Below are 57,671 nucleotides of genomic sequence, written 5' to 3'. Positions count from 1 at the left end.
GCCCCTCCCCGTCATAGGGGGAGGGGCTGTTGCCGTGTAGCGTCTGACAGGACGACTCCAGGGGGAGTGGTGGGGAGAGGCGGGGGAAGAGGACGGATCATGTCGCGAGTGCCAGGGTGGCTCGGCCGGCTCGGCGCCGGACTGACCGAAATGGGTGAGCGGTTGGACGAGCGCCGTGCCGAGGTGGAGAAGGAGCACGCCGAGCCCGAACCGGCGCCGCCCGCGGACGCCGTGCCCCTTCCCGACCATGTGACCGTCGTCCCGGCCCGGCCCGATCCGGCGCAGGCCGTGCCGTGGGGCGTCCGGGTGGCCGCGGAGGCGGGCTGGCGGGTACTGGTGCTCGCCGGCACGGTCTGGGTGCTGATGCGCGTCATCAGCGCGGTGCAACTGGTGGTGCTGGCGTTCGTCGCCGCGCTGCTCATCACGGCGCTGCTGCAGCCGACCGTGGCGCGGCTGCGGCGCTATGGACTGCCCCGTGGGCCGGCCACCGCGCTCACCGCGATCCTGGGCTTCGTCATCATGGGCCTGATCGGGTGGTTCGTCACCTGGCAGGTCATGGAGAACATCGACACGCTGTCCAACCAGATCCAGGACGGCATCGACGAGCTGCGCAAGTGGCTGCTGCACAGCCCCTTCCACGTCACCGACAAGCAGATCAACCAGATCGCCAAGAACCTGCGGGAGGCGATCGGCGCCAACACCGACCAGATAACGTCGGCCGGCCTGGAGGGCGTCACGGTCGTGGTCGAGGCGCTGACCGGCATCCTGCTGACCATCTTCTCGACGCTGTTCCTGCTCTACGACGGGCGGCGGATCTGGGAGTGGACGCTGAAGCTGGTGCCGGCGGCGGCCCGGCCGGGCGTCGCGGGTGCCGGGCCGCGCGCATGGCGCACTTTGACGGCGTACGTCCGGGGCACCGTGATAGTGGCGCTGATCGACGCGATCTTCATCGGTCTCGGCATCTACTTCCTGAATGTGCCGATGGCCGTGCCGCTGGCGGTGTTCATCTTCCTGTTCGCCTTCATCCCGCTGGTGGGCGCGGTGGTGTCCGGTGCGCTCGCGGTAGTGGTGGCGCTGGTCACCCACGGCGTCTTCACCGCGGTGATGGTGCTGGTGGTGGTGCTCGCGGTGCAGCAGATCGAGGGGCATGTGCTGCAGCCGTTCATCCTGGGCCGCGCGGTGCGCGTCCATCCCCTGGCGGTCGTGCTGTCGGTCTCGGCGGGCGGAATGATCGCGGGCATCGGCGGAGCGGTCGTCGCCGTACCGCTGGTGGCGGTGACGAACACGGTGGTGGGTTATCTGCGCGCCTACTCCCAGGAGCAGACGCGCCGCCTGGCCGTGCCGGCCTCGGCCGGCTCACCTGCCGAAGTCCCGGCCGTGTCGGCCGAGCGGGAGTCCGGCTGATCCCCGCCGGGTGCCGGGCGAGCGCCGGCGGGAAGCGGAAGGGCCCCGCCCACCGGTGAGGTGAACGGGGCCCGGAAAGTCGCGACCGGAGTCACTCGGCGAGGGCCGCCTCCGCGTCCAGCGTCGTCGCGACCGCCTGGATCACCGCGGCGATCTTGAAGGCCTCCTGGACGACCTCACGGTCCAGACCCGCCTTGCGCAGGACCTGTTCGTGGGAGTCGAGGCACATGCCGCAGCCGTTGATGGCGGACACGGCGAAGGACCACAGCTCGAAGTCGACCTTGTCGACACCGGGGTTGCCGATGACGTTCATCCGCAGTCCGGCGCGCAGGCTGCCGTACTCGTGGTCCGACAGCAGGTGCCGGGTGCGGTAGAACACGTTGTTCATCGCCATGATCGCCGCGGCGGACTTGGCCGCCGTGTACGCCTCCGGCGTGAGGTTCGCCTTCGCCTCCGGCTCCAGCTCACGCAGGACGATCGGCGAGCGCGCGGCGATCGCCGTCGCCAGGACCGTGCCCCACAGCTGCTGCGCGGGCAGGTCGGAGTTGCCGATGACCGAGCCCAGGTTGAGCTTCAGGTCCTTGGCGTAGTCCGGGACGGCGGCCTTGAGGGAGTCGAGCGACATACTCACTCACCGGCCAGCAGCTTGACCGGGTCGAGCGTCTCGTCGCCCTTGCTCCAGTTGCACGGGCACAGCTCGTCGGTCTGCAGGGCGTCCAGGACCCGCAGGACCTCCTTCGGGTTACGGCCGACGGAGCCGGCGGTCACCATCGTGAACTGGATCTCGTGGTTGGGGTCCACGACGAAGACGGCGCGCTGCGCGAAGCCGTCCTCGCCCTCGATGCCGAGGTCCCGCATCAGCTCGTGCTTGGAGTCGGCCATCATCGGGAACGGCAGGTCGGTCAGGTCCGGGTGGTCCTTGCGCCAGGCGTGGTGGACGAACTCGGAGTCGCCGGAGAAGCCGAGGATCTGCGCGTCGCGATCGGCGAACTCGTCGTTCAGCTTGCCGAACGCGGCGATCTCGGTGGGGCAGACGAAGGTGAAGTCCTTGGGCCATGCAAAGACCACCAGCCACTTGCCCTCGTAGGACTTGTGGTGGATCTGCTCGAACTCCTTGCCCTTCTCCAGCGAGACGCAGGCGGTCAGTTCGAACTCGGGGAACTTGTCACCGACAGTGAGCACACGCTCTCCTTGCAGCGAAGAAGCACCGCTTGTGGCGGTGTTTCTCATGGGTTGGACGTTGTCGATGTTGGCACAGGGTGCATTGATTGCGGAAATAGCTATACTCGGTCGCGTTGATCGGAGGGAGCTATAAGTAATGGTGGGCGACTCATGACCGTGGGTAACAAGAAGAGGCAGCCGAGCCTCGCCCAGCTGCGCGCCTTCGCCGCCGTGGCCCAGTATCTGCATTTCCGCGATGCGGCGGCGGCCATCGGCATGAGCCAGCCCGCGCTCTCCGGGGCCGTGTCCGCGCTGGAGGAGACACTCGGTGTCACCCTCCTGGAGCGTACGACGCGCAAGGTACTGCTCTCGCCCGCCGGTGAGCGGCTCGCCGTACGGGCCAGGGCGGTACTGGAGGAGGTCGGGGCCCTCATGGAGGAGGCCGAGGCCGTCCGGGCGCCCTTCACGGGCGCGCTGCGGCTCGGTGTCATCCCCACCGTGGCGCCGTACCTCCTGCCCACCGTCCTCCGCCTCGTCCAGGACCGCTACCCCGACCTCGACCTGCAGGTGCACGAGGAGCAGACCGCGAACCTGCTGGAGGGGCTCGCCGACGGCCGGCTCGACCTGCTGCTGCTCGCCGTGCCCCTCGGAGTGCCCGGTGTGGTCGAACTCCCCCTCTTCGACGAGGACTTCGTGCTCGTCACCCCCCTGGACCACTGGCTCGGCGGCCGCGAGGGCATCCCGCGCGAGGCGCTGAAGGAGCTGAACCTGCTGCTGCTCGACGAGGGGCACTGCCTGCGCGACCAGGCGCTCGACATCTGCCGGGAGGCGGGACGCGAGGACGCCCCCGTCACGACGACCGCGGCGGGCCTGTCCACGCTCGTGCAGCTCGTCGCCGGCGGGCTCGGCTGCACGCTGCTGCCGCGCACCGCGCTCAAGGTCGAGACCTCCCGCAGCAGCCAGCTCCTCACGGCCTGCTTCGCCGAGCCCGCCCCGTCCCGCCGTGTCGCCCTCGCCATGCGCGCCGGCGCTGCCCGCGGTGCCGAGTACCAGGAGCTGGCGGTCGCCCTGCGCGACGCCCTGCGGCCGTTGCCCGTACGGGTGGTCGGTGCCGGCGCCTGAATGCGTCGGAGACTTCAATCGGTCAAATGAGCGCCGAACACAGCTCTTTGAGTCGCTCGGTCTTTCAATTTCCGTCAGGTGGAGGCAGGTAGGAATACCGGGGCCGACATATGCCTCCCGGCTGATACACATTCCCCCAACGTGCGACGCGTCAGGCGTATGTGCGGCAGATGAAGGGGAGTGATGGCGGACATCGGGGATTCCCTCGGCCGGGTCGGCCACGACGTGCTCGCGCAGGCGCTGACCGCGTGCGCACGCGAGGGGTTCACCGGGGAACTGCGGGTGTCCGGCCGGCCCGGCGGCAGCTTCCATCTGCGGGGCGGGCTCGTCGTCGCCGCCGAGAGCCCCGGAGCGCCCGGGGCCGTGGCCCTGCTGCTGCGCTCGGGCCGGCTCAGCGGTGAGCAGTGGGCCGAGGTGCAGCGGGAGTCGGGGGGCGCGCGATGGCCGTCGGACGTGCTGGTCGCGCGCGGGTACGCGGGCGCCGCCCAGCTCCGGGTGGTCTGCGCGATGGCGCTGCACGACGCGGCCTTCGCCATCGCCGCCGGACGGGTCGACGACTGTGTACGTGTCACCGGTGGTGAGCCTCTCGCCCCGGTCGCCGTCGGCGAGGGGCCCACCCGGCTGCTGCAGGACGCGGCCCGCAAGCTGGCCGCCCTCGCCGCGCTGCCGTACCCGATCCGGCCCGAGCGGGAACGGCCGGTGGCCGCGGCCGTGCCGCAAGGCCCGGTCACCGCCCTGCAGCGGGAGCTGCTCGCGCAGGCCGACGGTCGCAGCACCGCCCGTGACCTGGCCTTCCGTACCGGGCGCGGGGTCTACGCCGTCACGGTCGAAGTGGCGCGGATGCTCGCCGAGGGGCTTTTGGAGTGCGGCGAAGCACCCCCGCCGGCCGTGGTCCGGTTGCCGCCGCAGGTGCCCGTCGTGGAGCAGCGGCGGCCCGCACCGCCGTCCGAGCCGATCGCCATCCCCACTTCCCTGCCGCGCCGTACCCCCGGCGCCAGCGGTATCACCGAAGCGCTCACCCCGGGAAAGCACGGGGCGAGTTGGAAAGGGTTCTTCCGCCTGCGGAACGGAACCGCGAAATGAAAAAAGCGAATAAAAACGATCAGCTCATGGGGAGTTGAGTACATGGATCACAAAGCCCTGGCGCTGGAAATGCGCGGACTGCGCGAACAGGTGACCGGAATCACCGATACGGCGCTGGCGGCCGCCGACGGACTGCTCATCGCCGCCGACACCGCCGAGTCGATCGACCCGGAGTCGCTCGCCGCGCTCGCGGCGGCCGGTCTGGGCCTGGCCCGGCGGACCACCGAGGCCACCGCTCGGGGGGTGCTGCGGCAGACGGTGACGTACGGCAGCCATGGGTGTGCCGCCTTCTACGCCGTCGGTGACACCGCCCTGATGGTGGTGCTCGGGGACGAGGGCATGGACATCAACCGGCTGCACAACGCGACACAGCCCGCACTGCGGCGCATCGACTCGATCCTCACCGAAAAGTCCGTCGAGGGAGTGTGAAGGGATGGCGACAAAGCGTATGACTCCCGGTTTCTCCGACCAGGTGATGGGCCTGGTCAAGTCCCTGCGCACCGACGCCCCCGACTGCGTCGCCTCGGGCGTGGTCGACATGGCCACCGGCATGCTGCTGTCCTACGAGACCGTCGACAACCACCCGCCCGAGGTCCTGGACCTGCTCGCGGGCGCGACCCTCGACCTGTTCCAGGGCCGTACGGTGGTGATGATCGAGGACGTCTTCAAGGAGCGCCGCGGGATCTCCGGCGACAACCACTTCTTCCAGGAGATCCTGGTCAACAGCGACAACCTGACGCACTTGTTCGTGCGGATGAACGAGCAGCAGGACGTCGTCGCCGTGGTGGTGTGCCGCAAGTCCGTCAACGTGGGCATGCTCTTCGCCCAGGTCCGGCGCGTGGTGCGGGAGTACGCCCTCTGAATGGCAAAGGCCCCTCCCCGGGAAAGGGAGGGGCCGGCCGGACGGGTCCGGTCGAGGGGCACGCCGCAGGCGTTACTCCGTGCGCAGCCCGTCCGGGCGCATCAGCCGCAGCAGCGGCGGCAGGCTGAGCAGCGTCACCGCCAGGACGACCGCCGCGCCGATGCCGGTCATCGTCAGCACGCTCGCCCAGTCGACGCTCACCGTCGCGCCCGTCATCTTCAGCAGCACCGCGCCCAGCGTCAGCCCCACCGCCGACGCCAGCAGCAGGCCGAGCGCGATCGGGATCGCGGTCTGCCACAGCACCGACAGGCTCAGGGTGCGCCGCCGGGTGCCGAAGGCGACCAGCGCGGACAGCAGCTTCTTGCGTTCCCGCAGCTGCTCCAGCTGCGAGACCAGCAGGCTCGCGCCGATCAGCGCCAGGACGCAGGTGGCGCCGACGAACAGGCCGGTGCGGATGGAGGTGAACTGCTTGGACTGCTCGCTGGCCGCCCACAGCATCACCTGGCCGATGGGATCGACCGCGGACGCCGTGTTGCGCACGTACTCGCGCACGTCGGGCACGGAATTGTCGATCGACAGGTAGACCTGCCCGGCGACCGACCCGGCGGCCCGCGCCGGTACCGCGCCGCGGGTCAGCAGGAAGCCGCCGCGCTTCGCACCGCTCGGGTCGTCGACCGAGCGGGCGTACTTCAGGCCGCGCGGGACGGTCCAGACCACGTCCGGGGAGTTCCGCACGCCCTGGGAGGTGTCGAGGTGAAGGGTCCGGCCGGGCTTGGCGAGCGCCGGTGTGTCGGTGTCGTACTCGCCGCCCCGCATGGCGAACACGTCGCCGTCGTGGCACGAGGGCAGGGCCGCCACCTCGCGCAGCGCCGCGCAGTCGCCGACGGTGACCTCGCTGGAGTGCTTCGGCCCGTCGTCGCCGTGCCAGGGCGAGTCACCCACGGTGGCCTCGCCCAGTACGGTGGCCTTCCGTACGCCCCGGGTGGCGGAGAACCGGTCGGCGATCGTGGTGACCGGGACGCCCCGCGACACCCGCACCTCCATCTGGGCCCGGGTCAGGTCGTTGCGCGACTCCTTGGTGAAGTCGCCCTGCACTCCCGAGAACAGCATCTGCAGGGCGATCGCGCCGGCCACCGCCACCGCGATGCCGTTGACCATGCGGGCCGCCGAGCCGCTGCTCAACTGCAGGCGCCGTACCGCCAGTTGCCAGGCCACCCCGCCGGAGCCGAGCCGGGCGACCACCGTCTCCACGATCCACGGCAGCAGCGCGGTGACGCCGACGAGCAGCAGCATGACGCCACCGATGACGAGGTACTGGTTGAAGTTCCCGTCGGTGTGGCCCTTGCCGATCATCGGGTAGAGCATCGCGAGCCCGCCGAGCGGCAGCAGCAGCCGCCACCACAGCCGGCGCCGGGCCGGTTTCGCCGTGCGCACCACACCGAGCGGCTCGATGACCACTCCGCGCAGTGCGAACAGGGTGACCAGCACCGCGGCCGCCGGGACGGCCACCGCCACCAGCGCGGCCAGCGCGGGCGAGGGGTTGAGGTAGCCGGGGAACACGCTGATGCCGAGGATCTCGGCGGAGCCCGCCACCTGACGGCCGATGAGGAAGAAGACGGTGCCGAAGACCAGTCCGAGCAGGGAGCCCGCCAGCGCCTCGCCGGCCGCGATCCGCCGGGTCATCCGGCTGTCGGAACCGACCAGCCGGAGCGCGGCGAGCCTGCGGTCGCGGCGCTCGCCGCCGAATCGCACGGCCGCGGCGATGAACACGGCCACCGGCATCAGCAGCACCACGAACACGACCAGCACCAGCAGGATCAGCACCGGGTCCATGCTCTGGGAGCTGGGGTGCGGGTCCCCGAACTCGCTGATCCGGGCCACCTGCCAGCCGTTGAGCTGCTTCGCCAGCCCCGTGGCGCCCGCGTAGTAGGAGAGTTCGCGCGGTCCGATGAGGCCGCTCTCCCCGATCGTCCCGACGATCCGGTACGGCAGCCGCTTGCGCAGCAGTTCGCCGTCGTGGGAGGCGAGCAGTTCCTTCAGCGCGGGGGAGACCAGCATCTCGCCCGGCGCGGGGAACCTCGTCACCCCCGGCGGCAGCGGCGCCCGCTCCCCCTCGGGCTCCATCAGCCGCCCGCGTACGTCGTCCTCGCGGTACGTCGTGTCGACGTCCGCGACCACCAGGGTGTTGTCGGCCTTCGGTTTGACCTCACGGCTGTAGGTGTAGTCCTGCCGTGCCTGCTCCCGGTCGTGACGTACCGTGAGCGCGGTGGGTATCGCGGTCGTCAGCAGCAGCAGCGCGACGCCGAGACCGACGCCGACGGCCGTCAGCAGCACCCGGACCCAGCCCTCGCGCCCGCCGGTGAAGGCGAACTTGGCGCCCATGGCGAGGTCCTTGGACCATTGGCGCGACCTCATACGAGCCGCTCCATGTCCCGGGACTTGCCGTCCCGTACGACGATCTCGCGGTCGGAGTACGCGGCCACCCGTGCCTCGTGCGTGACGAGGACGACGGCGGCGTTGGCGGAGCGGGCGGCCTCGGTGAGCAGCTCCATCACCCGCTCGCCGTTGAGGGAGTCCAGCGCGCCGGTCGGCTCGTCGGCGAACAGCATGCGCGGTCCGGTGACCAGTGCCCGCGCGACCGCGACCCGCTGCCCCTGGCCGCCGGACACCTCGCCGGGCCGCTTCTTCCTCAGGTCGTCGACCTCCAGCCGCTCCATCCAGGCCAGCGCGGTCCGCTCGGCCTCCTTGCGGGGCGCGCCGTTCAGGCGCAGCGGCAGGGCGACGTTCTCCACGCAGGTCAGCTCGGGCACGAGTTGGCCGAACTGGAAGACGAACCCGAACTCCGAACGCCGCAGCGCGCTGCGCTGGGCGTCGGTCATGGCCGACAACTCCCGCCCGTCGTAGGTGATCGTCCCCGAGTCGGGCGTCACGATCCCGGCCAGGCAGTGCAGCAGCGTGGACTTGCCGGATCCGGAGGGGCCCATCACGGCGACGACCTCGCCGGGGTGGATGGAGAACTCGGCGCCGTCGAGCGCGGTGGTGGGGCCGTAGGCCTTGCGCAGGTTCTCGGCCGCCAGCAGGGAGCCAGGGGGAGGAGTCACCGGGTCACCGCCTCGTGAAGCTTGTCCAGGCGCGCCGCGGTCAGCTCCAGCCACCGCAGATCGGCTTCCAGGTGGAACAGGGCGTGGTCGCAGATGAGCTGGTCCGCCAGATCGCCCTTGCGCTTGCGGTCGGTCAGGATCCGCATGCTGCGCAGGTGTTCGGAGCGCTGGGTGTCGAGGACGTCGGCGGCGTCGCGGTGGGTGAGCAGCGCGAGGACGACCTTGGTGTACAGCGTCGACTGCAGGTACGGCTCGGGCTTCTCCGGCGTGGCCAGCCACCGCTCGACGTCGGTGATCCCGGCCTCGGTGATCGCGTAGCGCTTCCGCTCGGGGCCGTCGCCCGCCTCGATCCCGTCGACCTCGACCAGACCGTTCTTCAGCAGCCGGGACATCGTCGAATAGACCTGGCCGTAGTGCAGCGGCCGGTCGTGACCGAACTTCTCGTCGAAGGCCCGCTTCAGGTCGTAGCCGTGGCGCGGCCCGGACTCCAGGAGCCCCAGGAGGGTGTGACCGATGGACATGCGAGCACTCTACACACGGTGTATACGCGCTATGTATACGCCCTGTGTCTAGTTCATGGCGGGGAGTGCGGCGGCCCAGGTGGGGGCCGATTGTCACGGTTCTGCTACTGAGTCCCGGGGGGCTTGCGGGGCGGCCGCCCGCGGCGGGGAAGGGGCCCGGCCTCCCCCGGCAGCCTCCCGGCCTCGGACAGGGCGCGCCGCAGCAGGAACTCGATCTGTGCGTTCGCCGACCGCAGTTCGTCCGACGCCCACCTGGCGAGCGCGTCGTAGACCGACGGGTCCAGCCGCAGCAGCACCTGTTTGCGCTGCTGCGGCCGGCGCCTGGGGGAGGCCCCTGGGGAGGAGGCCTCTTCGGAAGAGGCCCCTTCGGGAGTGGCCGTCACTGGTAGAGCGTTCCCGTGTTGAGCACGGGCTGCGGCGCCCGGTCTCCGCAGAGCACCACCATCAGGTTCGACACCATCGCCGCCTTCCGCTCCTCGTCCAGCTCCACGATGTCCCGCTCGGCGATCCGGGCGAGCGCCGCCTCGACCATGCCGACCGCGCCGTCCACGATCTGCCGCCGGGCCGCGACGACCGCTCCGGCCTGCTGGCGCTGGAGCATCGCGGAGGCGATCTCCGGAGCGTACGCGAGGTGCGTGAAGCGCGACTCGATGATCCGCACGCCCGCCGCCTCCACGCGCGCGTGCAGTTCGACGGCGAGCTTCTCGGTGATTTCCTCGGCGTTGCCGCGCAGCGACAGCCCGCCCTCCTCGTGGGCGTCGTAGGGGTACTCGATGGCGATGTGCCGCACGGCCGCCTCGGTCTGCGTGGAGACGAACTCCAGGAAGTCGTCCACCTCGAAGGTCGCCTGGGCGGTGTCCTGCACCTTCCACACCACGACCGCGGCGAGCTCGATCGGGTTGCCGTAGGCGTCGTTGACCTTCAGGACGGCGGTCTCGTGGTTGCGGACCCGGGTGGAGATCTTCGTCCGCGAGGTGAAGGGGTTCACCCAGCGCAGCCCGTCCTCGCGGATGGTGCCCCGGTAGCGCCCGAAGAGCTGGACGACCCGCGCCTCGCCCGGCGCCACCATGTTCAGCCCCGACATCGCGAGCAGCGCGGCTATGCCGACCAGCACGCCGAGGACGATCAGGGCCGCCTTGGCGCCGGAGTCGGTGACGGTCGAACCGCCGACGGTCATCGCGACCGCCAGCAGCAGGCCGAGCAGGCCGAGCAGCAGCGCCAGACCCCCGCCGATGTTGCGTGCCGGGAACTCCCGCACCCGCGGAGCGGGCATCTCGGGCAGGTCTGCGGTGGATTCTGCGGTGGATTCGGCGGTGGATGAGGAGTCGTGCGTGTACATGGAGGTGCCCCCCGTGCTCGTGGCGCCGGTGTGCCGGCGCCGCCGACATCTGCTAACTAAGTGATATCACTTTATCGCGTCCCGGCAAGTCTCCTCCATGGCCCGCAGGCCGGTTCCGTTGGGGTGGGTGTTGATTGTCACGTCCGCAAAAGACCTGATCGCGGTCGTTTTGTCACAGAGGGCGGTGTTAGCTTTCTGAGCTGATTCGAGCCACGTACGTGGGTGACCCCGGAGAAGGAAGCGGAGCGGACAGGCGCATGGGACGAGCGGACGAGAGACGAGCGCAACAGCGCGGTGGCCGCCGCGCGGCGCCCAGGCCCCGCTCGTCGGGCGCGGTCGGCACGCCCGGCAGGAGCGGCATACGCCGCCTGTTCACCTGGAAGAAGATCCTCGGCACGTTCCTCGGCCTGTGCCTGCTCGGCATCGGCGGCTTCATCGTGCTGTATCTCGTCGTGCCCATCCCCGAGGGCAACGCGGCCGCACAGCGCGAGAGCAACGTCTACAAGTACAGCGACGGCTCGATCCTGGCCCGGGACGGGCAGGTCAACCGGGAGAGCGTGGACCTGTCCAAGGTGCCCAAGGACGTCCAGCACTGCTTCGTCGCCGCCGAGAACAAGACCTTCTACCACGACTCCGGCGTGGACCTCAGGGGCACGGCCCGCGGCTTGTTCAACACGCTCTCCGGCAAGGGCGCGCAGGGCGGCTCGACGATCACCCAGCAGTACGTGAAGAACTACTACCTCAACCAGGACCAGACCGTCACGCGCAAGCTGAAGGAACTGGTCATCGCGTTGAAGGTGGACCAGAAGCTGTCCAAGGACGACATCCTCGCGGGCTACATCAACACCAACTACTACGGCCGCAACGCCTACGGCATCCAGGCCGCCGCGCAGGCCTACTACCGGGTCGACGCGGACAGGCTCACGGTCGAGCAGGGCGCCTACCTCGCCGCCCTGCTGCAGGCCCCGAGCCAGTACGACTGGGCGGCGGCGACCCCGACCGGCAAGAAGCTCGTGCAGGCCCGCTGGAACTACGTCCTGGACAACATGGTCAAGCAGAAGTGGCTGGACCCCGCCAAGCGCCGGGCGATGAAGTTCCCCGTGCCCAAGGAGCCGAAGGGCGCCCCCGGCCGGGAGGGCCAGAAGGGCTACCTGATCGAGCTCGCCAACAAGCAGCTCGAACAGCAGCTGATGAAGCAGGAGGGCATCACCCAGGCCCAGGCCGAGGCCGAGGTCGTGGACCGGGGCTGGACCATCACCCTGAACGTCGACAAGAACAAGCAGGCAGCGCTGGAGAAGTCGGTCCGCGCACAGCTGACCAGCAAGCTGGACCCGAAGAAGCGCAAGGTCGACGCCGACGTCCAGGCGGGCGCCGTCTCCGTCGACCCGAAGACGGGGAAGATCGTCGCGCTGTACGGCGGCCAGGACTACTTCAGGCACTACCTCAGCAACGCGACGCGGCTCGACTACCAGCCCGCCTCGACGTTCAAGCCGGTGATCTTCGCCGCCGCCCTGGAGGAGGGCGCCACCACGCAGGACGGCCGGCCGATCAACGCGAACACGGTCTACGACGGCACGAGCGGCCGTCAGGCCGTGGACCACGGCACCGAGGTCGGCTTCGGCCCGCCCAACGAGGACCACCGCGACTACGGCAACATCAACGTCCAGACGGCGATGGACAAGTCCGTCAACTCCGTCTTCGCGCAGATGGGGGTCGACGTGGGCATGGACAAGGTGATGAGCGTCGCCGACCGGCTCGGCATGGACACCAAGGGAATGCAGGCGGTGCCGGCCCAGACGCTGGGTTCCATGGGTGCGAGCCCGCTGGAGATGGCCGGGATCTACGCCACCTTCGACAACCACGGCAAGAAGGTCACCCCGAGCATCGTCCAGGGAGCCGAACAGAAGAGCCGCACCGTCGAGATGCCGGATCCCGTCGGCGAGCAGGTGATCAGCCGGACGGCGGCCGACACGGTCACCTCGGTGCTCACCGGCGTGATCGACGACGGTACGGCGCGCGACTCCGTCCGCGACAACCCGGCCCGCAACGGTCAGCTGGTAGCGGGCAAGACGGGTACCTCCGACGAGAACCGGTCCGCGTGGTTCACCGGCTACACGCCCGATCTGGTCACCTCGGTCGGCCTGTTCGGCGAGTCCACGAGCCGCAGCGGCGAGCACGTCCCGCTCTACGGCGCCGGCGGCGTGCCGCGCGTCAACGGCGGTGGCTACCCGGCCCAGACCTGGGCTGCCTACACCTTCGACGTGACGCGGCAGGCGCAGTTCGACCTGGACACCTCGCAGGGCGCGGCGGTCGAGCCGACGGTGACCCCGTCGATCACGCAGTCGCCGAGCCCGACTCCCTCCCAGACGCCCAGCAGCAGCTCGCCGTCGGTGACCCAGTCGCCTTCGGCGACGCCGAGCGGGACACCGTCGCAGACGCCGAGCCGAACGCCTTCGCAGACGCAGTGGCCGAGCGAGTCCGCGCCCGGCACCGCACCACCCTCCGCATCCTTCAGCGGCGATTCGCTGGACCCGGTCGGTTCGGGCTGAGCGCCCTGGGGGCACCGGGCGTCACTTTTCGGCCAATGTGTCGGGAAGGGGAGAGGTCTGTGAGAATTTCGTTGACTCGAGTGTCTGATGTGGATCAGGCTCACTTGCGTCGGCGTGAAGATCACCAGCCGGCGGCGCGCACGGCACCGACCGGCCGGGTGTGCTCCACTGCGGTTCCGGCGTAACGGCCAAGCGCCGAACGGGGTGTCCGGACACCGCCTGTTTGTGAGGGGGAAGTTCCGCCATGCGCAAGACCACAGCCAGGCTGGCGCTCATCGGTGTGGCAGCCGCGACGATTTCGATGGTTCCGCTGGCCGGTACGTCCTACGCCGCCGGTTGTTCCGGCGCCGGGTGCGACAACAAGGGCCCGGCCACCTACAGGTGCGACGACAGCAGCTCGACGAAGCGGACGGTGGACAACAACGGCCGAGTGGCCGAACTGCGCTGGTCGGCCGACTGCCTGGCCGGCTGGGTGCGGGTCAAGAACAACGCGGACCCGTCGATCTACGACTCCACCGCGACCATCGAGAAGTGGAGCCTCGACGGCAGGCTCCTGAAGTCCCTGTCCGTCAGGACGCCCAATTACGGCAAGACCGACTGGTCGAACATGCTCGGCGGCCCGGAGTACAAGTACCGCGTGTGCGTCCGCTTCGACAGCGACCTCTACCCGCTGCAGTGCAGCAGCAAGTTCTAGTGCCCCAGCAGGCAATGTTCGCCCCGTCGCGACGCCCGGGACGCCGGTCCGCCACCTGACCGGCCGACCCGAACCGGTGCAAACACACCGGTCCTTCCCTGCGGCCCGTATCCGAGCCATGGCGCCGTACCCGGCTGCCATGGCTCGGATACGGGCCCGCCTGCTTGTGAACGGGGTCAATTCCGGTTCAGCTCGAACCAGACCACCTTCCCCGTGCTCAGCCGGGTCGCGCCCCACCGCCTGGCCAGTCTGTTCACCAGGTACAGCCCGCGCCCGCCCTCGTCCGTGGCCCGCGCCTGCCGCAGACGCGGCAGCTGCGGCACGTCGTCGCCGACCTCGCAGCGCAGTACGTCCGTACGCAGCAGACGCAGCGTGACCGGCCGCGACGCATAGCGCACGGCATTCGTCACCACCTCGCTGACCAGCAGCTCCACCGAGTCCGAGAGCTCACCCAGGCCCCAGCGGTCCAGCGCGCGGCGGGCCAGGCGGCGGGCCTGACCCGGAGCGGAGTCCTCCGGATCCAGCGACCAGTACGCCACGTCACTCGGCGCGATCCCGTGGAAGCGGGCGGCGAGCAGCGCGATGTCGTCGTCCCGGTCGCCCGGGCCGAGCATGTCGAGCACCTCGTCGCACAGCGCCTCCAGGGGCGGCGGATGGTCGGGCCCGGTGAGCTGCGCGGTCGCCGACAGCTTCTCGCGCAGCTGCTCTATGCCGGTCCACACGTCCCGCAGCCGCGACTCCACGAGCCCGTCGGTGTACAGCAGCAGGGTCGCGCCGGCGGGCGCGTCCAGCTCCACGGCCTCGAAGTCGACACCGCCGACGCCGATCGGCGCACCCGGCGGCACCCGCAGCACCTCGGCCCGGCCGCCCAGGTGCAGCAGGACCGGCGGCGGATGGCCGGCGTTGGCGATCGTGATGCGGTGCGCGACCGGGTCGTAGACCGCGTACAGACAGGTCGCCATGCGGTCGGTCCCCAGGCGCTGCGCCTGCTCGTCGAGGTGGTGCAGCACCTCCTGCGGCGGCAGGTCCAGGCCCGCCAGGGTCTGCGCGGTCGTCCGCAGCTGGCCCATGATCGCGGCCGAGGTCATGGAGTGGCCCATCACGTCGCCGACGACGAGGGCGACCCGGCTGCCCGGCAGCGGGATCGCGTCGTACCAGTCGCCGCCGACCCGCGCGGTCTCGGCGGCGGGCAGGTAGCGGGACGCCAGCCGCACGCCGGTCGGGCGGGGCAGCGTCTCCGGCAGCATGGTGCGCTGCAGCTCGTCGGCGATGTACGCCTCGCGCCCGTACAGCACGGCCTTGTCGATACCGAGCGCGCTGTGCGTGGCGAGCTGGGCGGCGACCAGCAGGTCGTCCGGCTCGAACGCCAGGCGCTCCGGGCGGCGCAGGAAGAGCGCCGCGCCGATGACGCGGCGCCGTCCGCGCAGCGGGGCGAGAATGGCGCGCTGCCCGCCGGGAACGGCCGGCTCGGAGTCGTCGCCGAGCAGTTCGGTCAGCGCCGCGCGGGCGGAGGAGGTGTCCGTGAACACCGGGCGGACCCCGCGCAGCACCTCGCCCAGCGCGCTGCCGGGCCGCACCTCGCACAGCTCGCTGGTCACCGCCGACAGCTCCGACGGCTGCTCCGGCGCCGGTGGCGGCATGAAGCCGCCGTCGGTGTCGCGGTCCGCCGGTATCCGGTCGGTGCGGCGCAGCCGGAGCACCAGCGGGCCGACGGGCCGCTCGTCGCCCACCGGAAGCGGCTCGCGCAGATAGACCAGGATGGCGTCGGAGAAGGTCGGCACGGTCGCCCGGCACAACCCCATCACGATCTCGTCCAGGTCCATGCCACGGGCGATGCGCCGGGTGGCCGCCCCGACGAACCGCAACCGGTCCCCGTCCCGCCGCATCGGCAGCGGCCCGGCACCCGGCAGCCGCTGACCGGTGCGTCGTTCGCCGCCGGACCGCTCCTGCGCGGCACGCCGTTCCCCGCCGGTCCTCTCCAGCCGGTCGGCGCCCGGCTGTTCGGGGACGGCCTCGGGGGCGGGGCGCGGCCGATGCGTGTCGGGCTCGGCGGAGGCGGGCTGCGCGTGCTCGGGACCGGTGGCGGACACCGGCGGCACCGACGGGTCCGGTACGGCGGGCGGCGTGCCGGGGGACGCCGGCTCCTTGCCCTTGCCGCACGGGGTGGTCGCGCGCGGTCCGGGGGGCGGCTCGCCGGTGCGGGCCTGTACCGGTAAGCCGGCGGCGCCCGGCGCGCGCTGCGGTTCGGAGGTACGCCGGAGCGCCCCACGGCCGTCCGTGGGGTCGGCGCCCGCCTGGGGGCGCTCGAAGGAGGTCGGCTGCTCCGTCACGCGTGTCGAATCCATCCGTCCGGGGCTGCGCGCCGGGCGCGCAGTTGGTCCCGCCGAAGACCCGATACCCGGAATACGTGCCCCAGGAACGGATTTCCGGCGTGGTCAGAGGCTGCTGCTGTGTCACCGGCGGACCGTCCGCGGCCCGCACGGGTGTTGCCCTCGTACCCCTCGCTCACGTCCTGCCGCCCCTCGGTGACATTAGGTCAGACTAGGCGCTCGCTCCCGGAGTTGCTTCTGTGCGCCCTTGCGGAGGACGATCCTACGTTTCTTGCCCGGGGGCGCATCAAGGGTCTCATGAGGACATGTGCGCAGGCGTACGGTCCCAGTCATCCGGCAGTGACGGTACCGCCCAGGACGGATCCGGGCGCCAGTGCTGCCAGCCCTCGGAGAACGGCGGGCCCCAGTCGTGGATCACCTCCAGCGCCGATCGTCCCGCCGCCCGCACCCGCTCGGCCGCCCCTGCGTCCATCAGACCGTCCCGCTGGGCCTGCGCGAACTCGTCCTCGTCCCGCCAGTGCCAACTGCCGTCGGGGTGAACCGAGATGTCCAGGAAATGGTCCTCGGAGTCGACCCCGCCCGCCCAACGGGCCAGCGGCTCCTCGAGGTTCACGTACCAGTTCTTGAACTGCCAGCCCGACTCCCAGAACAGCCACACCGACCAGGGCTCGCCCGGCCGGGCCAGCTTCAGCACACCCGTGCCGAACCAGCGGTCTCGCTGTACGGCGCGCGGCTTGGTGTACCGGGACGCGAGCGGCTCGAGATGGACGGGCGTGCCGTCGGCCAGCACCGGCCGGACACACTCGGTGCCCGGTGCCATCCACACCGCGAGCAGCTCCGCGTCGTCCCGGACGACGGTCACGGGGCGGGCGATGTGGAAACGCGCGCCGCCGTTCTCCCGGTACCGCCACAGGATCTGGCTCCCGGGCGCCCAGAAGGCCGTCGCACCGCCCGCCGTCACACGTCTCACCGCTCCGTCGTCTGCCATGCACAGATATTAGGTGCCATGGACACACGACGCTGCGGCATACGTCACGGTTCACACCCCGGCCCGATCCGGTTACGGACGCGTCATCCGCAGGACATCCAGCGCCTCGTCGAGCTGCTCGAGCGTGAGGTCACCGCGGTCGACGTACCCGCTCTCCAGGACGACCTGACGGATCGTCTTCTGCTCCGCCAGCGCCTTCTTGGCCACCTTCGCGGCCTCCTCGTACCCGATGTACTTGTTGAGCGGGGTGACGACCGAGGGCGAGGACTCGGCGTACTCGCGGGCCCGGTCGCGGTGGGCGACGATCCCGTCCACGGTCCGGTCGGCGAGCAGCCGGGAGACGTTCGCGAGCAGCCGGATCGACTCCAGGACGTTCTTGGCGATCACGGGCAGCATGGCGTTGAGCTCGAAGTTGCCCGAGGCGCCCGCGGTGGCGACGGTGGCGTCATTGCCGACGACCTGCGCGCAGACCATGAGCACGGCCTCGGGAATGACCGGGTTCACCTTGCCCGGCATGATCGAGGACCCCGGCTGCAGGTCGGGCAGGGCGATCTCGGCGAGTCCGGTGCGCGGTCCCGACGCCATCCACCGCAGGTCGTTGGCGATCTTCGTCAGCCCGACCGCGATGGTCCGCAGCTGTCCGCTGGTCTCCACGATGCCGTCCCGCGCGCCCTGCGCCTCGAAGTGGTCGCGGGCCTCGGTCAGCGGCAGTCCGGTGACGCGGGCGACCTCCTCGATGACGGCGGCGGAGAAACCGGGCGGGGTGTTGATGCCGGTGCCGACCGCGGTGCCGCCCAGCGGCAGCTCGGCGAGGCGGGGGAGGGAGGCGTTCAGCCGCTCGACGCCGTAGCGGATCTGTGCGGCGTACCCGCCGAACTCCTGGCCGAGGGTCACGGGTGTGGCGTCCATGAGGTGGGTCCGCCCGGACTTGACGACGTCGGCGAACTCCTCGGCCTTGCGGGAGAGTGAGGCGGCGAGGTGCTCCAGGGCCGGGACCAGGTCGTGGGTGACGGCGGCGGTGGCGGCGATGTGGATGGACGACGGGAAGACGTCGTTGGACGACTGGGACGCGTTGACATGGTCGTTGGGATGCACGTCCCGCCCGAGCCGCTCGCTCGCGAGGGAGGCGATGACCTCGTTGGTGTTCATGTTGGACGAGGTCCCGGAGCCGGTCTGGAACACGTCCACGGGGAAGTGCTCGTCCCACCTGCCGTCGGCGACCTCGGCCGCCGCCTCCTGGATGGCCCCGGCGACCTCCTTGTCGAGCACGCCGAGCTGTGCGTTCACCTTGGCGGCGGCGCCCTTGATCCGGGCCAGCGCCTCGATGTGGGCGCGCTCGATGCGCTGCCCGGAGACGGGGAAGTTCTCGACGGCGCGCTGAGTCTGCGCCCGCCACTTGGCGCCCGCGGGGACTTTCACCTCGCCCATGGAGTCGTGCTCGATGCGGTAGTCGCTCATGCCGGTTATAGCGATCGGGCGCGTGCCGTTGTTCCCGCTGGTTACGCTGAGTGAGTGATCGATCGCAAGGGGGTAGGTCGTGGTGACGGCGTACGGTGACTGGCTCCGGCAGCAGCGGGAGGCGGCGGGGCTGACACAGCAGGAACTGGCGGACGCGGCCATCATGTCGCGCACCCACATCGCGCATATCGAGGCGGGGCGGAGGGTGCCGTCGGAGGAGGATGCGCGACGGCTGGACAAGGTACTCAACACGGGTGGCGCGCTGATCAACTTCCGGCCCGGGAACGAGCGGAGGCCGGTAGCGGCGCACTTCGAGGCGGCGCTGGCGATGGAGCAACAGGCATCGATGATCCGGGAGTTCGCGTTGTCGTTCGTGCCCGGGATTCTGCAGACGGAGGGGTACGCGGATGCGGTGCTGCGGGACGCCGCCTTCCCTCCGCTGGGCAAGGAGGAACGGACCAAGGCCGTTGCGACCAGGCTCGATCGGGCACAGATCCTCGACGAGCCTCTCAGCCCCGTGGTCTGGGCGCTACTGGACGAGGCGGTGTTGCGGCGGCCGGTGGGCGGACCGGAGGTGATGTCGGATCAGATCAAGCATCTGGTAGGCCTCGTGGAGAACGAGCGGATCCGGGCCCACGTGGTGCCGCTCGCCCTGGGCGGCCATCCCCTCATGGTGAGCATGGTCTCCCTCATGTGGTTCGAGGACCAGCCTCCGGTCGCCTATGTCGAAGCGCTGCACACCGGGACGGTGCACGACGAACCTGCCCTGGTCCAGCGCTTCCAGGCCACCTACGATCTCGTGCTGGGAGACGCCCTGCCGCAGAAGGAGTCTCTGGCTCTGATGCGGTCGATCGCAAAGGATTACGGCCACCATGACCGAGCGGCACATACTTCCTGACGCCTCCGGGCCGAAGGGCTGGCGCAAGTCGTCCTACAGCGGGGGAGACGAGGGCAGCTGTCTGGAGGTGCTCGACGACCAGCCGTACGGCCTCCCCGTGCGGGACTCGAAGGCCCCGCACGGGCCCGCGCCGGTCTTCGGCCGGACGGCCTGGTCGTCTTTCGTGACCTGGGTCGTTACGCCAGGCCCGGGCCGCGCACCGGAATCGTCGTGAACGTCGGCTCGGGGGCCGGGTTCTGGAAGAAGTCGTTGCCCTTGTCGTCCACGACGATGAACGCCGGGAAGTCCTCGACCTCGATCTTCCAGACGGCCTCCATGCCGAGCTCCTCGTACTCGACGACCTCGACCTTCTTGATGCAGTCCTGGGCGAGCCGGGCCGCGGGGCCGCCGATGGAGCCCAGGTAGAAGCCGCCGTGGGACGCGCACGCGTCGGTGACCTGCTTGCTGCGGTTGCCCTTGGCCAGCATCACCCTGGAGCCGCCGGCCGCCTGGAACTGCTCGACGTAGGAGTCCATCCGGCCGGCCGTGGTCGGGCCGAAGGAGCCCGAGGCGTAGCCCTCGGGGGTCTTCGCCGGGCCCGCGTAGTACACCGGGTGGTCCTTCAGGTACTGCGGCATCTCCTCGCCGGCGTCGAGGCGTTCCTTGATCTTCGCGTGGGCGATGTCCCGGGCCACGACCAGCGGACCGGTGAGCGAAAGGCGCGTCTTGACCGGGTACTTGGTCAGCTCGGCCAGGATGTCGTCCATCGGCTGGTTCAGGTCGATCCTGACGACGTCACCGTCCGACTCGAGGTGCTCGTCGGTCGTCTCCGGCAGGAACCGCGCCGGGTCCGTCTCCAGCTGCTCCAGGAACACGCCCTCGGCCGTGATCTTGGCGACCGCCTGGCGGTCGGCGGAGCAGGACACGGCGATCGCGACCGGGCAGGACGCGCCGTGTCGCGGCAGGCGCACCACGCGCACGTCGTGGCAGAAGTACTTGCCGCCGAACTGCGCGCCGATGCCGATCTTCTGCGTCAGCTCGAAGACCTTCTCCTCCAGCTCCTTGTCCCGGAAGCCGTGGCCGAGCGGTGAACCCTCGGCCGGCAGGTTGTCCAGGTAGTGCGCCGAGGCGTACTTCGCGGTCTTCAGGGCGTACTCGGCGGACGTACCGCCGACCACGATCGCCAGGTGGTACGGCGGGCAGGCGGCCGTGCCGAGCGAACGGATCTTCTCCTCCAGGAACTTCATCATGGAGGCCTCGTTCAGGACGGCCTTCGTCTCCTGGTAGAGGAAGGACTTGTTGGCGCTGCCGCCGCCCTTGGCCATGAAGAGGAACTTGTAGGCGCCGCCGTCGGTCGCGTAGAGCTCGATCTGCGCGGGGAGGTTGGAGCCGGTGTTCTTCTCCTCCCACATGGTGAGGGGAGCCATCTGCGAGTAGCGCAGGTTCAGCTTCGTGTACGCGTCGTAGATGCCGCGCGAGAGGGCCTCCTCGTCGCCGCCCTCCGTCAGCACGTTCTGGCCGCGCTTGCCCATGACGATCGCCGTACCCGTGTCCTGGCACATGGGCAGGACGCCCGCCGCCGCGATGTTCGCGTTCTTCAGCAGGTCCAGGGCGACGAACTTGTCGTTCGCGCTCGCCTCCGGGTCGTCGATGATGCGGCGCAGCTGCGCGAGGTGTGCGGGGCGCAGGTAGTGCTGGATGTCGTGGACGGCCTCCTCGGCCAGCTTGCGCAGCGCCTCCGGCTCCACCTTGAGGAACGTACGGCCGTCGGGTCCCTCGACGGTGGAGACGCCCTCGGACGTCACCAGCCGGTACGGGGTCGTGTCCTCACCCTGGGGGAGCAGATCGGTGTACGCGAACTCAGGCATCTCAGCCCATTCCTCACTCTGACGACGGCCGCCCGCCGACGCTGGCGAGCCTCAACAGCCTAGAACCTGCCGTCGGCACGGAACCTGTGAGGTGGGGCTCAGTTCCGGCGCCCACCGTGGCCGTAACGGTTTTCCACAGGCCGGGTGCGAGGGGTAGTCGCGATCTATCGCGTTTCGGTACTCTGCTGCCGTGGACCTTCAGAAGCAGGCCGAGCCACGCGTCGCCGAGCTGCGCGCGTCGGACGCCGACCGTGACCGCATCGCAGACATCCTGCGGGACGCCCTCGCCGAGGGCCGTCTGACGGCAGACGAGCACGCCGAGCGCGTCGAGGGGGTGCTGAACGCCAAGACGGTCGGCGAGCTGGAGGTCTTCATACGGGACCTGCCCGCCGCCCACCAGGGCCGCACGGCCCAGGCGTACGGCACCGCCGCCGACCGTCCGGCCTCCGGAGCGATACCGCCGGAGGCCGACGAGAACGTGGTGGCGGTGTTCAGCACGGCCATGCGCAAGGGCCGCTGGCGCGCCGGGCGCCGGCTGCACGCGTACTCGGTGTTCGGCAGTGTGGAGATCGACCTCAGCGAGGCGGTCTTCGAGTACCGGCAGGTCATGATCAAGGCGGTCTCGGTCTTCGGCGACATCCAGATCCGCGTCCCGGAGAACGTGTCGCTGCGCGGCACCGGCGGCGGTGTCCTCGGCAACTTCGAGGTCGCGACGCTGGACGCGCCCGAGCCCGACGCGCCCGTGGTCTACGTCGACGGCTGGGCCGTGCTGGGCAATGTCGAGGCGCGGCCCAGGCGGGGCAAGCTCGTCGCGGACATACTCGACCGGGTTCAGCGCAGGGTCGACAAGGGTTTGCGCAAGCACCTGTGACATTGACGGTCGTGAAGTCGATCGCTTCCGGAGCGCTGCGGTCCGCCCCTCGGCCTTCCGGCGATCTTGCGCACGGCACCTCGTGAACCAGCGGTTGGGAACTCAGTGCATAGGCGCGCGCACAGCGGGTAGGCCTTGCTGCATCGTCTCTCGCTCGCGAAGCCGTCGTCAGGAGAAGACCGTGCTGCAACCGCCGCATTCGTCCCTGCAGGTCGCTGCCGTACCGGCCCAGCGGGTGCCGGTGCGAGACAGGGACCAAGACGCACCGTGGCACACCGAGGCGGTGTGCCGGCGCGACGAGGCCGGCCTGTTCTTCGCTCCCTCGAAAGAGCCCACCGCCGCCCGGCTGTCCCGCGAGGAGGCGGCCAAGAGGGTCTGTGCGCGCTGTCCCGTGATGGTCGAGTGCCGCGAGCACGCGCTGCTGCAGCCCGAGCCGTACGGCGTGTGGGGCGGCCTCACCGCCGCCGAGCGCCGTGTCGTCCTGGCCCGGCGCCGCCGCCGTGACCTGGAACTGAAGAAGACGGCGAGGCCGGCCGGCCGCATAGCCGGTTGAGACACGGATGAGGGTGCCCCCTCCGCACAGGGGGCACCCCTCTTTGACGCCGTGAGCCGCTCCGCCTAGGTCGACAGGGCCTGGAGCAGCGCGGGAGACTGCACGGCCGGCTCCGGACGACCCGCAGCGGCCCATGCCCCGCAGGTGCCCGGCGCTGTCGACGACGTCACTTCGCCCGGCGTCACTTCGCCCGGCGTCACTTCGCCCGGTCGAAGTCGATCGCGCTGTAGGCCCGCAGCTTCCTGAGCCGGTGCTCGGAGTCGATCCGGCGGACCGTGCCGGACTTGGACCGCATGACGATCGAGTCGGTGGTGGCCGTCTCCGAGCGGTAGCGCACCCCCCGCAGCAACTCGCCGTCGGTGATGCCGGTGGCGACGAAGAAGACGTTCTCGCCGGAGACCAGGTCGTCCGTGCCGAGCACCCGGTCGAGGTCGTGCCCGGCGTCGACCGCCCGCTGCCGCTCCTCGTCGTCCTTCGGCCACAGCTTGCCCTGGATGGTGCCGCCCAGGCACTTCACCGCGCAGGCCGAGATGATGCCCTCGGGCGTGCCGCCGATGCCGAGCAGCAGGTCCACGCCGGTGCCCTCGCGCAGCGCCAGGATGGAACCGGCGACGTCGCCGTCGGAGATCAGCTTGATACGGGCGCCGGTGTCCCGGATCTCCTTGATGATGCCCTCGTGCCGCGGCCGGTCCAGGATGACCACCGTGACGTCCTCGGGCGCGGACCGCTTGGCCTTGGCGACCCGGCGGATGTTCACCGACACCGGGGCGTCGATGTCCACGAAGTCGGCCGCGTCGGGGCCGGTCACCAGCTTGTCCATGTAGAACACGGCTGACGGGTCGAACATCGAGCCGCGCTCGGCGGCGGCGAGCACCGCGATCGCGTTCGGCATGCCCTTGGCGGTCAGCGTGGTGCCGTCGATCGGGTCGACGGCGATGTCGCACTCGGGTCCGGTGCCGTCGCCGACGCGCTCCCCGTTGAAGAGCATCGGGGCCTCGTCCTTCTCGCCCTCGCCGATGACGACGACGCCGTTCATCGAGACGGTGGAGACGAGGGTGCGCATGGCGCGCACGGCGGCGCCGTCGGCGCCGTTCTTGTCGCCGCGCCCGACCCAGCGGCCCGCGGCCATGGCCGCGGCCTCGGTCACCCGGACGAGTTCCAGGGCGATGTTGCGGTCAGGCGCCTCTTCGGGAACTTCCAGTTCGGAGGGCAGGTGATGATGCTCGGTCATCGGAGCGCACCTTTCTGATACGACGACGGCCGGATGAGGGTATTCCGCCCCGACTCTATCGCTGGGCGGACATTATGAGCAGGGGACCCCACGGATGAGCGCACCGGACACCTGCGACGATAGGAGGCGTGGCAGGTTCGAACGGCAAGCAGAAAACGGTCCGGGACATGATCCTCTCCCTGGGCCTGATCGGTATAGCGGCGGGGGTCATCTTCCTCTTCGTGCCGCACGACGACCACGCTCCCGACCTCAAGCGGGTCGACTACAGCGTGGAGCTGCTCACCGCGCGGCGCGCGGCGGCGTACCCGGTGGCGGCTCCGTCCGGCCTGCCGCAGAGCTGGAAGGCCACCTCCGTCCGGTTCCAGGGTGATCACTTCGACCGCTGGCACCTTGGTTTCCAGGACCCCGACGGACAGTACGTGGCGGTCGAGCAGTCCACTCAGAAGCGCTCGGACTTCATCGACGAGGCCAGCCAGGGCGCGCATGCCACCAAGGTGACCCAGAACATCGAGGGGCGCACCTGGACCCGCTACACCGGCGGCCGCTACGACGCCCTGGTGCTGGAGGGGACGAAGGGCTCGACGACGGTGGTGGCGGGCACGGCGTCCTTCGACCGGCTGACGAAGCTGGCCGAGGCGCTGAAGACGGCCTGAGCCCGGCCCACGGACAGCCTCGGCCACATCCGGCACATCCGGCACATCCGGTCATCCGGTACGTCCGGACGCGGAGGGCCCTTCCGGCACGCGGAGGGCCCTTCCGGCACGCGGAGGGCCCCCGGTACGCAGAAAGCCCCCGGCGCCGTGGCGTTGGCGGGGGCCTTCTGCTGTCCGGGGGTGCCTCAGACGGTCGTGACGACCTGGTCGTAGGCCAGGCGCGGGGAACGCGGGAACCATGCGTTCTCGCCCGGCCTGCCGATGTTGACCACCATCAGCGGGGTGTGGTCGTCGTCCAGGAACTCCTTGCGGACGGCCTCGAAGTCCAGACCGGTCATCGGGCCGGCGGCGAGGCCCGCGGCGCGCACGCCGATGATGAAGTAGGCGGCCTGCAGGGCGGCGTTGAGCGCGGCGTTGTTCTCGCGGACCGAACGGTCACCGAAGAAGGCGTCCTTGGCCTGGGGGAAGTGCGGGAAGAGCTCCGGCAGCTCCTCGTGGAACTCGTTGTCGGCGGAGAGGATCGCCACCAGCGGGGCCGCGGCGGTCTTCTGCCGGTTGCCCTCCGCCAGGTGCTGCACCAGACGCTCGCGGGCCTGAGGGGAACGGACCAGCGTGACGCGCAGCGGCGACTGGTTCATGGAGGTCGGGCCGTACTTGACCAGGTCGTAGATCGCCTGCACCTGCTCGTCGGTCACCGGCTCGTCGGTGAAGGTGTTGGCGGTGCGGGCCTCGCGGAACAGCAGGTCCTGGGCGGCGGGGTCAAGAGCGAGAGACATGCGGGAACCTTCTCGGTAGTTCGTCCGGATCCGGGTTCCGGATCACCTGACGCCGTCGACAGTACGCCGAGGAAGTTCAACCTTCAACAAAACATGAGGGGCGGTGAGCCGCTTCACACATTGGGGTTGCCGCGGGTGCGGGTGCCGCCGGGTCCGCCGCGGGTTACCCGGCGTCCGTCCCGTCCCCCTCTGCCTTGTCTGCCTCGTCCGCCCCTTCCTCCTCGGCGAGGGCGGCGTCCAGCCGGGCTCGTGCGCCTTCCAGCCACCGGCGGCACACCTTGGCCAGCTCCTCGCCCCGCTCCCACAGCGCGAGGGACTCCTCCAGGGACGTACCGCCCGCCTCCAGCCGCCGGACCACCTCGATCAGCTCGTCCCGCGCCTGTTCGTAGCCGAGCGCCTCGCTCACCCCGGTCGTCCCGCTCACGTTGCTGGTCATGCGCCCACCCTATGCGTCGGCCCGGCCCGGCCGGTCGACCCGTACGGAGAACTCGCCCTCGGCCACCCGCGCGCGCAGCGCCTCGTCCGCCGTCACCTCGCCCGGGTCGCGCACCACGTGACCGTCGGCCTTCTGCAGCACCGCGTACCCGCGCCGGAGGGTGGCGGCGGGGGAGAGGGCCACCACGCGCGCGTGCGTGTGCGACAGCTCCGAGTCCGCCCGGTCCAGCAGGTGCCGCAGCGTGCGCCGGCCGCGGTCCAGCAGGGACGCCACGTGGTCCGCCCGCTCGTCGATCATCCGGTGCGGATCCTCCATCGCCGGCCGCGCGAGCGCGTGCGCGAGACCGCGCTCCTCGCGCTCGACGAGCGCCCGCACGCACCGGCGCGCCCGGTCGCGCAGCTGCCGCACCCGCTCGTACTCCTCGCCGACGTCCGGCACGACCTTCTTCGCGGCGTCGGTCGGGGTGGAGGCGCGCAGATCGGCGACGTAGTCGAGCAGCGGGGTGTCCGGCTCGTGCCCGATCGCCGACACCACGGGCGTACGGCAGGCGGCGACCGCGCGGACGAGCTGCTCGTCGGAGAACGGCAGCAGGTCCTCCACGCTGCCGCCGCCCCGCGCGACGATGATCACGTCGACGTCCTCGGTCTCGTCGAGCTCCTTGACGGCCTGCACCACCTGGGGAACGGCGTGCACGCCCTGCACGGCCACGTTGCGCACCTCGAAACGGACGGCGGGCCAGCGGTGGCGGGCGTTCTCCAGCACGTCCCGCTCGGCGGCCGAGGCCCGCCCGCAGACCAGGCCGATGAGCTGGGGGAGGAAGGGCAGCGGCTGCTTGCGCTCCGGAGCGAACAGCCCCTCGGCGGTCAGAGCCTTCTTCAGCTGCTCCAGGCGGGCCAGCAGCTCGCCGACTCCGACCGGCCTTATCTCGGCGGCCCGCAGCGACAGCTGCCCGCGCGGGGCGTACCACTCCGGCTTGGCGAGGACCACGACCCGGGCACCCTCGCTCACGACGTCGGCGATCGCGTCGAAGACCTGCCGGTAGCAGGTCACACTGACGGAGATGTCGTACGACGGGTCGCGCAGCGTCAGGAACACGACCCCGGCACCCGGCCGCCGCGACAACTGCGTGATCTGTCCCTCGACCCACACCGCACCGAGCCGGTCGATCCACCCGCCGATCAGCCGCGAGACCTCGCCGACGGGAAGGGGCGCTTCGGGGGACGTGGAGACAGCCATGCCCGCGAGCGTAGCCGTCGCCGCCGACATCGCCGTAGCAGCTCGGCGATACGGCGAGCACCGTTGTGCGGCCCCGCTGCCGCACGCCCGAGGACGCGATCTTCGGCGGGCCGGACCCGGCCTTACGATGGGTGCCATGACTGCTTCGTCTGGCCGCCGTGTCCTGCTCGCCGCCCCCCGGGGCTACTGCGCGGGTGTGGACCGCGCCGTGATCGCCGTCGAGAAGGCCCTGGAGCAGTACGGGGCCCCGATCTATGTCCGGCACGAGATCGTCCACAACAAGTACGTCGTGCAGACCCTGGAGAAGAAGGGCGCCGTCTTCGTCGAGCGGACGGAGGAGGTGCCACCGGGCAACATCGTGATGTTCTCGGCGCACGGCGTGGCCCCCGTGGTGCACGAGGAGGCCGAGCGCGGCCGGCTCGCCACCATCGACGCGACGTGCCCCCTGGTGACCAAGGTCCACAAGGAGGCCGTCCGCTTCGCCAAGGAGGACTACGACATCCTCCTGATCGGGCACGAGGGCCACGAGGAGGTCATCGGCACCACCGGCGAGGCCCCCGAGCACATCCAGCTCGTCGACGGCCCCGAAGACGTCGGGAACGTCGAGGTGCGCGACCCCTCCAAGGTGGTGTGGCTGTCGCAGACCACCCTGTCGGTCGACGAGACCATGGAGACCGTCGACGCGCTCAAGGAGAAGTTCCCGCAGCTCATCTCGCCGCCCAGCGACGACATCTGCTACGCCACCCAGAACCGTCAGCTCGCCGTGAAGCAGATGGGCGCCCAGGCGGACCTGGTCGTCGTGGTCGGCTCCCGCAACTCCTCCAACTCCAAGCGGCTGGTGGAGGTCGCCAAGCTGGCCGGTGCGCGGCAGGCGTACCTCGTGGACTTCGCCGACGAGATCGACGAGGCCTGGCTTCAGGGCGTGTCGACGGTCGGTGTCACCTCGGGCGCGTCGGTGCCGGAGGTGCTGGTCGAGCAGGTCCTCGAATGGCTCGCGCGGCGCGGCTTCGAGGACGTGGAGCTCGTCAGGGCGGCCGAGGAGTCCATCACCTTCTCGCTGCCCAAGGAGCTGCGCCGGGACCTGCGCGACGAGGCGGCGGCCCTGGCCGCCGAGCGCGGCGGGGCCGGTACACCGGAGGCCTGACCGACCCGACCGGGGGTGACCGCCCGGAGTCCGCGGCGTGACTGTCAGTGTCACGTCGTAGCGTGGAGCCATGCAGATCTTCGGCGTGGACATCGGCGGGTCCGGCATCAAGGGCGCCCCTGTGGACCTGGACGGGGGCGACCTGGCCCAGGAGCGCCGCAAGGTGCTCACCCCGCACCCTGCGACGCCCGACGGAGTGGCCGACGGCGTCAAGCAGGTCGTCGAGCACTTCGGCTGGACGGGACCGGTAGGGCTGACCTTCCCCGGCGTGGTCACCGGCGGCGCGACCATCCGTACCGCGGCCAACGTCGACCGGAGCTGGATCGACACGGACGCGCGCGCGTTGTTCAGCGCGCGTCTGGACGGCCTGCCGGTGACGGTGGTCAACGACGCGGACGCCGCGGGCATCGCCGAGATGAACTTCGGCGCCGGCCGGGACCGCCGGGGCACGGTCATTCTGCTGACCTTCGGCACCGGCATCGGCAGCGCCCTGTTCGTCGACGGTGTCCTCGTGCCCAACACCGAGCTGGGCCACCTGGAGCTCGAAGGGCACGACGCCGAGAAGCGGGCGTCCAGCAAGGCCAAGGACGACCACGAGCTGACCTGGGAGCACTGGGCCCGGCGCGTCCAGAAGTACCTCGCCCACGTCGAGATGCTCTTCTCCCCCGAGCTGTTCATCATCGGCGGCGGTGTCAGCCGCAAGTCCCAGAAGTTCCTGCCCCTGATCGAGGGCATCAAGGCGGAGATCGTCCCCGCCCAGCTGCAGAACAACGCGGGCATCGTGGGGGCGGCGATGCGGGCGGCGAAGGCGGGGTAGGGCGGGGTAGGGAGGACGGCTGGGAGAGCCGCGCAGTGCACGGGCAGCGCACTACGGGGTCACTGCGCGGGGGGCACTGCGTGGGTGTCACACCGACGAACGGTTCCGCACGGCGGCCCGACGGCGCACCAGGGCGGCCCGCCGGGTCAGCACCGTCACCCCCGCGACCAGCGTCCCGCCGTACAGCCACATCGCCTGCGTGGCTAGCGCGGTCACCAGCCCCATCAACTTGCCGAAGAACCCGCCGCCCCCGTCCACCACCGGCAGCAGCCCCACGGCGAACCCGATCGGCACCACGACGGGCGCGGTCAGCAGGTCGCCCCGGCGCACCCACACCGCGGTCAGCACGCACACCGGCAGGAACAGCAGGCCGTACGCCGTCAGTGACGCCCCGAACAGCAACTGGTCGAGACCGCCCAGCGCGAACATCACCGCCCCGCAGAACAGACCGCCCCCGAGCCCCGTCAGCCGCGGATTGGGCAGCTGCCGCAGGGCCGGAGCCGCCGGGGCGGGCCGCCGTGCCACCGGCGGACGCCGCGTCGCGGGCCGTCCGGCATGGTCGTCGTACCCCGGCCGTCCACGCGGTGCTCGGTCCCCCTGGGCGGGCAGGGGTGGCCGACCGCGTCGCGGTCCGTGTTGCTGGGGGCGCGTCCTGTGTTGCTCCACTGGACCAACCTAGGTCTGTTTATGTGCCGAATAGGCCGTCTGACACGCCGCTCGGCGTAGCTTGGCCAAGCGTTCGAACCGTCGCGGAGGCGGGGTGCGACACGCCGTAGACTGGTGGATCGGCCCCCTGGCCCCCAGTCCTCTCACGTACGGGAAGTCGCAACGTGTCGCTCACGATCGGAATCGTCGGTCTGCCGAACGTCGGCAAGTCGACCCTGTTCAACGCCCTGACCAAGAACGACGTGCTCGCGGCCAACTACCCGTTCGCCACGATCGAGCCGAACGTCGGTGTCGTGGGCGTCCCGGACGGTCGTCTCGCCCAGCTCGCCTCGATCTTCAAGTCGGAGCGGATCCTTCCGGCCACCGTCGACTTCGTCGACATCGCCGGCATCGTGCGCGGCGCCAGCGAGGGCGAGGGCCTGGGCAACAAGTTTCTCGCGAACATCCGTGAGTCGGACGCCATCTGCCAGGTCATCCGTGCCTTCAAGGACGAGAACGTCGTGCACGTCGACGGCAAGGTCTCGCCGAAGAACGACATCGAGACGATCAACACCGAGCTGATCCTCGCCGACCTCCAGACGATCGAGAAGGTCCTGCCGCGCCTGCAGAAGGAGTCGCGGATCAAGAAGGACGTGGCCCCCAAGGTGAAGGCCGTCGAGGAGGCCAAGGAGATCCTGGAGAAGGGCGACACGCTCTTCGCGCACGGCATCGTCCAGGGCACCGAGCGCAACGAGCTGCTGCACGACCTGCACCTGCTCACCACCAAGCCCTTCCTCTACGTCTTCAACGTCGATGAGGACGAGCTGATCGACGAGGACTTCAAGAACGAGCAGCGGACCCTGGTGGCCCCCGCCGAGGCGATCTTCCTCAACGCCAAGCTGGAGGCGGACCTCGCCGAGCTGGACGAGGAGGAGGCCCTGGAGCTCCTGCAGTCCGTCGGCCAGGACGAGCCTGGCCTGGCCACCCTCGCCCGCGTCGGCTTCAACACCCTCGGCCTGCAGACCTACCTGACGGCCGGCCCCAAGGAGTCCCGCGCCTGGACCATCAAGAAGGGCGCCACCGCCCCCGAGGCCGCCGGTGTCATCCACACCGACTTCCAGAAGGGCTTCATCAAGGCCGAGGTCATCTCCTTCCACGACCTCGTGGAGACCGGCTCGGTCGCCGAAGCCCGCGCCAAGGGCAAGGCCCGCATGGAGGGCAAGGACTACGTGATGCAGGACGGGGACGTGGTGGAGTTCCGGTTCAATGTGTAGCGGCTGACCTATCACCACGTCGCTGATCTGGCAAACATGCAGGTCGGAGAGGGTCCGGCTCTTCGGGGTCGGGCCCTTTGTTTTTTCCCGTGCTGGGATGGTGCTGGGACGGCTGACCCCTCGTCACCTGTCATCACCCCTGCTCATCCCTACCGTGCTGGGATCGTGCTGGGATGGGATGAGAACGCCCGTGCTGGGTCGTGCACGGTCAGGCAGGCTGAAGGCGTCGGAGTAGCTGGTGCCGAGCTTCGCGTACGGCACGGCGATCGCGGTCAGCAAGACGACCCAGATCCCGAGGACGACGAAACGGTGTCGGAAACACCATCTGGCCAGCACGGTCATGGCGGCACACTTTTCTGGTCAGGTTCCGGGTAAGAAAGGTGGCGGGCGGGCCGCGCCGGTGCGACCGCCTACGTGGCGAGGCGAACAGTTGGAAGGCGCGCGCCACTGAGGCCAGTCCGGCATGCCGCGCGCGGAGGCACGGGTCTGGGCGGTACAACGTGCATCGTCAACCACGCTGGCACGTCCGATGTCCTGCGCGCGGTCGGCGCTCGTCCTCACCGGGCTCAGCGGGCGGTCGGTGACGGCGACGATCCGGTGGGGAGGCGCCCGCCGAGCATGGTGCAGACGGCGGCGTTCACGAGGGCCTGGTGGGCGGCGGCCGCCCGGGGGCGGGCGAGGTCGAAGACCGTGCTGGTGAGGACGGCGACGGTGCGCTTGCCGGTGGGGTCGGTGTAGGTCTCGCTGGAGTAGCCGGCCGCCTGGCCGTCGTGGCCCCAGACAGTGCCGCAGGGGAAGACGACCTTGCGCAGCCCCAGGCCGTAGCCGTCGCCGTTCGTGGCGGTCGGGTCTTCCGGGACGGTGGTGCGCATCTGGGCGAGCTGGGCGGCGGGGAGCAGCTTGCCGGAGAGGAGCGCGGTGTCGAACCGGGCCCAGTCCGCTGCGGTGGAGACCACGCCGCCGGCGGCCCACAGCGTGCTCTGGTTGACCGCGGTGGTGTCGACGTCGGCGGCGCCCCGATGCGGGCCGGCGAACGAGGTCCCCGGCGGGGTGCCCGGCGGGAGCAGGGGGGCAGGGGGGGGCAGGTGGGCCGCGTCGGGTTCGTACCCGTGCGCGAGCCGGCGACTGACGGCGGGGCTGCTGGGCAGGTATGTGTGGCGCAGGTGCAGCGGGCGGGCGATGTGCTGCTGGATCAGGTCGGCGAGGCTGTGACCGGTGGCTCGTTGGAGGATCAGGCCGAGTGCGATGTAGTTGGTGTTGCTGTAGGAGAAGCGGGTGCCCGGGGCGAACTGCGGCGGGTGGGCGGTGCCTGCGGCGAGGAGTTCCTCCGGCATCCACCGGCGGGTGTCCCGGCCGGTGTAGGCGGCCAGGACGGCGGGGTCGTAGAGGTAGTTGAACAGGCCGCTGGTGTGGTTGAGCAGCATCCGTACGGTGATCGCACGCCCGTTCGGGACGAGGCCGGGCAGCCACTGCTCGACCGGGTCGGTCAGGGCGAGGCGGTGTTCGGCCACCAGCTGCAGGACCAGTGTGGCGACCATGGTCTTGGTGTTGGAGCCCATCCGGAACTCGTCGTTCGCCGCAAGCCGGTGCCCGGCGGTGGTCCAGTGGGCCTGGTCGGCGATTGTGGTGACCGGGTGGCGGCCGTCGTCGACCCGTACGATCACGCCCGGTGCGCCGGCGTCGACGGTCGTCTGGGCGAACGCGGCCGGCGGGCCGCGGGCGGAGGCGGGGGTTGGGGTGGGGGCTGCGGACGCCGCCCCGCAGGCGGTCAGCGTGGCGCCGAGCACCGATCGCGGTTCGCGATGTGCTCCAGCAGCAGGGAGTCGACCGGAGCGGGGACGGGTGAGGCCGGTTCCCCGAGCCGTAGGAGTATGGCGTCTCCGTCGCGGAGCACATCGTCGACAGTGAGCCGGACGACCCTGCTCAAAGGCTGTGCGTAGAGGAGCACGATGACGTCGGCGTCACGCCACTGCCGGAAGCGGTTGTGGACGGTCGACCAGGCGCTGAACTCGGCCGGCATCTCCCGCCACTGCCCGCCCGTCTTGAACCGCCAGATCACGCCCTCGAACTGCTGTCGCAGCCGCTCGGGGTACGGGCCATATTCGCCGATCGACGGGTACGGCTCGACGAACGCCCATTCGTGTCGGTCAGTTGCACTCGCGTCACGCAAGAAGGTCTTAACCTGGCCGCGTGAGCCACCGCCCACGGAGAACGCACCCCCGGGAACGGCCTTCGGAGCGAGGTGGGGCGCCGGCCGCAAGGAAGAGGAACGGCGAGCCAGGGCCCGGGTTGCGGACCGTGGTCCGTATGCGATGGTCTGCGGGCTTCAACCTGCCGACGTGTGTGCCGTGTCCCTGGTGCGGATGTGCTGAGTGAGAAAGAGAGCGGCGCGCTCCAGTGCCTCGTCGGCTTCGTCCAGGACGCCGGCGAACGCCTGGAAGACATGTGGAACGTCAGCGGTGATGTCCAGGATGACGTCCACTCCGGCTTCCCTCGCGTGCGTGGCCATGCGTGTGGAGTCGTCCAGGAGCATTTCGTTGGTGCCCGCCTGCAGAAGTATCGGAGGGAAGCCGGTCAGGTCGGCGAGGGTGGCGGGGCTGAGCATGGGCTGGTGCGGGTCCTGTCCCGCAAGGTACATGGCCCCGGTGTGTTCCAGGCCCTCACGCGTGAAGAACGGATCGATGCCCGCCTTGCTGGCCATGCTCCCGCCTGTCCGGGTCATGTCGAGTCCAGGGGAGAACGCCACGATCGCGGCGGGCATGGGCAGGCCCGCGTCGCGGGCGGCGAGGCAGGTGGCGGCAGTGAGGCCGCCACCGGCGGAGTCCCCGGCGAATGCGATCGCCGAAGGGTCTTCGCCGCTGTCGAGAAGTGCGCGGTAGGCGCTGAGCCCGTCCTCGATCGCGGCCGGGAACGGGTGCTCAGGGGCAAGCCGGTAATCCAACGAGAATGCTCTGAACCCTGTTTTGGTCACCAGGTTCCCCGTCAGCGACATCGCCGTCTCTGGTGAACCGACCACGTAAGAGCCGCCGTGGAAGTAGAGGATCGTCCCGGCCTTCGGAGTGCCGGCCGGCTCGACGAGCACCGCGGGCCGATCGCCGAGCGTCGCAGTCCGGGTGCGGATCCCGGCCGGGACGATCATTTCGGCCATCATCGCCCTGAACCCGGCGCGGAGCTCCTCCACCGACCGAGGGCCCTCCGGCTGCGGCCGTCGGACCATCGCGTCGATCTCCGCGCGCTGTTGCCTGCTCATTGTCGCCTCCATTACCAGTGCATGCCGAGGAACTATATGCCCAGGCATCTGTGTGCGTGCTAAGATATATGCCATGGCATCTAAGTCAAGCGGTGGCCGGGTCGACCTCCCGGGCTTCTTCGCCGACCTCGTCCGCTGCGAGACGCGCCTCTACAACGCGCTGAACGACCGTCTTCGCGAGCGGCACGGGATCGTCACCTCGCAGTTCGAGTTCCTGCGCTTCCTGCGCGACCACTCCGGGTCCCGGGTGGCGGACCTCGCCGCTGAGTTCGCCATCGGGATCGGTGCGACCAGTAAGGGCATCGACCGTCTGGAGAAGCAGGCATGGGTCATACGGCGAACCAATCCATCGGATCGTCGCTCATCACTGCTGGACCTGACCGATGACGGCCTGCAACTCGTCGAGGCTGCGGAGGCAACCTTCACCGAAACGCTGGCCGAGCTGACCGCAGACACCCTCGGCGGCCCCTCAGGACTAGCCGCCGTGCAGGTCCTTTCGGAGCTCCGCTCCGTGCTCGAACGCCATCAGATCGGCCTGCCCACAGGCTGACCGGCATGCGCATCCTGACCTGCCCGGCGGCCTGCGACCACTGCGTGATCCGGACGCTGCCGAGGCGTGAAGCCGCAGGCACCGTCGCGGGGGCCCGGACGCTGTGCTCCGCACTACCGGGCCCAGCGGTCGGGGGCTGGGGTGCGCGATCGTAGGCGCTCTCCCTGCGGCCCGAACATGATCAAGTATTCGACCGGTTCGCCGGGTCCGGCGTTCGCGACTCCGTGGGCGGTGCGGGTGTCGAACTCGGCCACGTCCCCGGCGCTCAGGACGAGGTCCTGTTCGCCGAGCGCCAGCCACAGCCGCCCGTACAGGACGCACAGCCATTCGTACCCGTCATGGGAGACCTGCCGCGGCCGCGCCGGCGGCGCGTCGATGGCGGGCAGGACGTGCTTGTGGGCGTGCAGGCCCCCGACGTACCGGGTCAGCGGTAGCACCGCCTTGTCGTTGCCGGAACGCTGCGGCACCGGGGTGCGCGGTCCGGCCGCCGCGGCGGGTGCGGTGCCGGCCAGCTCGTCCAGGGAGACGTCGTACGCCTTCGCGAGCTGCAGCAGCACCTCCAGGGTCGGCTTGCGCCGGCCGGTCTCGATCCGCGACAGCGTGCTCAGCGAGATGCCGGTCGCGCGGCTGACGCCGGTGAGTGTGGCGCCGCGCTGCTCGCGCGCGGTCCGCAGCCGGGGCCCATGGCCGCCAGCGTGTCGGCTATGCCGTCGTCCGTCACCGTCGCCCCGCTCCCTCCGGCCGTGCTGCCTCCACCGCCCTGTCCTGCCACTTTGCCATGATGGCAAGAGTGTTCGCGTCGCCCGGCCGCCGCGCCGCATGATCGGTGGGTAACCGCGGCCGCCCGTGAACCGAGGAGAAGCGATGCACCAGCCCGCGCCGTCCGCCGACCTGCGCCACCGCACCATCGAGGCACCCGCCGGGCGCCTGCACCTGGTCGAGCAGGGCACCGGACCGCTGGTCCTGCTCGTCCACGGCTTCCCCGAGTCCTGGTACTCCTGGCGCCGCCAACTCCCGGCCCTCGCGGCGGCGGGGTACCGGGCCGTGGCGCTCGACGTGCGCGGCTACGGCCGCTCCTCCAAGCCGGCCGCGACGGACGCCTACCGGATGCTCGACCTAGTGGCGGACAACGTCGCCCTGGTGCGCGCCCTGGGCGAGGAGAGGGCGGTGGTCGTCGGGCACGACTGGGGCTCCAGCATCGCGGCGGCCTCCGCCCTGCTCCACCCCGAGGTCTTTCGCGCCGTCGGACTGCTGAGCGTCCCCTACGCGCCGCCCGGCGGCCCCCGCCCCACCGACGTCTTCGCGCAGATGGGCGGCGACCAGGAGTTCTACGTCTCGTACTTTCAGGAGCCCGGCCGGGCCGAAGCAGAGATGGAGCCCGACCTCCGGGGCTGGCTCGCGGGCTTCTACGCGGCCATGTCCGCCGACACCATGCCCGCCCAGGGCGAGCCCGACCCGCACTTTGTGGCCCGCACCGGCGGCCGGCTGCGCGACCGCTTCCCCGGCGGCAAGCTGCCCGCCTGGCTGACCGAGGACGACCTCGACGTGTACGCCGGGGAGTTCGAGCGCACCGGCATGACCGGGGCCCTCAACCGCTACCGCAACATGGACCGCGACTGGGAGGACCTCGCCCAGTACGCCGGAGCCCCGATCAAGCAGCCGTCCCTGTTCATCGGCGGCGCCCTGGACGCTTCCACGACCTGGATGGCCGACGCGATCGACGCCTACCCAGCCACCCTCCCCGGCCTGGCCTCCACCCATATCCTGGACGGCTGCGGGCACTGGATCCAGCAGGAGCGTCCCGAGGAGGTCAACCGCCTGCTGACCGCCTGGCTCGCCTCCCTCCAGGGCTGAATCGGCGGGTGTGCCGGTCGGCCTCCGTCGCAAGAGCTGGAGGGCGCCGCGATCACCGGGTACGAGACGGTGTCCTTCGTCGGCATCCGCGACCCACACATCCTCGCCTCCATCGCAGAGTGGGCCCGCCTGCTGCGCAGGATGCTGACCGACCGCGTACAGGGCGTCCTCGGGCTCACCGAGGACGAATGGGACGCCAACTTGCGCCTCTACGGGCACAACGCCGTCCTGGACGACCTGGAGACCTCCTCCGCTCTGCCACGTGAGGTGGGCGCCATGCTCCTGGTCTCCACCCCCGACCAGGCCACGGCCATGGCAGATGCAGCAACAGCGGGTTTGCGATCTTGGAGATCGCGGGTGCCCACCCTCGGAGAGCTGGCGTTGGAGGTGCGGGCGAAGAACGCCGGGCCGTTCTGGCTGACCCTGGAGGCGTTCATGGCCGACGACGCCGGCGGACATCGCCATGGTCAGCCCGGTCTTCCACCGCGGCGTGACGCCGGGCGGGATCCGCACGCGGACCGGGCCGGGAGGGACGGCCTGCTGGGAGTGCACCTCGACCCACGTTCCGGCGATCTCGACCCGGCAGCGGTAGTGGTCGCCGGGGAAGCTCACCTCCGCGACCCTCCCCTCCACGGCGTCGGTCCCGTCGGCCGGGTCCTCGGCGGTCGGCGCCTGCTCCGGTCCAGCCTGCCGACGGCACGTCCCTCGCCCGCCCACCGCGCAGCGACCGCCGGGCCACGGCGCGGCCTCCGGTCACTGCGGCTGCCCGGGTTGGACGCCTGCGAGGTGGACGTCTACGACCGGCACGCGCTCGCGCCCGGTTTCACCGTACGCAGCCCTGCGGTGTTCGAGGAGCACGAGAACTCGTGCGCCATCGGGCCCGACTGCACCGCGTCCATCGACGCGCACCGCAATCTGGTCATCGACATCGACTACACCGAAGGAGCTTCCCCATGACGGCAACGGACCTCGAACTTCTCGAAGGGCTCGCTGCCTGGGACACCCCCGCGCTGAGCAACGCCCTCGATGCGCTGCGCCTGCGTCCGTACGGCGTCGGCTGCACCGGCGGATCGATCCACCGCGTCACCGGCGCCGGCGTCATGCTCGGATGTGCGGTCACCGCCCGTATGGTCGCCCGCGAGCCGGGGAGGGACGCGGTGCCGGTCTCCCAACTGCACCGGGCGATCAGCGAGCAGGACGGTCCCGTCGTGGTGGTGGTCGAGGACTGCGACGAGCCCGCGGGCGCCGGCGCCTTCCTCGGCGAAGTGAACGGCAGCCTGCTCGCGGCGCTGGGCGTGCGCGGTGTGATCACCAACGGCCGGGTACGCGACGCGGACAGCCTGCGCGGGATGCCGTACCCGGTCCACGCGGCCGGACTGTGCGTCGCCCGCTCCTACATGCGCCTGATCGAGGTGGGCGGCCCGGTCACGGTGGCCGGGATGGCTGTGCGGACCGGCGACATCCTGCACGGCGACGACCACGGAGTCCTCCAGATCCCCGCGGAGGCACTGCACGGGATCACGGAGAAGGCCGAGCTGATCCAAGAGGAAGAGCGGAACGTCGTGGGGTGGTCGAGGTCTGCCGACTTCAGCATCCGGAAGCTGCTCGAGCTGCGCCGCGTCCGGCACTGAGGACCCTCTTGGTGGAAGGGAGCCGCGCCTCAGCCCACTACGGCGCTCACTCAGCGGCGGTGCGTGGCAGGGTGATCAGGACGAGTGCACCGCCATCGGGGGCCTCGTCGAAGGTGATATGGCCGCCGTGCGCGGTCGCGATCTCCTTGGCGATGGCAAGGCCGAGACCGCTCGATCCGCTGGTGCGTTCGCGGCTGGCGTCCAGCCGGACGAAGCGGTCGAAGACGCGCTCGCGTTCCTCGGGCGGGACGCCGGGGCCGTCGTCGGCGATCTCGATTCGCACCTGATCGGGCGGCGCGTCCAGGACCGAGACCTGGACCGCGTGCCGGGCGTGGCGGATGGCGTTGTCGAGGACGTTGCGCACCATACGGCTCAGGTGCTCGGCGTCGCCGACGACCATCACGCCGGTCCTCGCGCGGTCGATGCCGACGGGCACCCGCGGCGCGGCACTGTTCGCGCGTACCTCCTCGACCAGCTCGCCGAGATCGACCCGACGCCGTCGCGTCACGAGCTGGCGGTCGTCACTCCTGGCAAGGACGAGAAGCTCGTGCACGAGCGTCTCCAGGCGCTCGGACTGACGTACCGCTCGCCGGGCGACCTCCGGCCAGGGCGCGGTCTCCGGGTGGGCAAGGCCGACCTCCAGTGCGGTGCGGATCGCCGCCAGCGGGCTGCGCAGCTCGTGCGAGGCGTCGGCGGTAAAGCGCCGCTGCCGCGCCGCGGAGTCGTCGAGCCGGGTGAGCATGTCGTTCATCGTGCGCGCGAGGTCACCGATCTCGTCGTGGGTGTCCGGCTGCGGAACGCGCCGCGACAGGTCTGCGGCCGTGATCTCGGTGACCGAGCGGCGGATGCGCTCAACCGGGCGCAGGGCCCGGCCCACGACCAGCCATACGGTGCCGCAGGCCAGCAACAGGATGCAGGGCACGCCCACCAGCAGCAGCCGGGCGAAGGTCTCGTTGACCTGGCTGAGCAGGTCGGTGGTGGTGAGGGTGATGATCGTCACCGGTCTGCCGCCGACGGTGGCCCGGCTGCCGTGAACGCGTACCTCGCCGTTCACCACCGTGTCTGCGGCTTTCTGCCGCACGGGGGCCTGGGAACCGGGGGGCAGGGTGTAGACGGCGCGCTGCCCCTGCAGGGCCGGGGTGGCGGCAAGGACGGCGCCGTCCGTGGTGAGCACCTGGGCTTGGGCGTTGGGGTCCAGGGCGGATGAGGGCAGCGGGTGCGGCCAGCTGCCACCGCGCGCGGACTGCTCGACCTGCGCGGGGCCGCCGCCCGGGAGCGGGCGGCGGCCCTTCGCAGCCGGGGGCGTCGGAAGCCCTCGGCGGGCCCTGGCGCCCGCACTCTCAGTCGAGGCCGGCGCTCACCGGGACAGGAGAACTGATCCCGTCGTCACCACCGGCCTGGGGAACGCGCAGGAGCCGGGCGAGCCTCTCCGGGAGCCACCAGTTCCACCGGCCCATGATCGCCACCAGGGCGGGCACCAGCAGGGTCCGGACGACGACGGCGTCGACGAAGATGCCGACGCCCAGTCCGGTGGCGATCATCTCCACCACCACGTCGGGAGCGCTGGACAGCGACGCGAAGGAGATGGCGAGGATCACCGCTGCGCAGGTGACGAGGCGTCCGGTCCGGGCCAGCGCACCGACGATGGCCTGCTGGGTGGAGTGGGTGCGGTCGTATTCCTCACGCATGCGGGCCAGGATGAAGACCTCGTAGTCCATGGACAGCCCGAAGAGGAACGCGAAGGTGATGATGGGGATCCAGTTGCGGATCGATCCGGTGGCCGCAATCCCGTAGACCGCCTGGGACCCGAGGCCGTTCTGCCAGAAGAGCACCAGGAAACCGAACGAGGCGCCGAGCGACACCAGGTTCACCACCACGGCCTTGACGGCCAGTACTGCGGAGCGGAATTCCCGGGCCAGCAGCAGGAAGGCGAGCAGCGAGATCACTGCGAGCATCAGCGGGAAATTGCCGTACACCGCGCGGTTGAAGTCGACGTTCTGTGCGGTGTTGCCGCCGACCTCGACTCCTCCCGGGAGGTTGGCGAGTGCCGCACGCACCCGAGCCACGGTGGCCGTTCCGGCGGAAGTATTGCCCTCGTTGTAGGGGATGGCGGTGATGAGGGAGTCGCCTGCCTGCCGGAAGGAAGGCGTCGCGGGCGCGAGAACCGTGTAGATCCCGGGCGTCTTCTCCGCGATCCGTGCGGCTTCCTGGGCGGCGCCGGGTCCGCCGTGGGTGAGGATCTGGACGGGGAAGACCACCCCGCTGGGCACCCCCTGCCTCTCCAGGGCGTGCAGGGTGACCGCGGCCTGGCTCTTGCCCCCCAAGGAGTTGGCACGAGGCTGTCCCGTGTTCATGAACAGTCCCGGGATCGCCAGGCCGACGACGATGACCAGTCCGGCGATGCCCGCCGCCCAGCGGTGGCGCACCACGGCATGGGCCCAGCGCTCCCAGCCCCGGCTGAACGTCGTCGACCCCCTGCGGATGCGGTGCTTGTCCAGGGCCGGACCCCATGCGGCGAGGATCACCGGCAGCAGGGTGACCGCGGAGGCGATGGCCACCAGCGGGATGAGCATGCCGCCGACACCGATACTGCGCAGGAACGGCACCGGCAGGATGATCAGGGAGAGCAGACCCGCGGCGACGGTGAGGCCACTGAGCACCACGGCGCGTCCGGCAGTCGGGCCGGCGGCCACGATCGCCTCCTCGTTGCTTCGCCCGGCCTCGCGTTCCTCGCGCCAGCGGGTGATGAGCAGCAGTGAGTAGTCGACGGCGATACCGAGCCCCATGACGGCGATCAGGTACTCCACCAGGAAGCTCACGTCCATGGTGTGGGTGAGACCCAGGACCAGGAGGAAGGTCGTCAGGATCGCGGGCACGGCGATCAGCAGCGGAACGAGGGCCAGCGCGGAGCCGTAGACGAAGAGCAGGACGGCCAGTGCTCCGGCGGCTCCGATCAGCGTTTCCACCAGCACACCGGGGCCGCCGCCCGCGGAGCCCTGGCTGGTGGTCTGGATCTGCTCGAAGCCGGTCACCGAAACGGTGGCGCCTGCTGGCGCCGAGGCCCTGAGCGCTGGCTCGATGCGATCCATCACCCCGGCCCCGGTCGAGATGTCGGGGTTGGGCATGTTGAAGATCGCCCAGGTCGTGCGCTTGTCGGCGGAGACGAGCCTGGAGTCGTGGGTGTTGGCCCAGTCGGCGACGGCCAGGTGGCCCGCTTTGTTCGCGGCTGCGAAGATGTGCGCGGCGATGTCCTGGCCGGCCGCGGTGTCCATGCCCTTGCCCGCGGGGAGTGTAAGGACGCCGATGGACGGCTGCTCATTGCCGTCGATGCCGAACTTCTGCAGCAGGTGCAGGTTGGTGTCGTAGCCCTTGGTGGCGGGGGTGGCGAAGGTGTGTGTCAGACGCCCGGTGGCCTGTCCGACGGTCATGGCACCGATCACTGTCAGCACCAGCCAGGCGAGTACGACCAGGCGCTTGTGATCCAGACAGAAACGTGTGACGGCGTTCACGGCATCAGGCCCCAGACTGCAGAAGCGACATGTGGGCGCAAGTGTCGGGACTCCTTCCTTACAGGAAGCTTTCACTGCCCGAAGCCGCAGAGGCGTCGCATGGAAACCGCCGGGGTGAACCGCCCGGCGCGGATCGGGGCGATGGCCGCAGGGTAGGAACGACACGCTGTCGTCGGCTCACGAGCCTGATGTGGCCTGCATAGAAGTCCCACAGACTTCATACACGTGCGGGCGCTGTCGGGTAGTCGCGTACTCCTCTCCATCACGCTTGCCGGACCCGCCCCATCTGGCAGTACTGGACACGTCCCTGCGTTGTCAGGGCCGCTCTCGCTCTCCCCGTCATCACCCGGATCAGGCTGCCCTCAGCTTCAACCCGACTGCTGCGACAGCGGGTTGGTGCAGGTCTTTCTCGAACCAACGGCACCTCACGGCGCAAACCGAATGTGAGACAGAGCCGTCAATTGGACGCTCCCCACATCACCACGCCTGTTGGCGTGGGTTGTGGTTGAGCGCCGCGAACCGGGTGTCCGGCGGTCAACGCGATGCCGGAGGCCGTGCGATAGCGTTCCCCGATCTTGAGCCGAGTAGTGGTCATCACAAGGTGACCATTTCGGTCTGTGCTGCCACTAAGGGGTAGTCCATGACGTCGTTGCAGAAAGGCCGCGGTCCCACCGAGGGTGATGGCCGCCGGAAGCGCGTCTTGACGTGGGTGAGTCGATGCCTGCTGGCGCTAGTGCCGTTGGGCAGTCTCGGTCTGCTGTGCCCGGTGCCGTCGGCTGTGCTGGCCGCGCGGCGGCGGAGGCGGGCGGATTGGGTGGCCTTCGCCGGCTTCACGGTCCTGTGGCTGCTCTGGATAGCGGACCTGGCCGAGTCGCCGGACGGCGGGACGGGTTTGGCGTTCGCCGGCGGTTTCGTGCTGTTGGTGGTGAGCACGGTGGGCGCGGCACTGCACTCTCTGCTCGCCTGGTCGGACCGGCCGCGGGGGGAGTCGTGATGCTGAGGATACGGGGTCGTGCCCGGTGGATCACCGGTTCGGCGGCCGTCCTGGTCGTTGCCGCCGGCGCTGTGGCGTTCTGGCCCGGGGGAGGCTCCGATGCGCCGCAGGTGAGGGCGCGGCAGTACACCTCGTCGCAGGCGTGTCTGCTGACGGACGATCGAGGGATCGCCGGTAGGCAGGCGGCGGCGGTGTGGGCGGGCATGGAGGATGCTTCGCTGGCCACGCACGGGAAGGTGTCGTACCTCCAGGTGACCGGCCCGGCGACGGTGCCGAACGCGATCCCGTATGCCAACTCCCTTCTTCAGCGACACTGCGACATGGTGCTCGGGGTGGGGGCTGCGCAGGCCGGGGCCGTCGTGCAGGTGGCACAGAAGGCATCGAGGGCGCGGTTCGTCGTGGTGGGCGGCGGCGGTGGGCCAACTCGGCCGAATGTGACAACGGTGGGCCTGTCCGCCGGCACCCGCAAGGAAGTCGCACACGTGGTGGAAGCTGCACTGCATCGGTAATCGGGAAAATCACCCCACGGGCCGTCAAATACCTTGTAAGAAAAGGCCCCTTGGTCGACGCCGGGTCCTTATCTGAAGCTTACTCAGTTGATCTAGCTGCTTGGTGATCATCTCTGCCAAGGTTGGCTCGTTTCTGTGCCCATCCTGTACGGAGTTGGTGACCATGCGTCGTCGTCCCTTGTGCCGCTCGCGTCGGCGGTTCGGCCTGCCCCGACGCTTGCGGCGCGCTGTGGCGGTTCTGACCCTGGTCGGCTTCGCACTGATGCTGACGACGCAGGATGCGATGGCGATGGGAGCGAGCCTCCCGTCGCTGTCGATGCCCAGCCTGGCCCGCTTCGCCGACTGGCTGACGGCGGGCCCGACGCATTGGGGCAAGCTGCCGCGGCAGGCCTCGGGTAGCGCAGCGGGACACGGTCACTACGCGCCCGCGTCGGCGACCAAGGCCCACCGTGGGAGGGGTCACCGGCCGGGCAAGGGCAAGGGAGAACTGCCCTCGTATGCGCCCTACGCCCGCCATGCCGATCAGGGCCTGAGCCACAAGGCGACCGGGTTCTCGGCGAAGGCGAGCCGCCGTATCGCGGCGAAGTCCTCAGCGACGTCCGACTACTTCGAGAATGTCGACGGTTCGGTCACCCGGAAGATCGCCCAGCGTCCGGTGAACTACCGGGACAGCTCCGGCGCGTGGCAGCCGATCGACACCGGTGTGCAGCACGCCTCGGACGGGCGCTGGCACGAGAAGGCCAACTCCCTGTCCGTCGACTTCGCTTCGTCGGCGAACGACAAGGCCCTGACCTCCTTCGCGGCGGACGGCAGTCACTCGCTGTCGTACGGCCTGCAGGGTGCGGCCAAGGTTGCCGGTACGGCTTCGGGCTCGACGGTCACCTACCCGGGCGTGCTACCGGACACGGACCTGGCGCTGGCTCCGCTGACGACCGGGGTGAAGGAGTGGATCGTTCTCCACTCCGCACGGGCGGCCAACTCCTGGACCTTTCCGCTTCAGCTCAAGGGCCTGACCCCGGTCCAGAAGAAGGACGGCTCGATCGCCCTGGTCGACGCCTCCGGCAAGACGGTGGCGGAGATACCGCACGCCTACGCCTACGACTCCAAGGTCGACCCCCGCTCCGGGGATCCGGCCACCACGCACGCTGTGACCTACCAACTGGTGCACAGTGGCGGGCAGTGGAAGCTGAAGGTGACCTTGAACGCCGCGTGGCTGCACAACCCGGCCCGTGTCTTCCCGGTCACCGTGGACCCCGAGGTCCAAGACGGCTGGACGACGACGTACGCAGAGTCGGGGTCGGGCAACGGCGGAGACCACTCCTACGAGGAGTTCCTGAAGATCGGCTCGTACGATTCCGGAGCACACTCGGCCAACAGCTTCGTCAACCACTGGTACACCAGCTGGGACGGCTCCGGTGTCACGGTGACCGCCGCGACATTGAACCTGTTCGACACCTGGGCGTCGACCTGCACCGCGGAGCGTTTCGACGTCGCGCAGATCACCCAGTCGTGGACGCCGAGTTCGGTGACGGCCTATCCCGGTCCTTCCTACGGGGCGTCGATCGGCAACGCCACCCCCACCGTGTCCCATGCCTGTGCGAACACTTCGTCGGACCCCACTGTGGGCGACTGGGTGAGCGTGCCGCTGTCCACCTCGTCGATCCAGGGCTGGATGAACGGAACCACGGCCGACTACGGCCTGGCGGTGTATGCGTCCACCACGGACAGTCTGCACTGGAAGAAGTTCGGCTCCTTCATGGACCCGAAGAACGGCCCGTGGCTGGACGTGACCTACACCGGCAACTCCGGGCCGCAGCTGTACCAGCAGTACCCCAACAACAACGCGGTCGCCTACACCACCACCCCGGAGCTGACCGCCTGGGCGGCCGGGGCGAACTCGACGGGCAGCAGCAGCACGCTCAAGTACGACTTCACGGTCTACGACAACACCAACACCAAGCTCGCTGACTCCGGTCAGATACCCACCGGGGACTGGACCGTCCCCGCGGGCAAGCTGACCTGGGGGCAGACCTACTACTGGCGGGTCCAGGCCTACGACGCCTCGATCTGGTCGCCGGCGCTGCCGCTGTCCGCACTGAACATCCAGGTTCCACAGCCGTTGATCACCTCCGGGCTGTCGCAGAACAGCAGCGAGCACGGCTTCGACCCGGCGATCGGCAACTACACCACCTCCGACATCGACGCGAGCGTCTCCAACTCGGGCCCGGCCCTCGATGTGGACCGCGACTACAACTCCCGCGACCCGCGCTGGACAGGCGCGTTCGGCGCGGGCTGGTCCAGCGTCTTCGACGCTCAGGCGAGCGAGCAGTACAACGCCTCCGGCTCCGTTGTCGGGGTCACGGTCACCTATCCGGATGGCTCCCAGGTCGGCTACGGCAAGAACGGTGACGGCTCGTTCTCGCCGCCGTCAGGGCGCTGGGCCTCGTTCAAGTCCATCACGGGCGGCTACTCGCTGACCGACAAGAACGACACGGTCTATACGTTCACCCAGTCGCTGGGGTCCGGGGCGTACGGGATCACATCGATCACCGATGCCAATGGGCGGGCGCTGAACTTCACCTGGTCCGGCGGCCACGTCAGCCAGATGGCGTCCGCCGTTTCCGGCCGGTCCTTGTATCTGACGTGGTCCACCCCGACGGGTGCGAATGCCGCGCATGTGGCGACCGTGCACAGCGACCCGGTCTCCGGCACCGACCAGACCACCGACCTGACCTGGACCTATGGCTACTCCGGCGACCAGTTGACCTCGGTGTGCGCGCCGACGGACGGCACGAAGTGCACGACCTACGCCTACGGCTCCGGCTCGCAGTACCAGAACGCCTCCTTGGACCTGGCCCCGTACACGATGTGGCCGATGTCCGAGGCTTCGGGCACCACCGCGAAGGACGCGGTGCTGGCCAACGAGGGCACGACCAACGCCACCTACAACAACGTCACGCTGGGCCAGCCCGGTCCATTGACCGGGGGCTCCGCGACGGCGGCGGGCTTCAACGGCACCTCCTCGAATGTGGTGCTGCCCAACAACCTGGGCAACAACACCAGCTCCGGCGCGTTGTCGATGTGGTTCAAGACCTCGTCCGGTCCGGGAGTCCTCTACTCCTACGCCTCGACGCCCGTCTCCGCAGGCAGCGCCACCGGGTATTACACCCCCTCCATCTATGTGGGTTCCGACGGCAAGCTGAATGCCGAGTTCTGGTACAGCGGTGGCGCCGCTCCCATCGTCAGCTCGTCCGCGGTGACGGACGGCAAGTGGCATCACGTGGTGCTGTCGGCGGCGGGCAACTCCCAGTCACTGTTCCTGGACAACACCAAAGTCGGCACCCTGTCCGGCACCGTCTCCATCCAGAGCGGGGTGGCGTTCGGCGCCAATCAGCCCTTCAACTACATAGGCACCGGGTTCCTCGGCGGCGGCTGGCCCGACGAGCCGAACTACAGCACCACCAACAAGACCGGCTACGCCACTTACTTCAACGGCTCCATCGCCGACGTGTCCTGGTACAACCGACCGCTGGTCGCCTCCGACGTCAACGCCCTGTATCAGTACGGCACGCACGCCGCGAGCCTGCTCACCACGATCACCCGCCCCTCGGGCAGCAAGTACGCGCAGGTCGCCTACGACCCGGCCACCACCGCCGTCACCCAGCTCACCGACGAGAACGGCGGGGTGTGGAAGCTGGCCGCCCCGTCCGTGACCGGTTCCTCGCAGACCTACCGCGGTGCGGTGCTCGGCGGCGGCCCGGCAGGGTACTGGCGGCTCGGGGATGCCGCCGGATCCAGCGCCGCAGCAGACGAGGTCCGCGGCGGCACCGGCACCTACAACGCGGTCACCCTCGGCGCGGCCGGCCCGTTCAGCGACCAGAGTGCCGCCTCGTTCAACGGCACGTCCTCCTACCTGCAGTTGCCTGCTTCCACCGCGACGGTGACCACGGGGCCGAATTCGGTCGAGATGTGGTTCAAGATGCCGTCCGGTAACACCGCCGGTGGTGTGCTCTTCGACGAAGAGCAATGCGCGATCACCAACAACCCGGTCGGTTGCGGTGGGTACAACCCGGCGCTGTATGTCGGCACCGACGGCAAGCTGTACGGCAAGTTCTGGGACAGCCACGGAACCAGCAACCAGATCGTCACCTCTGCCAAGGTGAACGACGGGCAGTGGCACCACGTCATGCTCGCTGCGTCCACCAGTGCGCAAGTCCTCTACCTGGACGGCAACCAGGCGGGAACCACGTCCGGCACCGTGTCGGCGACCGGCCAGGGCTACACCTACATCGGAGCCGGCGCCGCGGGCGGCAACTGGACCAACCACCCGACCAACACTCTGGGCTACTTCCCCGGTTCCATCGCCGAGGTCGCCTTCTACCGGTCGCAGTTGACGGCGCAGGACGCCCAGGCGCACTTCGCTGCGGGCAAGAACTCCAGCGGTCTCCTGCCGGTGTCCACGGTTGCCGTCACCGACCCGGGCAACGCCACCCTCACATACCGCTACGACGTCACCAACGGCTACCGGAAGCTGTCGGAGACCGACGGGCTGGGCAACACCACCAGCTACGGTTACGACACATCCGGCTTCGAGCACACCGTCACCGCCCCGAACGGAGCGACCACCACCACGGGGCACGACGTGCGTGGCAACACCGTGTCGACGACCACCTGCCAGAACCAGGCGGCCAACACCTGCTCCACGGAGTACTTCAGCTACTACCCCGATGACACGACGGCGCAGCTGACGACCGCCGACCCGCGGAACGACCTGCTGCTGACCCGCCGGGACGGCCGGTCCAGCTCGGCCACCGACACCACCTACCTGACCAGCTACGGCTACGACGCCAAGGGCAACCAGACCACGGAGACCACGCCCGCGGTGGCGGGGTTCCCCTCCGGGCGGACCACGACCACCACCTACAGCGACGGCACCTCCACCTACCCGGCAGCAGACTCCGGCAACGTCCCGGCCGGCCTGCCCGTGAAGACGGTGAGCCCGGGCGGCGCGGTCAACACCATCGCCTACCTCCACAACGGCGACGTCGCCTCCACCACGGACGCCGACGGCCTGGTCACCCAGTACACCTACGACGGTGTCGGCCGGGTGCTGACCAAGACCGTCGTCTCGGACACCTACCCCTCGGGCCTGAAGACCTCCTACGTATACGACGCGGCGGGCAAGGTCACGCAGGAGACCGAGCCGACCCTGACCGACCGCGTCACCGGCGCCCAGCACACCCCGGTCACCAGCACGACCTACGACGCGGACGGCAACGTCACCTCCCAGACGGTGTCGGACGCCACGGGCGGCGACGCCCCGCGCACCATCTCCTCCACCTACAACCAGTACGACCAGGTCGCCACCGAGAAGGACGCCAACGCCAACGCCGCGGCAACCAACGGCGCGACGACCACCTACTCCTACGACGCCTACGGCAACAGGACCCAGGAGACCCACCAGGACGGCACCACCACCGCGTACACCTACGACGCCGAGGGGCACCTGCTCACCCAGACCCTGAAGGGGTACACCGGCGACCCGGTCAGCCCCTCGACGGCCCAGGACCTGGTGGAGTCCTCCCGCGCCTACGACCCGGCCGGCCGCCTGGCGTCGATCACCGACGCGATGGGCAACACCACCTCGTACACGTACCTGGACGACGGCCTGGTCGCGACCATCACCAAGAAGGACTCGTCCGGCCAGAACGCGTTCGTGATGCAGTCCAACCAGTACGACGCGGCCGGGAACCTCACCCAGCGCACCACCAACAACGGCGCGACGGTCACCCAGTACCAGGTGGACGCGGCATCCCGCACCACCTCGACCACGGTGGACCCGACCGGAGTGAACCGGGTCACCCAGGTCTCCTACACCCCCGACGACCTGGCAGCCACCACCAACCAGCACGACTCCTCCGGAGCCGAACGCGTCACCACCGCCACCTACGACCCGATGGGCCACGCCACCTCGCGGACCGTCTACGGTGACGCCTCCGGGCACCCCTCCGGCTGGTGGAAGCTCGACCAGACCTCGGGCACCACGGTCGCCGACGCATCCGGCACCGGCAACACCGCCTCGGCCACCGGGGTGGCCTGGGGCAACAGCGCGGCGGCCTTCAACGGCAGCACGGGTCAGCAGATCGCGACCAACGGCCCGGTGCTGAACACCACCGGGTCCTACACCGTGTCCGCGTGGGTGGACATGTCGTCGCTGCCCACCCACAACGCCGCCATCGTGGCCCAGACGGGCACGCAGAACAGCGCGTTCATGCTCCAGTACAACTACGCGCACACCAATGCGCCGCTGTGGGGACTGGTCGACACCAGCACCGACACCGCCAACCCGGCCAGCTTCCCGGCCGCGTACTCCACCTCCGCGCCCACCACCGGCACATGGACACACCTGGTCGGTGTGTACAACGTCAGCACCGGCGCGATGCAGCTCTACGTCAACGGCGCGCTCGCCGGGACGGGCACCAACAGCAGTCCGTGGAACGCCGGCGGTCCGCTGACGATCGGCGCCGACAAGTACAACGGCGCCGCAGGCGACCTGCTGCCCGGCTCGGTCTCCAATGTGCAGGTCTACCCGAGGGCGCTGTCCGCGTCCGAGGTCACCACCTTGTACGGCAATGGCCGTACCGGCGGAACTGTCGGCTCGTCCAACCAGCAGACCACCAAGTGGTCTTACGACGAGCGTGGTCTGCCGACCTCGACGACCGACCCGAACGGCAACACCACGAACTACTCCTACGACGAGGCCGGAAACCTCGCCGTGACCACCGCACCCGCGGCCTCGGTGGAAACCGACGGCGGCACCCCGGTCACCGCGCACCCGATCACCACCAGCGGCTTCAACACCTTCGGCGAGGCCGTCGAAGAGACCGACCCGAACAACAACGAGAACATCACCGCCTACGACGCCAACGGCAACAAGGTCTCCGAAACCCAACCCAACTACACACCGCCCGGCTCCCAGACGCCGATCACGGCGACGAGCACCTGGGCCTACGACAGCGACGGCAACGTCACCTCCGAAACCAAGCCGGACGGTGAGCAGTACCAGTACCTGTACGACCAGATGGGTGATGTCGCGCAGGTCACCGACCCGAACGGCGCCAAGACGCACAGCACGTACGACACGGCCGGCGACCCACTCTCGGTGACCGACGGCACCGGCGCCCAGACCCAGGCCACCTACGACTGGATGGGCCGGAAGGTCACCGAGACCACGCTGGAGCGGTTCCCGTCCTCGCGGACGCTGACCTCAACGCTGTCCTACGCGGCCAGCAGCACCAACCCCGGTGGTGCGTTCCTGGCCGGCCAGACCTCACCGGAAGGCCGAGTCACCTCTTACGGCCACGACAACATCGGCGAGCCGACCGCGCTCACCGACGGCGCCGGAAACACCACCCGCTACAGCTACGACTTCGCGGGCCGCAGGCAGAAGACGACCTTGCCGGACGGTACGTACACCACGACCGACTACAACGCCTCCGACCTGCCCACTGCCAGCAAGCAGTACGACGCCTCCAGCACTCTGCTGGCGCAGACCTCGCAGGATTACGACGGCAACGGCAACGTCACCTCGGCGACCGACGCCAACGGCCACACCTCGACGTTCACCTATGACGCCACGGGGATGGTGACGCAGGAGGTCCAGCCGGTCGACGCCAACACCTCCATCACCACCTCATTCGGGTACGACGCGGCAGGTCACCGCACCCGTTTCACCGACGGACGCGGCAACAACTGGATCACCAACTACAACTCCTACGGTCTGCCGGAGAGCGTGGTCGCCCCGACCACCAGCACTTACACTTCGGCGGCCGACTCCACCACCACGTACAGCTACAACGGCGACGGCCAACTGGTGCACGTGGGCCAGCCCGGCAACGTGTCGTACGACATCAACTACGACAAGCTCGGCAACGTCACCCAGCAGTCCGGTTCGGGCGCCGAAGCGGCCACCGCCACACGTTCCTTCACCTACGACGCCAACAACCAGGTCCTGACCGCGGCCACCGCGGTAGCGGGCACCTCCGGGCAGCCCGGCTACCAGGCCGCCACCAACGAGTCCTTCACCTACGACGACCGCGGGGACCTGCTCACCGCGTCCGGCACCGCAGGCTCCAGCTCGTTCGCCTACGGCAATGACGGTCTGATGTCCTCCCGCACCGACGCCGCGGGAACGACCTCGTACACCTACGACAACGCCGGACGCCTGGCCACCCTGAACGATCCGGCCACCGGCGCCAACCTCACCTACACCTACAACTCCCTGTCGCAGCCGGCCACCATCCAGTACGGCAGCACCGGCCAGACCCGCACCTACACCTACAACAGCTCCCACGAACTGACCGGCGACTCCCTCAAGCAGGGCTCGACCACGCTGGCCTCAATCAGCTACGGATACGACCTCAACGGCAACCTCACCTCGAAGAACACCACCGGGGTCACCGGGGCGTCCAACAACACCTACGCCTACGACTGGGCGAACCGGCTGACCTCGTGGAACAACGGCGCCTCCACGACCGCGTACGCCTATGACGCCTCCGGCAACCGCACGCGGGTCGGCTCGAACGTCTACACCTATGACGCCCGTGACCAGCTGACCTCCGACGGCACCAACTCCTACAGCTACACCGCACGCGGCACGCTGAGTCAGCAGACCGGTCCGTCCGGCACGCAGTCCTTCACCTCCGACGCCTACGGCCAGCAGATCACTGCCGACACTCAGACCTACGGTCTGGACGCGTTCGGCCGTGTCATGACCGACACGACGGCGGGCGGTGGACCGGCGCGCACGCTGCAGTACTCCGGTGCCGACAACAAGGTCGCAAGCGACGGCTCCTACACCTACACCTACGACCCGACCGGCGGCCTGATCGGCATCAACAACGCCGGTGCCACCGACACCTCGACCGGTCGGCTGGCCATGACCGACCAGCACGACGACGTGGTGGCCACCTTTGCCGCCGGAGCGAGCACCCTGGCCGGCTCGACGACGTACGACCCGCTGGGCAACACCACCGCCAGCAGCAACACCTTCGGCCAACTCGGCTACCAGTCCGGCTGGACCGACTCGAACACCGGCAAGGTCAACATGGCCGCCCGCTGGTACAACCCGGCCACCGGGCAGTTCATGAACAAGGACACCATGTCCTTGAACCCGCTCCCCAACTCCGCCGCCGCCAACCCCTTCGCCTACGTCGACGGCAACCCGCTCACCCGCACGGACCCCAGCGGACACGGCTGGTTCGACGACCTGACCAGTTCCGTCTCCAACACCTGGGACAGCGCCTCCAGCTGGGCCTCCAGCAGCTGGGACTCCGCCTCCAGCTGGGCATCCGACACCTGGGACACCGCCTCGTCGTGGGCCAGCAGCGCCTGGGACTACACCTACCACGCAGCCGCCACGGTCGTTCACAGGGTGGTCCGCACCGTCCGCCGCGCCGCCCGCTACGTCTACCACCACGTACGCGACGCCTACCGCTGGACCGTTCACCGGGCACGACGCATCTACCACTGGGCCGCACGGCATGTCCGGCACTACTACCGCGCGGCGGTCCACTATGCGCGAACCGCCTACCATGCGGTCGCCCGTGTGGCCCGAAGGGTCATCCACGCGGCAGCCCACGTGGCGAGAACGGCCTACCGGGCCACCGTGCACGCGGTGAAGACGGCAGCGAAGTTCGTCAAACACCATGCGGCGGCCATCACCTCGTTCGTCGCTTCCACCGCGGTCTTTGTGGGCTGCGAGGCGGTGACGGCGGGTATCGGCACCGTCGGCTGCGCCGCCTTGTCGGGAGCGGTGGGCGGCCTGGTCGAGCAGGGCTTCAAGTGTGCGCAGGGAGGCGGATCGGCCTGCAGCCTCAGCTCGTTCGGCGGAGCCGCCCTGGCCGGCGGTATCGGCGGTGCCCTGGGCGGCGCCCTCGGCGCGGTCGGCGGCAAGATCATGGCGAAGGTCATGCCCAAGGCGCTGGACGCGGTGGGCGGACTGTTCGGCAGGGGAGCGTCCGAGGCCGCCGACGCGGCAGCAGGGGATGCCACGGATGCCGCGGCAAGCCGCGCGGCATCCGACTCGGCCGGCTCCAGCACGGAGGAGGCCGGCGCCGGGCGCCCGAGCGCAGGCGAGGACGCTCCGGGCAAGCCAGTGAAGTGCGAGACGCACAGCTTCACCGGCGCCACGCGGGTGCTGATGGCCGGCGGCACTGCCAAGGCGATCGACCAGGTGAAGGTCGGCGACGTGATCGCCAACTCGGTACCGGGCGCGAAGGGAGTGGAGGCCCACAAGGTCACCGCGGTGATCGTCACCCGCACCGACCACGACTTCGTGGACCTGACCATCAAGAAGACGACCGCAGCGGGCGCCGGGAGCGCGGCGAAGGCCGGGGCGAAGGCCGCGGCGAAGTCCCTGGCCAAGAAGGCGGTCCGCAAGGCGGCCTTCGGCCTGGCGGCCTCGGCGGCGGTACTGGGCGCACTGGGGGCAGGCCACGGCCACGGTCACGGCCAACAGCCGGCGACGGCACCGGTGGCGGCGGTCAGCGCGGCGAGTTCGACCCACCAGGGCGGGGCCGGCGCGGCGGAAGCGGACGACCTCGGGGCACGTCTTACGACGACGTTCCACCACCCCTTCTACGACGAGACCCGCTCCGCGTTCGTCGACGCCCAACACCTGACGGCCGGGGACGTCCTCCAGACCCCGACCGGCACGGCCGAGGTCACCGGTGTCCGCCTCTACCACGCGCACACCATCACCTACGACCTCACCATCGGCACCCTCCACACGTACTATGTGGAGGCTGGCGATACACCGGTTCTGGTCCACAACTGCGATGTCTACGAGCATGGCAATGCTGTCCGCTATCACGCCTTGGACGACGACGGCAGAGCCACTGGGGTCTCTGCGACAATCACGAAATCCATGCTGCGTAAGGGGACGCCGGCGAACAAGGCAATCGACCCTTCGGGTTGGAGCGGCAACGGGAGCCTCTACAACGAGGCGCGGGGTCACTTGCTCGCAGACAAGCTGGGCGGTAGCGGAGATCTGGAGGAAAACCTCGTCACTCTCACTCAGGACCCCATCAATACTCCCATCATGAGGGATGAGGTGGAAAAACAAGTGGCCGATGCAGTCGACGCTGGTGAGACCATCCAATACAACGTCAGGGCGATCTATGACCGAGCCGGTGACGTTGCCCCTATCAGGTTGGAAATCAGAGCTTACGGAAACCGTGGGTTCAAACTTGAAAGGGATCTCCCCAACCCGGCTGGAATGTTCCACATAGATGAATGACGGTAGGAAGTCATGTTCGATACGCAGAGGTTTCGGGAAGTAGTGGAACCGGCCGCGCGGCCCGCGGTCGAGATTCCGTGGAACCAGGTCGAGGCCGATCTTGGTCACGAGCTTCCATCCGACTACAAGTGGCTTGTGGAGAATTATGGTCCCGGTACCATCGATGGGTTCCTTGAAGTTCTGCAACCCGTCACCAAATTCGCGCCCATTCGACTGCAATCCCGAGTTGCTCGATCGCGGGAGATCTTGCAAGCCTATGTTGACCACGGGGAAGTGATCCCGGCAGATCCGAGCGAGTTGGTTGCGGTTGCGGTGACGGATAACGGCGACACCGTGTACTGGGTGGCCAGACCACAACATGCCCCTGACAGATGGACGATCGCACTGAATTCTGCAAGGAATGACGTGTGGGAATTCTTCGATGGTGGTATTGTTCCATTCCTGACGGCGACATTGACGCGAGAAGTTACTTTTTCGTCATTCCCGAGGAACTTCCCGGAACGCATCCCGGCCACCTTTACCGCGCATGCCTGAGTTTGCCAATTTGTACCTGCACAAGGCTGAAGGTGCGGCCTATGGGCCATGTGATTACTGCATTCCGGCAATGCGGGACATGCTTCGGAGGGCTCTAAGCTAATGGTTATATGGCGAAATGAGGCCGGACTCATCCGGAATAGAGTCTTCGTCGGTGGGGCTGATTAACCGCATCGAATACGTGTAAGGCCCTGCGGGGTCGGGCGCGTTTGCAGTGGAGCGCTTGCGCGATGATCGAAAGGATCGCGTAAGCGCTTCATTGTTTGAGGGCCGTCATTGACTGCACCCGCTATTATGGTCGTGTGATTGCTCCTGTCGACATCAGCCTCCCCAGCTTTCTTGCTCGTTGGTGTGCCGCACCTGCAGCTGCCAAAATTCACGCAATGGCGTACTGCGATAAACAGGAGATTCTGGGACGGGACGTGAGCTGTCGAATCCGACTCCAGAGCTTGTGCAAGCGTGCGTTGGGGATCTTCCTGCTGGCGGTACCCGAGGGCTGTTTCAATCAACGGCCGTGTGAGAGGACTGGACTGTGATCTGTGACGTATGCGGACACCAGATGCGGCGGTTGTCGATAACGTCGAACCAGCACCAGGACGAGGAGTGGTTGTGCTCTTGGTGTTATGCGGTAACCGTCGTTGGGTCCGGCCCGCAGGAGGTATCACGGCCGGCATACATGCCCATGAACTTGCGCTGGGAACGGGCAGTTGCCGAAGGACTGCCCGCTGACATCTCTCATGCGTACGGGTACTTCAGCGCGACCCTTTGCGGAATCCGTCGAGATGGCATGTCTCCTTCGCCGTACCCGTGGATTCCAGGATGGGCGAATGCGTGCCAAGCCTGCAAGGACGCTGCTGTCGTCATCGACCAGCGCTGGCCGTTGGAAATGCGGGAGGGGAACCGCCTGCAGATAACGCCTCCGTCCGGTCCGGAGCGGCCGCCCTTTTAAAGTGGTCTCGGTTGGACGCTGGTGGCCAAGTGGTTCGCTCAGAAGCGGTAAGCGTGACGACTTGACGGCAACGCTGACGGCAACGCCAGCGGACGCACAGAGCCCCCACCCGTAGTTCACGGTGGGGGCTCCCGCGCTTCTGCGTCGGGTGTCAGTCGGGTGCAACTGTGGCTGTCGTCTGGCTTCCGGGATCGTCGCCATCCCGAAGGACGTCGCTGAGTTGGTTGATGGCGTCGTGTTGGAGGCGCAGGCGGACGTGGGCGTAGACCTGGGCGGTGATGCCGATGTTGGCGTGGCCGAGCAATTCCTTGATCGTGACCAGTTGGATGCCCTGCTCGAGGAGCAGCGTCGCGCAGGTGTGCCGGAGGTCGTGGAAGCGGACTCGTCGAATGCCTGCCTGGTCGAGTAGTCCGGTGAATCGCCGGGCGACGTCGCTGGGGCCGAGAGGTGTGCCGACACGGGTGGTGAAGATCAGGCCGCTGTCCCGCCACTGAGCCCCTGCGGCGGTGCGTTGACGCTCCTGCTCCTGGCGGTGTCCTTCGAGGGCGGCCAGACATGCTGTGGGCAGGGCAATCCGTCGTTCGGCGGCGCGGGTTTTGGTGGGGAAGAGGGTGAGTCCTCCGGCGGGGTTGTGCTGGAGGCTGCGGCGGATGTTGAGGGTGCCGGCGGCCGGGTCGAGGTCGGCCCAGGCGAGGCCGAGCAGTTCACCGCGTCGCAGTCCGGTTCTCAGAGCTAGTTCCCACAGAGCCCGGAGTTTGTCTTGCCGGGCCACTTTGAGGAAGCGGCGTGCTTCGTCGGCCGTGAGCGGTTCGAAGCGCCGGTGACGGGCCTGGCAGAGTTTGACGTTGCGGGCGACGTTGCGGGGCAGTTCGTCCTCCCGGACGGCGTGTTCGAGTGCGGACTTGAGTACGGAGTGCACGTAGGCGACGGTGAGCGGGGACAAGCGTCTGTTGCAGCAGTTGCCGATGGCGCAGCAGCGGCGTGTTGCGGCGTCGAGGTTGTGGGCGCAGCACTGGCAGGTGGTGCGGAGCCGGTCGAGGAAGGTGCGTACGTCCCTGGCCTTCAGCCGAGGAGGCCGGCGGTCGTACGCGGGTGCGTCGTAGCGCGGGAATGAGAGGCTGCCGCGGGTAGGTCCCTCCTCGGCCGGGCCCCGGAGGCGTACCAGGAACCTCCAGGGGCCGCCAAGGCCGAGCGCAAGCGTCACGGTGTGAGCCTTGGCGGCCCCTGGAGAACCCTGGTCCGGCGAAGCTGCCCGACCGAGGCAGGGCGGTTGCAAGTTCCGAGATCGTGTAGATAGATCGTCCGTACCCGGCGGGAGTTGACGCGGCAACAGCACAGGCACGAGACCGGTGATCACCAGGGTGTCTACGCCAGCTGATCACATCGAGGTCCCGTGCCTGCCGCTCCATCCTCCCTGATACCTGCCGCCCTGGTGAAACTGGACCCCCTTCACCAGCACGACACCGGCCGCCTGCGTGCCCACCTCCAGCGCGTACCCGATCCGCGTTCGCGTCGCGGGCGGTGGTATCCCCTGATCGGCCTGCTGCTGGTCTGCGCCTGCGCAGTGCTCTCCGGCGCCCGGACCATCACCGAGATCAC

General features: G+C 69.4%; 46 protein-coding genes and 2 pseudogenes. 24 read left to right on the top strand and 24 right to left on the bottom strand.

The annotated features are described in order from the left end of the window. The first annotated feature begins 99 nt into the window (after positions 1-99). Entirely contained in the window at positions 100-1,404 is a 1,305-nt protein-coding gene (locus tag AB0A61_RS29185) for an AI-2E family transporter (RefSeq protein ID WP_361298553.1), read from the top strand. Positions 1,405-1,495: 91 nt separating this feature from the next. Here the strand turns inward: AB0A61_RS29185 and AB0A61_RS29180 are convergent, their stop codons facing one another. Next, on the bottom strand, positions 1,496-2,029 hold the full coding sequence (locus tag AB0A61_RS29180) for an alkyl hydroperoxide reductase (protein WP_361298550.1): 534 nt from the start codon (positions 2,027-2,029) through the stop codon (positions 1,496-1,498). Between the two features lie 2 nt (positions 2,030-2,031). After that, positions 2,032-2,586 (bottom strand): peroxiredoxin, encoded by a 555-nt coding sequence (locus tag AB0A61_RS29175; protein WP_361298547.1) that lies wholly within the window; start codon positions 2,584-2,586, stop codon positions 2,032-2,034. Between the two features lie 150 nt (positions 2,587-2,736). On the opposite strand from AB0A61_RS29175, the gene AB0A61_RS29170 reads away from it, so the two are divergent. From AB0A61_RS29170 to AB0A61_RS29155, 4 genes are all read left to right on the top strand, one after another. Continuing rightward, on the top strand, positions 2,737-3,687 hold the full coding sequence (locus AB0A61_RS29170) for a LysR substrate-binding domain-containing protein (RefSeq protein ID WP_361298544.1): 951 nt from the start codon (positions 2,737-2,739) through the stop codon (positions 3,685-3,687). Positions 3,688-3,870: 183 nt separating this feature from the next. Further along, entirely contained in the window at positions 3,871-4,770 is a 900-nt protein-coding gene (locus AB0A61_RS29165) for a MarR family transcriptional regulator (RefSeq protein WP_361298541.1), read from the top strand. Between the two features lie 42 nt (positions 4,771-4,812). Next, positions 4,813-5,199: a roadblock/LC7 domain-containing protein gene (locus tag AB0A61_RS29160; protein WP_361298538.1), complete on the top strand. Its 387-nt coding sequence runs from the start codon at positions 4,813-4,815 to the stop codon at positions 5,197-5,199. Between the two features lie 4 nt (positions 5,200-5,203). Continuing rightward, the gene (locus AB0A61_RS29155; protein ID WP_361298535.1) at positions 5,204-5,632 is read left to right on the top strand and encodes a hypothetical protein; all 429 of its coding nucleotides are present in this window, start codon (positions 5,204-5,206) and stop codon (positions 5,630-5,632) included. Positions 5,633-5,704: 72 nt separating this feature from the next. Here AB0A61_RS29155 and AB0A61_RS29150 read toward each other — a convergent pair whose 3' ends face one another. The 5 genes from AB0A61_RS29150 to AB0A61_RS29130 all read right to left on the bottom strand — a co-directional run bounded on the left by AB0A61_RS29150 (position 5,705) and on the right by AB0A61_RS29130 (position 10,593). Then, on the bottom strand, positions 5,705-8,047 hold the full coding sequence (locus AB0A61_RS29150; protein ID WP_361298532.1) for an FtsX-like permease family protein: 2,343 nt from the start codon (positions 8,045-8,047) through the stop codon (positions 5,705-5,707). After that, positions 8,044-8,733 (bottom strand): ABC transporter ATP-binding protein, encoded by a 690-nt coding sequence (locus AB0A61_RS29145; protein WP_361298529.1) that lies wholly within the window; start codon positions 8,731-8,733, stop codon positions 8,044-8,046. Before AB0A61_RS29145 ends, AB0A61_RS29150 begins: the two co-directional genes overlap by 4 nt. After that, complete coding sequence (locus tag AB0A61_RS29140) at positions 8,730-9,254, bottom strand: PadR family transcriptional regulator (protein ID WP_361298526.1); 525 nt, start codon at positions 9,252-9,254, stop codon at positions 8,730-8,732. Before AB0A61_RS29140 ends, AB0A61_RS29145 begins: the two co-directional genes overlap by 4 nt. 104 nt (positions 9,255-9,358) lie before the next feature. Beyond that, complete coding sequence (locus AB0A61_RS29135) at positions 9,359-9,637, bottom strand: hypothetical protein (protein WP_361298523.1); 279 nt, start codon at positions 9,635-9,637, stop codon at positions 9,359-9,361. Next, complete coding sequence (locus AB0A61_RS29130) at positions 9,634-10,593, bottom strand: SPFH domain-containing protein (protein ID WP_361298520.1); 960 nt, start codon at positions 10,591-10,593, stop codon at positions 9,634-9,636. Before AB0A61_RS29130 ends, AB0A61_RS29135 begins: the two co-directional genes overlap by 4 nt. Before the next feature lie 257 nt (positions 10,594-10,850). On the opposite strand from AB0A61_RS29130, the gene AB0A61_RS29125 reads away from it, so the two are divergent. Together AB0A61_RS29125 and AB0A61_RS29120 are read left to right on the top strand one after the other, a co-directional pair. Next, positions 10,851-13,142, top strand: coding sequence for a transglycosylase domain-containing protein (locus AB0A61_RS29125; protein ID WP_361298517.1), 2,292 nt, complete (start codon positions 10,851-10,853; stop codon positions 13,140-13,142). Between the two features lie 244 nt (positions 13,143-13,386). After that, positions 13,387-13,836, top strand: coding sequence for a DUF2690 domain-containing protein (locus AB0A61_RS29120; protein ID WP_361298514.1), 450 nt, complete (start codon positions 13,387-13,389; stop codon positions 13,834-13,836). 176 nt (positions 13,837-14,012) lie between these two features. Here the strand turns inward: AB0A61_RS29120 and AB0A61_RS29115 are convergent, their stop codons facing one another. The 3 genes from AB0A61_RS29115 to AB0A61_RS29105 form a co-directional block, all read right to left on the bottom strand. Continuing rightward, positions 14,013-16,181 (bottom strand): SpoIIE family protein phosphatase, encoded by a 2,169-nt coding sequence (locus AB0A61_RS29115; protein ID WP_361298511.1) that lies wholly within the window; start codon positions 16,179-16,181, stop codon positions 14,013-14,015. Between the two features lie 280 nt (positions 16,182-16,461). Continuing rightward, the gene (locus AB0A61_RS29110; RefSeq protein ID WP_361298508.1) at positions 16,462-17,154 is read right to left on the bottom strand and encodes a DUF402 domain-containing protein; all 693 of its coding nucleotides are present in this window, start codon (positions 17,152-17,154) and stop codon (positions 16,462-16,464) included. Positions 17,155-17,226: 72 nt separating this feature from the next. Continuing rightward, complete coding sequence (locus AB0A61_RS29105; protein WP_361298505.1) at positions 17,227-18,612, bottom strand: class II fumarate hydratase; 1,386 nt, start codon at positions 18,610-18,612, stop codon at positions 17,227-17,229. A gap of 79 nt (positions 18,613-18,691) precedes the next feature. Here AB0A61_RS29105 and AB0A61_RS29100 point away from each other — a divergent pair, with 79 nt between their 5' ends. Both AB0A61_RS29100 and AB0A61_RS29095 read left to right on the top strand, forming a co-directional pair. Continuing rightward, positions 18,692-19,510, top strand: coding sequence for a helix-turn-helix transcriptional regulator (locus tag AB0A61_RS29100; protein WP_361298502.1), 819 nt, complete (start codon positions 18,692-18,694; stop codon positions 19,508-19,510). Next, on the top strand, positions 19,485-19,724 hold the full coding sequence (locus AB0A61_RS29095) for a DUF397 domain-containing protein (protein WP_361298499.1): 240 nt from the start codon (positions 19,485-19,487) through the stop codon (positions 19,722-19,724). Before AB0A61_RS29100 ends, AB0A61_RS29095 begins: the two co-directional genes overlap by 26 nt. On the opposite strand, the gene AB0A61_RS29090 is transcribed toward AB0A61_RS29095, so the two are convergent. Continuing rightward, positions 19,687-21,357, bottom strand: coding sequence for a fumarate hydratase (locus tag AB0A61_RS29090; RefSeq protein WP_361298496.1), 1,671 nt, complete (start codon positions 21,355-21,357; stop codon positions 19,687-19,689). The genes AB0A61_RS29095 and AB0A61_RS29090 overlap by 38 nt on opposite strands. A gap of 190 nt (positions 21,358-21,547) precedes the next feature. Between AB0A61_RS29090 and AB0A61_RS29085 the strand changes: the two genes are divergently transcribed. Together AB0A61_RS29085 and AB0A61_RS29080 are read left to right on the top strand one after the other, a co-directional pair. Next, positions 21,548-22,228, top strand: coding sequence for a DUF1707 domain-containing protein (locus tag AB0A61_RS29085; protein ID WP_361298493.1), 681 nt, complete (start codon positions 21,548-21,550; stop codon positions 22,226-22,228). A gap of 181 nt (positions 22,229-22,409) precedes the next feature. Further along, positions 22,410-22,781 (top strand): WhiB family transcriptional regulator, encoded by a 372-nt coding sequence (locus tag AB0A61_RS29080; protein WP_361298490.1) that lies wholly within the window; start codon positions 22,410-22,412, stop codon positions 22,779-22,781. 196 nt (positions 22,782-22,977) lie between these two features. Here the strand turns inward: AB0A61_RS29080 and glpX are convergent, their stop codons facing one another. Then, complete coding sequence (gene glpX, locus AB0A61_RS29075; RefSeq protein ID WP_361298487.1) at positions 22,978-24,012, bottom strand: class II fructose-bisphosphatase; 1,035 nt, start codon at positions 24,010-24,012, stop codon at positions 22,978-22,980. Between the two features lie 128 nt (positions 24,013-24,140). On the opposite strand from glpX, the gene AB0A61_RS29070 reads away from it, so the two are divergent. Beyond that, a complete protein-coding gene (locus AB0A61_RS29070; RefSeq protein WP_361298484.1) occupies positions 24,141-24,665 on the top strand; it encodes a DUF4245 domain-containing protein in 525 nt (174 codons plus the stop codon). 185 nt (positions 24,666-24,850) lie between these two features. Here AB0A61_RS29070 and AB0A61_RS29065 read toward each other — a convergent pair whose 3' ends face one another. The 3 genes from AB0A61_RS29065 to xseA all read right to left on the bottom strand — a co-directional run bounded on the left by AB0A61_RS29065 (position 24,851) and on the right by xseA (position 27,113). Continuing rightward, positions 24,851-25,441, bottom strand: coding sequence for a malonic semialdehyde reductase (locus AB0A61_RS29065; protein ID WP_361298481.1), 591 nt, complete (start codon positions 25,439-25,441; stop codon positions 24,851-24,853). A gap of 163 nt (positions 25,442-25,604) precedes the next feature. Further along, positions 25,605-25,877, bottom strand: a complete 273-nt coding sequence (locus AB0A61_RS29060) for an exodeoxyribonuclease VII small subunit (RefSeq protein ID WP_361298478.1) — start codon at positions 25,875-25,877, stop codon at positions 25,605-25,607. Between the two features lie 9 nt (positions 25,878-25,886). Continuing rightward, positions 25,887-27,113 carry an exodeoxyribonuclease VII large subunit gene (xseA, locus tag AB0A61_RS29055; protein WP_361298475.1) on the bottom strand — a complete coding sequence of 409 codons (1,227 nt, stop codon included), beginning with the start codon at positions 27,111-27,113 and terminating at the stop codon, positions 25,887-25,889. A gap of 127 nt (positions 27,114-27,240) precedes the next feature. Here xseA and AB0A61_RS29050 point away from each other — a divergent pair, with 127 nt between their 5' ends. Further along, positions 27,241-28,257 (top strand): 4-hydroxy-3-methylbut-2-enyl diphosphate reductase, encoded by a 1,017-nt coding sequence (locus AB0A61_RS29050; protein ID WP_361298472.1) that lies wholly within the window; start codon positions 27,241-27,243, stop codon positions 28,255-28,257. A 70-nt stretch (positions 28,258-28,327) separates the two neighbouring features. Next, a complete protein-coding gene (gene ppgK / locus AB0A61_RS29045) occupies positions 28,328-29,074 on the top strand; it encodes a polyphosphate--glucose phosphotransferase (RefSeq protein ID WP_361298469.1) in 747 nt (248 codons plus the stop codon). 87 nt (positions 29,075-29,161) lie between these two features. Here ppgK and AB0A61_RS29040 read toward each other — a convergent pair whose 3' ends face one another. Then, entirely contained in the window at positions 29,162-29,740 is a 579-nt protein-coding gene (locus tag AB0A61_RS29040) for a DUF6542 domain-containing protein (RefSeq protein ID WP_361298467.1), read from the bottom strand. Positions 29,741-29,904: 164 nt separating this feature from the next. Between AB0A61_RS29040 and ychF the strand changes: the two genes are divergently transcribed. Continuing rightward, positions 29,905-30,993 (top strand): redox-regulated ATPase YchF, encoded by a 1,089-nt coding sequence (ychF, locus tag AB0A61_RS29035; RefSeq protein WP_361298464.1) that lies wholly within the window; start codon positions 29,905-29,907, stop codon positions 30,991-30,993. Positions 30,994-31,116: 123 nt separating this feature from the next. Here the strand turns inward: ychF and AB0A61_RS29030 are convergent, their stop codons facing one another. From AB0A61_RS29030 to AB0A61_RS29015, 4 genes and pseudogenes are all read right to left on the bottom strand, one after another. After that, a complete protein-coding gene (locus AB0A61_RS29030; protein ID WP_361298461.1) occupies positions 31,117-31,335 on the bottom strand; it encodes a hypothetical protein in 219 nt (72 codons plus the stop codon). Positions 31,336-31,559: 224 nt separating this feature from the next. Next, positions 31,560-32,780, bottom strand: a complete 1,221-nt coding sequence (locus AB0A61_RS29025) for a serine hydrolase domain-containing protein (protein WP_361298458.1) — start codon at positions 32,778-32,780, stop codon at positions 31,560-31,562. 164 nt (positions 32,781-32,944) lie between these two features. Further along, positions 32,945-33,163: pseudogene (locus AB0A61_RS29020) on the bottom strand (transposase); the annotation flags it as partial. A gap of 156 nt (positions 33,164-33,319) precedes the next feature. After that, positions 33,320-34,243: an alpha/beta hydrolase gene (locus AB0A61_RS29015; protein WP_361298455.1), complete on the bottom strand. Its 924-nt coding sequence runs from the start codon at positions 34,241-34,243 to the stop codon at positions 33,320-33,322. 73 nt (positions 34,244-34,316) lie between these two features. Between AB0A61_RS29015 and AB0A61_RS29010 the strand changes: the two genes are divergently transcribed. Further along, positions 34,317-34,793 carry a MarR family transcriptional regulator gene (locus AB0A61_RS29010; protein WP_361298452.1) on the top strand — a complete coding sequence of 159 codons (477 nt, stop codon included), beginning with the start codon at positions 34,317-34,319 and terminating at the stop codon, positions 34,791-34,793. 113 nt (positions 34,794-34,906) lie between these two features. Here the strand turns inward: AB0A61_RS29010 and AB0A61_RS29005 are convergent. Beyond that, a pseudogene (locus AB0A61_RS29005) lies at positions 34,907-35,514 on the bottom strand (helix-turn-helix transcriptional regulator). 143 nt (positions 35,515-35,657) lie between these two features. Here AB0A61_RS29005 and AB0A61_RS29000 point away from each other — a divergent pair. From AB0A61_RS29000 to AB0A61_RS28990, 3 genes are all read left to right on the top strand, one after another. Next, positions 35,658-36,647, top strand: coding sequence for an alpha/beta hydrolase (locus tag AB0A61_RS29000; RefSeq protein WP_361298449.1), 990 nt, complete (start codon positions 35,658-35,660; stop codon positions 36,645-36,647). Between the two features lie 69 nt (positions 36,648-36,716). After that, positions 36,717-37,604, top strand: a complete 888-nt coding sequence (locus tag AB0A61_RS28995; RefSeq protein ID WP_361298447.1) for a hypothetical protein — start codon at positions 36,717-36,719, stop codon at positions 37,602-37,604. Beyond that, positions 37,601-38,278: an RraA family protein gene (locus tag AB0A61_RS28990; RefSeq protein WP_361298444.1), complete on the top strand. Its 678-nt coding sequence runs from the start codon at positions 37,601-37,603 to the stop codon at positions 38,276-38,278. Before AB0A61_RS28995 ends, AB0A61_RS28990 begins: the two co-directional genes overlap by 4 nt. 46 nt (positions 38,279-38,324) lie before the next feature. Here the strand turns inward: AB0A61_RS28990 and AB0A61_RS28985 are convergent, their stop codons facing one another. After that, positions 38,325-39,452 carry a HAMP domain-containing sensor histidine kinase gene (locus AB0A61_RS28985; protein ID WP_361298441.1) on the bottom strand — a complete coding sequence of 376 codons (1,128 nt, stop codon included), beginning with the start codon at positions 39,450-39,452 and terminating at the stop codon, positions 38,325-38,327. A 166-nt stretch (positions 39,453-39,618) separates the two neighbouring features. After that, positions 39,619-41,787, bottom strand: coding sequence for an MMPL family transporter (locus AB0A61_RS28980; protein ID WP_361298438.1), 2,169 nt, complete (start codon positions 41,785-41,787; stop codon positions 39,619-39,621). A 640-nt stretch (positions 41,788-42,427) separates the two neighbouring features. Between AB0A61_RS28980 and AB0A61_RS28975 the strand changes: the two genes are divergently transcribed. From AB0A61_RS28975 to AB0A61_RS28960, 4 genes are all read left to right on the top strand, one after another. After that, positions 42,428-42,781 (top strand): hypothetical protein, encoded by a 354-nt coding sequence (locus tag AB0A61_RS28975; RefSeq protein ID WP_361298435.1) that lies wholly within the window; start codon positions 42,428-42,430, stop codon positions 42,779-42,781. Continuing rightward, complete coding sequence (locus tag AB0A61_RS28970) at positions 42,781-43,290, top strand: BMP family ABC transporter substrate-binding protein (protein WP_361298432.1); 510 nt, start codon at positions 42,781-42,783, stop codon at positions 43,288-43,290. The genes AB0A61_RS28975 and AB0A61_RS28970 overlap by 1 nt, the downstream gene beginning before the upstream one ends. Positions 43,291-43,519: 229 nt before the next feature. Continuing rightward, the gene (locus tag AB0A61_RS28965; RefSeq protein WP_361298429.1) at positions 43,520-54,589 is read left to right on the top strand and encodes a LamG-like jellyroll fold domain-containing protein; all 11,070 of its coding nucleotides are present in this window, start codon (positions 43,520-43,522) and stop codon (positions 54,587-54,589) included. 12 nt (positions 54,590-54,601) lie between these two features. Further along, on the top strand, positions 54,602-55,123 hold the full coding sequence (locus tag AB0A61_RS28960; RefSeq protein WP_361298426.1) for a hypothetical protein: 522 nt from the start codon (positions 54,602-54,604) through the stop codon (positions 55,121-55,123). A gap of 1,100 nt (positions 55,124-56,223) precedes the next feature. Here the strand turns inward: AB0A61_RS28960 and AB0A61_RS28955 are convergent. Next, a complete protein-coding gene (locus AB0A61_RS28955; protein WP_361298423.1) occupies positions 56,224-57,276 on the bottom strand; it encodes a site-specific integrase in 1,053 nt (350 codons plus the stop codon). Between the two features lie 189 nt (positions 57,277-57,465). Between AB0A61_RS28955 and AB0A61_RS28950 the strand changes: the two genes are divergently transcribed. Next, a partial coding sequence (locus AB0A61_RS28950) for a transposase family protein (protein ID WP_361298421.1) occupies positions 57,466-57,671 on the top strand: 206 nt, incomplete at its 3' end.

The organism is Streptomyces sp. NPDC046197 (assembly GCF_040646295.1).
In the GTDB taxonomy this organism is placed as follows: domain Bacteria; phylum Actinomycetota; class Actinomycetes; order Streptomycetales; family Streptomycetaceae; genus Streptomyces.
This window is presented reverse-complemented; position numbering and strand designations above follow the sequence as displayed.

Excerpts from the sequence above, each read along its gene's own strand:
- AB0A61_RS29185 (WP_361298553.1), top strand. The coding sequence starts at position 100 with ATGTCGCGAGTGCCAGGGTGGCTCGGCCGGCTCGGCGCCGGACTGACC.
- AB0A61_RS29180 (WP_361298550.1), bottom strand. The coding sequence starts at position 2,029 with ATGTCGCTCGACTCCCTCAAGGCCGCCGTCCCGGACTACGCCAAGGAC.
- AB0A61_RS29170 (WP_361298544.1), top strand. The coding sequence starts at position 2,737 with ATGACCGTGGGTAACAAGAAGAGGCAGCCGAGCCTCGCCCAGCTGCGC.
- AB0A61_RS29165 (WP_361298541.1), top strand. The coding sequence starts at position 3,871 with ATGGCGGACATCGGGGATTCCCTCGGCCGGGTCGGCCACGACGTGCTC.
- AB0A61_RS29160 (WP_361298538.1), top strand. The coding sequence starts at position 4,813 with ATGGATCACAAAGCCCTGGCGCTGGAAATGCGCGGACTGCGCGAACAG.
- AB0A61_RS29155 (WP_361298535.1), top strand. The coding sequence starts at position 5,204 with ATGGCGACAAAGCGTATGACTCCCGGTTTCTCCGACCAGGTGATGGGC.
- AB0A61_RS29150 (WP_361298532.1), bottom strand. The coding sequence starts at position 8,047 with ATGAGGTCGCGCCAATGGTCCAAGGACCTCGCCATGGGCGCCAAGTTC.
- AB0A61_RS29140 (WP_361298526.1), bottom strand. The coding sequence starts at position 9,254 with ATGTCCATCGGTCACACCCTCCTGGGGCTCCTGGAGTCCGGGCCGCGC.
- AB0A61_RS29130 (WP_361298520.1), bottom strand. The coding sequence starts at position 10,593 with ATGTACACGCACGACTCCTCATCCACCGCCGAATCCACCGCAGAATCC.
- AB0A61_RS29125 (WP_361298517.1), top strand. The coding sequence starts at position 10,851 with ATGGGACGAGCGGACGAGAGACGAGCGCAACAGCGCGGTGGCCGCCGC.
- AB0A61_RS29120 (WP_361298514.1), top strand. The coding sequence starts at position 13,387 with ATGCGCAAGACCACAGCCAGGCTGGCGCTCATCGGTGTGGCAGCCGCG.
- AB0A61_RS29115 (WP_361298511.1), bottom strand. The coding sequence starts at position 16,181 with ATGGATTCGACACGCGTGACGGAGCAGCCGACCTCCTTCGAGCGCCCC.
- AB0A61_RS29110 (WP_361298508.1), bottom strand. The coding sequence starts at position 17,154 with ATGGCAGACGACGGAGCGGTGAGACGTGTGACGGCGGGCGGTGCGACG.
- AB0A61_RS29105 (WP_361298505.1), bottom strand. The coding sequence starts at position 18,612 with ATGAGCGACTACCGCATCGAGCACGACTCCATGGGCGAGGTGAAAGTC.
- AB0A61_RS29095 (WP_361298499.1), top strand. The coding sequence starts at position 19,485 with ATGACCGAGCGGCACATACTTCCTGACGCCTCCGGGCCGAAGGGCTGG.
- AB0A61_RS29090 (WP_361298496.1), bottom strand. The coding sequence starts at position 21,357 with ATGCCTGAGTTCGCGTACACCGATCTGCTCCCCCAGGGTGAGGACACG.
- glpX (WP_361298487.1), bottom strand. The coding sequence starts at position 24,012 with ATGACCGAGCATCATCACCTGCCCTCCGAACTGGAAGTTCCCGAAGAG.
- AB0A61_RS29065 (WP_361298481.1), bottom strand. The coding sequence starts at position 25,441 with ATGTCTCTCGCTCTTGACCCCGCCGCCCAGGACCTGCTGTTCCGCGAG.
- AB0A61_RS29060 (WP_361298478.1), bottom strand. The coding sequence starts at position 25,877 with ATGACCAGCAACGTGAGCGGGACGACCGGGGTGAGCGAGGCGCTCGGC.
- xseA (WP_361298475.1), bottom strand. The coding sequence starts at position 27,113 with ATGGCTGTCTCCACGTCCCCCGAAGCGCCCCTTCCCGTCGGCGAGGTC.
- AB0A61_RS29050 (WP_361298472.1), top strand. The coding sequence starts at position 27,241 with ATGGGTGCCATGACTGCTTCGTCTGGCCGCCGTGTCCTGCTCGCCGCC.
- ppgK (WP_361298469.1), top strand. The coding sequence starts at position 28,328 with ATGCAGATCTTCGGCGTGGACATCGGCGGGTCCGGCATCAAGGGCGCC.
- AB0A61_RS29030 (WP_361298461.1), bottom strand. The coding sequence starts at position 31,335 with ATGACCGTGCTGGCCAGATGGTGTTTCCGACACCGTTTCGTCGTCCTC.
- AB0A61_RS29015 (WP_361298455.1), bottom strand. The coding sequence starts at position 34,243 with ATGAGCAGGCAACAGCGCGCGGAGATCGACGCGATGGTCCGACGGCCG.
- AB0A61_RS29010 (WP_361298452.1), top strand. The coding sequence starts at position 34,317 with ATGGCATCTAAGTCAAGCGGTGGCCGGGTCGACCTCCCGGGCTTCTTC.
- AB0A61_RS29000 (WP_361298449.1), top strand. The coding sequence starts at position 35,658 with ATGCACCAGCCCGCGCCGTCCGCCGACCTGCGCCACCGCACCATCGAG.
- AB0A61_RS28990 (WP_361298444.1), top strand. The coding sequence starts at position 37,601 with ATGACGGCAACGGACCTCGAACTTCTCGAAGGGCTCGCTGCCTGGGAC.
- AB0A61_RS28975 (WP_361298435.1), top strand. The coding sequence starts at position 42,428 with ATGACGTCGTTGCAGAAAGGCCGCGGTCCCACCGAGGGTGATGGCCGC.
- AB0A61_RS28970 (WP_361298432.1), top strand. The coding sequence starts at position 42,781 with ATGCTGAGGATACGGGGTCGTGCCCGGTGGATCACCGGTTCGGCGGCC.
- AB0A61_RS28960 (WP_361298426.1), top strand. The coding sequence starts at position 54,602 with ATGTTCGATACGCAGAGGTTTCGGGAAGTAGTGGAACCGGCCGCGCGG.